A 45021-nucleotide genomic window follows, 5' to 3' on the forward strand; every position below is an offset into this window, starting at 1 on the left:
TTTATTTAATATTTTAGGTGGTGTTATTTATATATGAAGTATACAGATGACGATTATTGTGACATCTATGAAAATAAAATATGTGATAATTGTGGTAAGTGCCTTGAAATGGAAGGGGTAGATATTAGAGCTATAAAAATAGAAGATATAGCTAAAGATGTTAAAGAAAATAATGTTCTTATGGAAGAATATGAAAAGGAACTTGAAAGCTTAAAGGCTGCTGAAGAAGATGATAACATATCTAATGATGAACTTTTAGAAAAAGAATATGAAAAACTTATAAATGAAGGTGTTATTAAGTCACAGGATTTAGAAGATAATGAATATGAAGATGCTTTTGACCATATAGATTATAGTGAAAGTCTTGATGATGAGGAATTAGAAGAAATAACAAATGAAGTTTTTCCAGGGCTTAGGCAAATTAAAAAAACAAATAAAAATAAAGATTTTAATTAATGAATAAAATCACCTTGCACTGCTAATAATACATTTGAAATAGTAAGTTGTGAGGTGATTTTTATGATAACTAAAAAAACAATATTATCTTTATTATGTAGTGGAGTAGTTGCTTCAACATTTTTACTTGGATGTGGTTGTAATAATACAACTGAAGGTGCAAAAGAAGATATAGAAGAAGGAACAAATAATCTAGAAGAAGGAGCAGAGCATTTAACTGACAATGTAAAAAATGCTGGTGAGTCTTTATATAACAAGGTTACAGATACATCTATGGAATATTCAAAAGATGATTTTATTGCAAGTTTAAAAAATGATGGCATTGAAACCGCTGAATTTGAAAATAAAACAGAGTATTTTACTGCTGATAGATATGGATACAAAATAGGGGATGATTCTATATATGTCTATGAGTATGATACAAAAGGTGAAGCTGATATAGAGAAAGATATTAATTCTATAAAAGATAATGGAAATAGAATTAATGATGCTATAGTTCAATGGAATTCTGAAGCACATATATACAAAAAAGGCAGATTGATTGTTATATATGATGGAAATAATAAAGATATCTTAAATAAATTAAATGGAATTTTAGGAAATCCTATTTTGGGATAAATATTTTTGAGAGAAGTAATAAAAATTATTTCTCTCAAATTTTATAAGACTACTTTACATAATGTTTGTTATGTGTATAGAAAATATTCGCAAAAAATTATAGATTGCAAGTTGAAAGATTAAATTTTAAATACAATCTATAATTATTAATTAATTTTTATTCTTTACTAATATTAAGAGGATTTACCTTTACAGCTTCTCTTAACATGTCGTTATCTGTATGAGTGTATATTTGTGTTGTAGAAACACTTTCGTGCCCTAAAATTTCTTGTAAAACAAGTATATCTACATCACCATATTTGTACATTAATGTAGCTGCAGTGTGACGAAGTTTGTGAGTGGAGTAGCCTTTGCCACTCAAACCTGCCTTTTTAAGTTGGTTTTCTATAACTTCTTGAACGGTTCTTCTTGCAATGGCATTTCCACGTTCAGAAATAATTAGTGCATCTTGATTGGTTATATTTTTTTTGTGAAGAAGCTTGGCTCTAATTGGCTTGTAATTTTCAATGGCTTTGAGGCAAGCTTCATTTAAATAAACAGTTCTTTCCTTATTTCCTTTACCAATTATTCTTATAGTATCATCTTTAATATCTGTAATTTTTATGCTGCAAAGTTCTGCAAGTCTCATGCCACAGTTTAAAAATAATGTAACAATAAGAAAATCTCTTTCGAAATTACGACTATCTATAGAATTTAGTAAAGAATTGGCTTCATCTAAATTCATGTATTTAGGTTTTCTTTTACCAATTTTAGGTCTTTCTAATTCGTCTGTATAATTATTTTTGATAATTTTTGCTTTTTGATTTAGATATTTAAAGAATGATCTCATGCTGGCAACTTTACGTGCAATTGTAGAATTTCCATTATCAAAATATCTTTTTTCAAATATTAAAAATGAATGCATATCGTCTAAAGTTATTTTATTCAAAAAATCATTTGTAATATCATGGACATTTATATCTTTAAAATTAATGTTTTTTTCAACTAAACCTTTTTTATATTTTAAAAACTTTAACATTATAATTATATCCATTACATAACTATTTATTGTATTTTTTGAGCTGCCTTTTATAGTGTCCATATATTTAATATAATCATTAACGCATTCAGGATATTCTTCGTTTAAAATATTATCATCTCTAAAGTCTTCTAAGTTTATTACTAAGTTTTTATAGTCTAATTCATCATTTTTCATGTTTACACCTCTCTTTATATTTATTTTACCACAACATAGCACATAACTGCAATTATGTGCTATGTTTTTTAATCTTTTTATACACTCTCTTTAAATTTTTATATGTTATTTTATTTGTAAGATCTTTTATAAAGTTTTTATATGGGCAATTTCACAAAAAAACATTTCAACTTTAAATAAAATCATATTCTTGTACACTTTTTTAAAATACAAAATAAAAAATTGGAGAAATTTAATCAATAAAAAACAAGGCTTTTAAACCTTGCTTTTATAAATTGTTATTAGAATAACTATAATCATCCATAATTATAAATTTTGAATTAAATTCATTAATATTTATAGATTGATTTTGGGATTCTGCACGACCTATATATACATTTACTTTGTTGTCCTGTGTTAAATTTGCAATTCCAGCTGTAAGTGTATCTAATTCAATTATATATGTATCTACATTTTTATCTCTATTTCTTTTTAATATTTCTAAATTGCTATTTTTATCTTCTGTTTGATTTTGATCTGCTAATTTTTGAATTGACAACCTATCTGATAATTTTCTATTCATATGTAACTCCGTATTTTTATGATGGATTATTTTTTATATATGTAATAAATTCCCCTAAAGAATTTAATTTAACTTTATATAATTTTTTTATTTCTTCATTAGGTTCTATTAAGTCTGGTATCATAATGGGAACCATTTTAGCAGCATGAGCAGATCTTATACCATTTGGAGAATCTTCTAAAGCGTAACAATTAGAAGGATCTTCATTAAGAGCTTCGCAAGCTTTTAAATAAATTTCAGGATGAGGCTTGCTATTAGAAATCATATCGCCACATATTATTGCTTGAAAATAATCTAGTATATTTGCACTTTTTAAATGTTTTAAAACTGTTTGCTTTCTTGAAGATGAAGCAACTGCTAGTTTAAAATTATTCTCTTTTAAGAAATTTAAAACTTCATGAAGATAAGGCTTTTCTGGTGTTCCATATTTATCGTAATATGCATAAACATATTCTCTAGTGATTTCTGTTAATTTTTCTACATCAACAGCATCCTTAAAATCTTCATAAAAAATTTCTTTTGTTTTTTCATGATTAACACCTAAAGTTTTATTAACCATATATCCAAGTTTTCCCACACCTAATTTTTCCCCAGCATAATCCCAACCTTTTACTACTAAAGATTCAGTATCAAACATTAAACCATCCATATCAAAAATAACTGCCTTCACTTTTATCCTCCATATTTACGTAAATATAATTATCTTTTAAAGTAAATTTTACATAATTTATTATATCATATTGTCATAAAAAATACCCTTATTTAACAATTATTTTGCTAAATAAGGGTATTAATTATTTTAATATTTCTCTTATGGTATTAATTAATGTATCCATTTCTTTATCTGTTCCAATTGTTATTCTTAAATAATTATCAATTTTAGGATTACTAAAATGTCTTACAAGAACTCCCCTGCTTTTTAATTCTTCATATAATTTAGCTCCTGGTATATTTTTATGGGAAACAAATAAGAAGTTTGATTTTGAATCTAAAACATGGAAACCTAAAGATTTTAAATCTTTTGCAGATTTCTCTCTAGTTTTAATTATTTTATTTCTTGTTTCTTCAAAGTATTCTTTATCTTCTATTGCTGCACAGGCACCTGCTTGAGCTACTCTATCTAATGTATATGAATTAAAACTGTTTTTAACTCTATTTAAACCTTCAATAAGTTCTTTATTTCCCATAGCAAATCCAACTCTTATTCCAGCTAAATTACGTGATTTTGAAAAAGTTTGAATAACTAATAAATTGTGATATTTATTAATAAATTTAGCCATACTTTCCCCACCAAAATCAATATAAGCTTCATCAATAATTACTATTGAATCTTTCTTTGCAATAAGAAGTTTTTCTAAATCCTGTGTACTTATAAATTTGCTTGTTGGTGCATTAGGATTTGGAAGTATTACTCCACCCTCCTTTGAAATAAATTTATCTAAATCTATTTCAAAGTTATCAGTTACACTTATTTCTTCATAGCTAACATTAAAGAATTTAGCATATACAATATAAAAAGAGTAACTTATATCTGGAAATAAAACTTTCTTATCTTTAGAGAAAAAAGTTAAAAATGATAATGCCAATACTTCATCAGAACCATTTCCTACAAATATTTGATCTTCATTTAAATTGTAAAAATTAGCTATGGCATTTATAAGTTTTTTAGAACATGGATCCGGATAAAGTTTTAAATCTTCATTAACTGCTTTGTTCATAGCTTCAATAACTTTATGAGAAGGGGGATAAGGATTTTCGTTTGTATTTAGTTTTACATATTTCTTATCCTGAGGTTGTTCACCAGGCACGTATGGATCAATATTTTTTGTTGTTTCATTCCAAAATTTATTCAAGCTAATCGCCCCTTTTTTTTAATATATTACCATTATAGCATATCTTGTTAATATTTAAATAGATTTAAATGAATTTATCGATTTAATTTGCTAAAGTGATAAAGTTTTAGTTTATAAGACATATAATTATGGTTATCTCTGGTAACAATATAAAAGAGATTTGTATATATTGTACTAATTAAAACTATAGAAGAAAAGAGGAAAATTATGTGTGGAATTGCTGGTATCATAAACTTTAATAAAAATATTGAATTAGATAAACATGTTTTAGAAAATATGAATAACACATTAAGTAAGAGAGGTCCTGACAGCTCTGGCTATTATACAAGCAAAAATGTTCTTTTTGGGCACAAAAGACTTATAGTTGTTGATCCTGAAGGTGGCAGCCAACCAATGATAAAAAACATTGATGGCAATGATTATGTTATTGTATATAATGGTGAATTATATAATACAGAGGATATTAGAAAAGACCTATTATCTAAAGGATTTAAATTTAAATCTTATAGTGATACAGAAGTTATTTTAGCTTCATATATTTATTATGGTAATGATTTTTTAAAAAAATTAAATGGAATTTTTGCTTTTGCTATATATGATAGTAAAAATGAACAGATTATACTTGCAAGAGACCAAATGGGAGTAAAACCCCTATTTTATTCAATAATTGATAAAGAACTTATATTTGCATCAGAAATAAAGGCAATTTTGAAGCATCCTAAAGTTAAACCTGTGGTAGATAAAGAAGGACTTACAGCTCTATTTTCTCTTGGACCTGCAGTAAAACCTGGTACATGTGTTTATAGAGATATAAAAGAACTTAAACCAGCAGAATATTTTATATTTAAAAAAGATATGATAAGAATAGATAAATACTGGAATTTAGAAGCAAAACCTCATAATGAAACATTAGAAGAAACAATTTATCATACAAGGAATTTGCTTATAGATGCAGTAAAAAGACAATTAGTTGGTGATGTTCCTCTTTGTACTTTTTTATCTGGAGGTCTTGATTCCTCTGCAATATCTGCAATAGCAGCTTCTGAATTTAAAAAGAAAGGCAAAAAACTTACTACTTATTCTATTGATTATGAAGATAATGATAAGTATTTTAAGGCATCATTGTTTCAGCCAACTTCTGATCAATATTGGGCTGAAGAAATGGCAAAGTTTATAAATTCTGATCATAGGACTGTTATTTTAAATCATGAAGATTTGAAAAATGCCCTTAAAGATGCAGTAATAGGTCGTGACCTTCCAGGTATGGTAGACGTTGATTCATCTTTATTATTATTTTGCAAGAAGGTTAGAGAAGACTTTGTTATAGCCTTATCTGGAGAATGTGCAGATGAATTATTTGGTGGCTACCCTTGGTTTACCAGAGATGAATTAATTAATTCAAATACTTTTCCTTGGGCAAGGTTTATAAAAGATAGATATGCTATATTAAATAATGATTTAAAAAAGTTAAAAATTGAAGAATATGCAAATGAATGTTATTTAAATACCTTAAAAATGACACCACATTTGCCTAATGAATCTAAAGAAGAACATAGAATGAGAGAATTATTTGTATTAAATACTAACTGGTTTATGTTAACTTTACTAAATAGAAAAGATAGAATGAGTATGATGAATAGTCTTGAAGTAAGAGTACCTTTTGCAGATCATAGAATTGTACAATATGCTTTTAATATACCAAGAAATATAAAGTTATTAAAAGGAAGAGAAAAAGGACTTCTTAGAAAATCTCTAGAGGGAATATTACCAGAAGACATTATTTATAGAAAAAAGAGCCCTTATCCTAAAACTCATAATCCTATATATACAAGCTTAGTATGCAAGGAAATGCAAAATATTTTAAAGGATCCTACATCACCTATACTTGATTTAATAGATACAAATGTTGTTTCTGAAATAGTAAAAACAAAAGGATCATCTTACAAGACTCCATGGTATGGTCAACTTATGACAGGTCCTCAGCTTATAGCTTATTTAATTCAAATTAACTATTGGCTTAAGGAATATAAAATTGAATTTAAATAAAAACAAAAAGGAAGCTTAAATAGGCTTCCTTTTTTGCAATAACTATTATATTTTCTCTGGTAATGAATAAGTTAAACCTTTAGTATCTACAGAAATTGATTCTATAACTACATCTTTTAATGGTCTATCATTTAATTCATCAGTTTCAAAATTATTTATATTCATTAATATATCAATACCATTAGTAATTCTACCAAATGCAGCATAATTTCCATCTAAATCTGTACAATTACTTGTAGTAATAAAGAATTGACTTCCTGCAGAATCTTTATCACTTAATCGTGCCATAGAAATAGTTCCTTTTTTATGAGATAAATCATTATGTATGTCATTTGAGTCAAATTCGCCTTTTATTGAATAATCAGGTTTACCTGATGATAAATTATTAGGACTTCCACCTTGTATACAAAAATCTTTTATTATTCTATAAAAAAGTAAATTATCATAGAAACCAGAATTAGCAAGATATATGAAATTATTTACTGTATTTGGAGCTACGGAAGGATATAATTCAAATTCCATAACACCTAGGTCTTTAACTTTAATAAAAGCTGTAGGATTATTATTTTCTGATTTTGTTAGAATTAATTGTTCTTGATCCTTATTATCATTATTTTTAGATTCAGAATTATCAGTATTATTGTTTTCAGTATCTTTGTTATTATCTGTAGATTTAGAACCTAATATAGCTAATGCGCAAAAAGCTCCTGCGGCCATAAGTGTTAAGCACTTTGCTATTCTAATTTTTTTCATAAATTATACCCTCCTAAAAAAACTATATTAAGTTATGATTTTTTAAGGCTTCCTTTAACGTATTTAAGTTAGATTCTTCCATTGAAACTAATGGTCTTCTTAAATTTCCCACTTTAAATCCCATTAAATTTAAAGCTGTTTTAACTGGTATTGGATTTACTTCACAGAATAAAGCATCTATTAAATCTAAATACTTTGTTTGAAGTTCTAAACTTTTCTTTACATCACCATTAAAGAATGATTTACATATTTCACTAGTTTCCTTAGGTGCCACATTTGAAAGAACAGATATTACACCTAAACTTCCAAGAGATAGCATAGGAACAATTTGATCGTCATTTCCTGAATATATATTTAAATTATCTTTACATAATGCTTTAATTTTAAGAACTGCAGAAATGTCACCACTAGCTTCTTTTACTGCAACTATATTTTTATGCTTAGACAATTCTAAATATGTTTCTGGTTTTATGTTTACTCCAGTTCTAGAAGGAACATTATATAAAATAATTGGAGTATTGACTCTATCGGCTATATAAGTAAAGTGATCAATTAATCCTTTTTGTGTTGTTTTATTATAATAAGGTGTTACTATAAGAAGTCCATCAGCTCCAACTTTTTCTGCAAATTGAGATAATTGAACTGCATAATTAGTATCATTTGATCCAGTTCCGGCAATTACTGGAATTCTTTTGTTTACATAATCTACTGTAAATTTAATTGCCTGTTTATGTTCTTCATCAGTTAATGTAGCTGATTCACCTGTAGTTCCAGTTATAATAATTGCATCAGTACCATTTTCAATATTAAAATCAATTAATCTTTTTAATTCTTCATAATTAATTTCTTCATTATTAAGCATTGGGGTGACAATTGCAACTCCAGCACCTTTAAATATTATTTTCTTCATGTATTTCCCCTACTCTCTATTATTATTTATATTCAATAAATATATTATACTAAATTTACTTGTATTTTACTAGTTTTTAAGGATGCATAATTTTATACTTAATATAATAATCCTTAAATTCATAATTATTTGCAATTAAGTATTCATATTCAGGAAAGTCAGAAATTATCCTATTAATGCATTTCAAGCAAAAATTTTCTCTAGCTTTTCTATTTTTTAATAGGACAGATTTTAATCCCCAAAGGTGAGTAAAATATTTTTGATTTTTATATAAAAGCTCTCTAAGGGTATAAAGAGAATTTACATTTATATTAAGCTTTTCTGCACACATAGAAAGGAGCCTTTGTTCTGCAAAAATCATTTCCTTAATTGGACTATTGCATTGTTTAATAGATGTCATAAATTCAATTGATGAATTTACATAATATTCTTTTAATAAAACACTATTTATATACATAAAGGAAGTATTAACAGGTTCAATATTCCAATTTAAATCTTTATGAAATTTAAATGTATCATTCATTGAAAAATAATTTTTGTTTGGATAATTTTCATTTAAAGGTTCTTTATGAATTACAGATAATTTTGAAAATTTAATTTTATTATATATAGATTCCCATATAATCATATCTGTATCAATCATGGCACAAGGATTTTTTGTGTGTTTTAAAGAATATATTTTACCTGCTGCCCATAAATTTTTTGCATCAATATTTTGAGGAATTACATTGTCTAAGATCACTTCTATTCCCAAATCCCATAAATCAGTCATTTGGTGACTTTTATAAAATTCTGCTCCAGCTTCATCTGTAATCATTTTTATTTTTCCATTTTTTTCTCGCCACTTTAGTGCTGAAAGAATAGTTGTTAAAATTGCAAAATCATCCATGGCATACATAAATGATTTATTATTTATCATATAGGGTTTTGTCCAATTTGAATGAAATGCATAAATCAAATATAAATTCAACTCCATTAGTTAATTATTAAAATTTATATTAATTCTAATCCATATCCATAGGAAGATGATGTGTTTTGTGATGAGTGAATAATTAAATCCTCCAAATCATCAGAAGTTAAAGATATGTTTTCATTAGTTTCCACACTGATTTTTGTATTTTTTAATTTATTTTTTACTGTAGTATATGACTTTTTATAGTTAACAGGTATTTTAATTATAATTTTTTGATTTGTAATATCAATTTTATGAATTTCTTCTTTTGAGAGTGTAATATATGAATTACTTGTTTTAACAAATATTTTATCAATGGATTTTTCTATCAAATAAGCCATTTCATCTTGACTATAAGTCTCTTTGTTAAGACTTAAGGTTATTATATCGTAATTTTTATTGAAGTTAACATCTTCTGTAATATCCACTGCATATTTTAGAGGCAATTTATCTTTAATAGCCATATAACAACTCTCTTCTCCTTATTATTCTTAATAAAATTATTGTAACTCAATTTCTAACAGATAATACTTGTTATTTCTTAAAAAAGTATATCTAAGCTTCATAATATATTATAAATAAAATTTAAAAAATAATAAAGCTTTATTTAGAATAAATCTAAATAAAGCTTTATGTAAATATAAATTTACTTTATTTTTATTAATAATTCTCCAGATTTAACTTGTTGTCCTTCTGTAATATAAACTTTCTCAATAACACCATCTGCTGAAGCAACAATGTTAGTTTCCATTTTCATGGCTTCAATAACAGCTAAACTGTCACCTTCTTTAACATTATCTCCTTCTTTAACAAGAACTTTTATTATTGAACCAGGTATTCCGGCACCTATTTCAAGATTGTTATCAGGATCAGCCATCTTTATAGAATTTTCATCATTTACAGAAACAAGAGCTCTTTCAGTTTTGTCTTTAACTTTAATTTCTCTTCTATTTCCGTTAACTTCAAATTCAAGTGTTCTATAACCTTCATTATCAAGCTTGCCCATACTTATAAGTTGTACTATTAAAGTTTTACCTTCTGCAACTTCAATTTCAGATGTTTCTCCTTCTTTTAAGCCATGGAAGAATACATCACTTCCCATTCTAGAAACATCACCGTATTCCATAACAAATTTAATGAAATCTTCAAATACATCTGGATATAATGCATAGCTTAAAATATCTTTATTTGAAGGATCAAATTTGAATTTTTCCTTTAGATGTTGTGCTATTTTATCAAAATCTTCTGGAGGTAATAATTCTCCAGGGCGCACTGTAATAGGTTTTTCTCCTTTTAAAACAATATTTTGAAGATCTTTTGGGAATCCTCCTTCTGGTTGACCCATCATTCCTTTAAAGTATGAAACAACAGAATCAGGGAATGCTAAATTCTTAGCCTTTTCTACAATATTTTCTGGTGTTAAATCATTTTGAACCATAAATATTGCAAGATCTCCTACCATCTTAGATGATGGGGTAACTTTTATTATATCACCAAGCATCATATTAACATCTTTATACATTTTCTTAACATCATCAAATTTGTTACCTAAACCAAAGCTTTCTACTTGAGGTTTTAAGTTTGAATATTGACCACCTGGAATTTCGAATTTATAAATTTCTGCACTACCAGATTTTAAATCAGATTCAAATTCACTATAAACAGGTCTTACAGCATCCCAATAATCTGATAATTTTTGTATTCCAGCTAAATCAAAGCCTGTATCTCTTGAAGTGTTTTCTAAAGCTGCAACAATTGAATTAAGAGCTGGCTGACTAGTAAGTCCTGACATACTGTTATAAGTAGTATCTATTATATCTACTCCAGCATCTGCAGCCATTAATACTGTAGCAACTCCATTACCAGTAGTATCATGTGTATGAAGATGTATTGGAATTTCTATTTCATTTTTAAGAGCTGTAATAAGCTTTTTAGCTGCATATGGTTTTAAAAGTGCTGACATATCTTTAATTCCTAAAATATGTGCTCCCATTTTTTCAATTTCTTTAGCTTTCTTAACGTAATAATCTAATGTATATTTATCTCTTGATTCATCTAGAATATCACCAGTATAGCAAAGAGCAACTTCTGCAACTTTATTGCATTTTAATACTTCTTCTAATGATACTTCTATTCCTTTTAACCAGTTTAATGAATCGAATATTCTAAATACATCTATTCCACTTTCAGCAGATTCTTTTATAAATGATTTTATTACATTATCAGGATAATTTTTATATCCTACACCATTAGCACCACGAATAAGCATTTGGAACATTACATTTGGTATTCTCTTTCTTAATTCCTCAAGTCTTTTCCAAGGAGATTCTTTTAAGAATCTGTAAGATGTATCAAATGTTGCTCCACCCCACATTTCAAGTGAGAATAAATCATTTCCATATAAAGCTGTTGCATTAGCAATATTTATCATATCTCTGCTTCTTACTCTTGTAGCAAGTAATGATTGTTGAGCATCTCTCATTGTTGTATCTGTTAATAATAATTTCTTTTGAGATTTAACCCAGTCTCTAACAGCTTCTGGTCCCTTTTCGTCTAATAATTGTTTAGTTCCTCTTAAGTTTTTAACATCATCATGAGTAACTTTTGGAATTGGTGGTACATCATATTCTGGTTTTATACCTTTTGATACATTAACTATTGTATTACCAGTAAATTTAAGAATTCTAGATTCGTCATCAGTTCTTGGATTAATATCAAATAATTGAGGATTATCTGATATAAAGTTTGTATCACACATTCCTTTCTTAAATGTTTCATTATTTAAAACATTTATTAAGAAATCAATATTAGTTTTTACCCCTGTAATATTCATTTCTTTTATTGCTCTTATAGCTTTTCTTACTGTATCTTCAAATGTTCTTGCATAAGCAGTAGATTTAACAAGTAGACTATCATAATATGGAGTTATTACGGCACCTGCAAATCCATTTCCACCATCAAGTCTTATACCAAATCCAGCACCACTTCTATATACATCTATTTTTCCTGTATCAGGTGAGAAATTATTTGAAGGATCTTCTGTAGTTATTCTGCATTGTATAGCATAACCTCTAGTTGTTATAGAATCTTGTGATTTTATGTTAACTTCAGGAGAATCTAATTTATATCCTTCTGCTATAAGTATTTGACTTTGAACAATATCTATTCCAGTTACCATTTCTGTAATAGTATGTTCAACTTGAATTCTTGGGTTCATTTCAATAAAATAGTGATTTCCATGAGTATCAACTAAGAATTCTAATGTACCAGCACTTCTATAATTCATAGATTTTGCTATTTTTAATGCATCATCGCAAATTTCTTTTCTCTTTTCTTCAGATAATGCAAGAGCTGGACAAAATTCAATAACTTTTTGGTGTCTTCTTTGAATTGAACAATCTCTTTCATATAAATGAACTATATTTCCATATTTATCACCAAGTACTTGGATTTCTATGTGTTTTGGTCCTTCTATGTATTTTTCGATAAACATATCATCTATTCCAAAGGCTTTTTTAGCTTCATTTTTAGCATTTCTAAATGCAGGTAGAAGTTCTTCTTCTGAATGAACTATTCTCATACCTCTACCACCACCACCAGCAGCAGCTTTAACCATTACAGGATAACCACATACTTTAGCAGCTTCTAGTGCTTCTTCTTCAGTTTCAATAGCTTTTTCAACTCCAGGAATTACAGGAACTCCTACTTTTTCAGCTACTAATTTAGATTGGATTTTATCACCTAAATTTTCCATCATTTCATGTTTAGGTCCTATAAATTCTATTCCAGCTTCTTCACATCTTTTTGCAAATTCAGGGTTCTCAGATAAAAAACCGTATCCTGGATGTATTGCATCAACATGTTTTTTTAATGCTAAATTAATAATTTCATCCATATTTAAGTAAGCTTCAACTGGGCCTTTATTTTTTCCTATTAAATATGCTTCATGAGCTTTTGTTCTAAATAGTGCACGTTTATCTTCTTCAGAATAAATAGCAACTGTACGAATTCCTAATTCATGACAAGCTCTAAATATTCTTATTGCTATTTCACCTCTATTAGCAACTAGCACTCTTTTAAACTTTTTTACCAAAACCATACACTCCTTTTAATATATATTGTATTATCTTATATAATTGTTGTCGTATTAATCGTATTTTTAATAAAAATTATGCAAAATATATAATAACATAAAAATTATATCACATTTTAGTAATAATAAATATAAAAAATCCTTCTTATTACATTATTTTTATTAACCTTAAACATTATATCATTGATTTTTCAATTTTTCTACAATATGTATATTAGTGTAAATGATTACTTTGTTTTTTTATTAAAATGTAATAAAAAAGACTACTTTTTAGTTTTAGTAGTCTTAATTTATTAATTGTTTTTTACATATACAGAAGCTATTGATATATCATCTAAACTTCCATCTTCTGATCTTTTAAATAAATGCTTTTTTAATGCTTTTTTAGACTTTTTATCTTTTTTAATTTCTGTAATGACCATTTTGTTAAATCGTAAAAAAGAATTTGTATCTCTAAAAGAATTAATAAGACCATCTGTAGATGATAATAGTGCAGAAGGAACATTTAAACTAAATACATCTCTAAAATTATTTATAGCATCATTATCACAAAGAGATGTTGTAAAATTTGCAACTAATTTTTCATCTATAGGCATAAATTCTTTAGTACAACCATCATTAAGTATTGTAACCAAGCTTCCATCACCTATTTGCATACCAAACCAATATTTTGGTGTTATTACACCTACAATAAGAGTTGAACCATATATTGATTCGATTTTTATATTATTACAATCAGGAAGCTTGTCTAATTCATCTTCCCTTAAGGGATTAGAATTATAATGGTTTAGAACTTTTTTGTTCCACCTATACAGAATATTGGATTCTATTTTCTTTAAAACTTTCTTAGAATTTTCACATATTTCATTATCAAAATTTTCTCTATCTTTCATAAAAGCTTTTATAGATTCTAAAGCTGCAAAGGTAGCAAATTTTGAACCTTTATTACTTCTAAAATGTTTTGAACTTCCATGACCATCTGCTGTTATACATATGGCAAGATCATTTGAAAAATATGTTTTGGAATAATCCTGGCATACAGTATTTTTTATTACATGACTATAACCTCGTATGCTCATATAAAAACCATCATAAGGTGAATTGATTTTTTTTACAATATATTTCATAAGTTTTACCAATATATTATTTTTACCATCCTTCTTCAAAATCATTATTTATTTCACCACTATTTACCATATCAACAATTTGTTCTTCAACAACTTGTTGTTTAGTTACTACATCTTCATCACCTGTAGATAGTTGCATACTTTTACTTCCTATTTGTGAAGAAGTTATTGTTACAAACTTAATAAGTTTTGCTAAAGCTTCTCCATTATATGCTGTTACAACAGATTCTTTGCTTCCTGTAAATTCTGCTAAAACATCCTGGTCTGCTCCTTCACCAATGGCAAGAGCAACTTTTATACCTGCTTTATACCAGTTATTTTGCTTAAGTCTTTCAAGTCCTTCTTTATAATCATCAGTTGGGAAACCATCTGACATTAAAAACATAACTGGAGCAAAAGATACATTTGGTGATTTTAAAAATTCTTTTCTAGATAATTTATCTGCTAATTTGTCAAAGGCATCTCCAAGGTCTGTAACACCTCCTGCCTCAACATTTTTCCAAGAGAATTTATCAATATCTATAGGTTCACTATACATCCATTCAGAACCACTTGAAAAAGTTAAAACACATACCTTTATTTCTGCATCAGCTTCACCAATGTCTCTAACTTCAGGTAAAACTTCTTCCATAGCAGTATTTAAACTTCCAATTTTACTTCCTTCCATACTTCCTGATTGATCTATTATAAAAAATAATACCATAGATTTTTTTGCTATTTCTTCAGCCTCATCAAAAGGATTAGCCATTTTTTCTTCATTACTCATAAATTATCACTCCTTAAATTAAATAATTAATTGTTAAGTTAATTATCTCTTGTTATAATATTTCCTTCGTTATCATTTCCAAAATTTATGCAGGTATCTATTAGTATTGGAACTACAGAATTTTTACCTACTGTAAGAGTTTTCCCATTAGGCAGTGTAGCTGTCCATGTAGAGTCAGATAAATTTTTAATGCCAAATAGCCCCTTCTTTATTTTATTTTGAATTACTTCACCAGTTATAGTAGTATAATCATCACTTAAACTTTTTGTATGACATTCATATAATTTGTTGCCAGGGAAAAGTACTACTGGCATTTTCTTTATATTTAGTAATAAAGGATTAGTATATATTCTGTTACATTTTAAGCAATGAATTTTACCATCATCATCACTTAAAAACCCACTTACAAAATTTTGGAAACCACAATTACATGTTATTATTTCACTACGTAACTTTACAAAATATTTAAACCACTGGTTTTCAATTAATCTTTCGTCTGGATTGTTAATTCCTTTAGTAAAAGATGTTATAAATGCCTCCTTTATATATTGAGGGAATATCTTCCAAAACTTAATAACATTATTATGAACTCCCCTTACAGGTCTATTGCTAGTATTTTGAGGATCATATACAAAAATCGGTTCTAATCCATAATGTTTTCTTTCTGCTTCTTCTGTAAGGCAAACACTTTTTATTACCTTTTCTCCTTCTAAAGGATCACCTCTAAATAAAAGTTTAAATAAAATTACTGCAAGAGAGAATTTATCTGTTTGCATATTAGGAGTACTTTCTCCTCTTACTATTTCTGGAGCCATATACCCTGGTTTTCCAGCTATTCCAACGTTTTCACCATAAGGTGCAACATTGTCACAATCACATATAAGTATATCTCCTGTTTTTGTATTAATAAAAAAGCCACCGTCATTTAAATCTTGATAACTTTTTCCTGCTCTATGAAGATCTCTAAAAGAAGTTACTATATTTAATGTAGCATTAACTATTGCATTTAAACTAGAAAATGTTACTTTTGCATTTAAAATATCTTTAAAATCACTGTATTCTTTAGGCTTAAGATCCATAATATATCCAAAACTATCATATTGTAATCCTTTTGTTATATACAAGGGCCATAAAAAGTTTTTAGATACTGATTTATCCTTTATATTATTTTCTAAGTTCAATCTAAATTTTTCTACATCTTTTATTTTATTTCTTTTATACCACTTCAAAGCATAACATTTTCCGGCAAATTCCACCTTATATACTATGCCTTGTCCCCCTTCTCCAAGTTTGCTTATAATTGTAGCTTCACCACCTGGATCAATTTGTATTTTTTGACCATATTTAAATTCTATCAAAATTTCCCCTCCATTTTACTTCTTTTTTCTTGAAGCCTTAATATTGCAAGATTACATAATGCAACTAAGTCATTTTGTTTGCTAGCTTTTTCAAACCAGTATATTGCCTTTTTTATGTCTTTTTTTACCCTGATACCATTTAAATACTGTTTTCCTAAATAAAGCTGAACTTTTAAATTATCTTCTTCTCCCAGTTTTATGCATTCTTCAATTGTAATATCATCATAATCACTTTTTATAGAATATTTCTTACTTAATTCACAAAGAACTCCATTTTTCATAATTCCATAATTTAAAGCAATAACAAAGTAATTTATTATTTTTTCTGCAACATCAGTCTTCATTCCATATTCATCTTCTAATTGCTTTATACATCTATTTATAGTAATTTCCTTTATAGTAATATTTTCGTCTTTTACACATAAAAGTTTAGATGGTATATTTTCATAAATTACAATATTTATCATTTTTCTTTCTTTTAGGTTATTTGGAACAAAGTCGGCTATAGTTCCTATAATTTTATTACTATCATTCAATACAGAATGACCATAATTATTAATCATATCTTGTAAGGCCTTTTGTAGGGATGTATTCATATAAAAGTTCACTCCTTATAATATTACATATAATAATTATATCACCTTTTAACGAAAATTGTTTAATTTACCAATAATAAAGAACTACTACATTAAAAATTAACAATTTAATGTAGTAGTCCTTTATTAAATATTTAAAATTAATTATATTAATAAGTTAATACTTCATGACCATCTTCTGTTATTAAAACTGTATATTCCCATTGAGCAGAAGGCATACCATCTTCTGTAAGAACAGTCCAATCATTATCAGCATCTATAAAAATATCTTTTGTACCCATATTAATCATAGGTTCAATTGTAAAAATCATACCAGGAACTAAAAGCATATCTGTTCCCTTTTTACCTACATGAGCAACAAAAGGATCTTCATGGAATTCAATTCCTACTCCGTGACCACCAAATTCCCTTACTACAGAATAGCCGTTAGCTTCTGCATGAGTTTGAACTGCTTCTGCAATATCTCCTAAAAATCCCCAAGGTTTTGCCATTTCAAGACCTTTATCTAAACATTCTTTAGATACTCTTACAAGTTTATCTAAATCTTCGTGTACATGTCCTATTTTAAACATTCTTGAGGCATCAGAATAGTATCCATTATATATAGTAGAAACATCTACATTTACAATATCTCCTTCTTCTAATATAACATCTGGACTTGGTATACCATGACAAACTTCATCATTAATTGAAGTACATACGCTTTTAGGAAAACCTTCAAAATTTAAAGGTGCAGGAATAGCTCCTTGTGATACAGTAAAATCATGAACTAATTTATCAATTTCTTCTGTACTCATACCAGCTTTTATATTTTTAGCTACTAAATCAAGTACAGCAGTATTAATTTTTGCACTTTTTTTTATACCTTCAATTTGTTCTGCATTTTTAATTATTTTTCTAGAAGGTACTAAACAACCCTTTAGCTTGTAATGTTCTATTTTTTCATCAAGAGCTAAGTGGCATTTTTTATATTTCTTGTGGCTTCCACACCAACATTCATCATTTCTGCTAAGATTCATAAATATCTCTCCTTATTATTTGCATCTTATTTTATTATATTACATTTACACAAAAATACAAATAAGAAAAATTATCATTTATAATTTGAATATCTTTTCATGAGGTTTTAGTGCAATTCTTAGTAAGTTACCTAATACTGCACAGGAAATTATTTCGCCTATAGCAACTGTAACCATAAGATAAGGAATAGTACCCTCCGCCCCATACACATAAGATAAAACAAATGGAACTATTATTGTATTTGAAATAATAGGTGGCAAAGATGCTGCCCATTTTAAATTTTTAAGTTTTAGTGTAAATATTGCACCAATAAGTGTGGCTAAACTTCCAAATAAAATATCCCAAGGAGCACATCCAGTTAGGATATTTGATAAAAGACAGCCTACAAATAATCCCGGCACTGCTGCACTTGTAAATACGGGAAGTATTGTAAGTGCTTCGGAAAATCTTACTTGAATAGCAGCATTTGCAAGGCCAAGAGCATTTGCAATTAGAGTTAACGCAATGTAAATAGCACTTATAAGTGCAGCTTGAGTAATAAATTTAATTTTGTTTGTTTTCATATTTAATTCTCCTTTAGTTTTGTTTTTTTTATCTAAATAAGTAAAATCTTATTGATTTAGGTGAGGAAGGTTTCGAACTCACCGAAAGATATTATAGTTTATTTTAATTATTTATGCAATTAAAAAAAGATATATTTTAAGTAATTGTAACAAAATCCAGAAACAAAAATATCTTATATATAAGATGAAAATAATTAAGGAGTTTTTATGATAAATGAAAAAATTGATTGCATAGATTGTGGCAGTGAATATTGTCCTTGTCATTTGGCTGAATCAGGAGAATGTCTTATTTGTTCTCAGCTTCAGGGAAAATGTTTTTGTGATTGTGTTAATTGGGAAGGGGTTTGTGTCTATCAAGAATTATTTAATAATGGAGGCAAAATAAAAAAGACAAGAAAAACTTACAATTGTACTGTAATAAAATCTAATTTAATTGAAGAAAATCTTTTAGAACTTACTTTTATAGTTCCTCATAAGCTTGCAATTGATCTTGTTAGACCTGGTAGTTATATATTCATAAGAACGGATAAAAATCAGTTTTTCGATATTCCTATTTCTGTGCTTGAATCTAATATAGATAATGATACAATAACTACTGTTATTGAAATAAGAGGCATAAAAACAAAAAAGCTTTTAAGCATAAATAAAAATGATACTATTGCAATTCGTGCGCCATACTTTAACGGCGTTTTTGGAATAAGAGATCTTTTAAAAATTGAAAATTCAAATGCACTTGTTTTAGGCAGAGGCATAGGTCTTGCTCCTATGATTCCAGTTATAAAGAAACTTTTATCTAACAATAATGAAATAGATGTTCTTACAGATTTTGCACCCTTTAAAAATAACTTTGCTAAAAATTACATTAGACAATTTAATATAGAACCAGTTGAAACTAATCTTATTTATAAGGGAGCTTTGTCAAAGGAATGTGAATTTTTACTTACATCAGCTATAAAGGATAAAAATGTATCACTTATTCATATAGCTGGTGCTGATATTTTAACATATAATGTTATTAAATTTTTAGATGATTTAAAAAGACCTGATATACTTCTGTCTTGCTGTAATAATTTTAAAATGTGTTGTGGTGAAGGCATATGTGGTGCATGTACAAATAGATATGCAGGTCACAAGGTAAAGAGATTTTGCAAACTTCAATGTAGTCCAAGAAGTATTTTTGAAGGGAGAAGATTTATATGAAGGTTGTTATAATAGGTGGAGGCTGGGCAGGTGTTGCAGCTTCTATAAGTGCCAAAAAAGCTGGTGCTGATGTTCATATATATGAAAAAACTGATCTTTTACTGGGACTTGGAAATGTTGGTGGAATAATGAGAAATAATGGAAGATATACAGCTGCAGAAGAATTAATAGCTTTAGGTGGCGGTGATTTAATAGATATTTGTGATGAAGCAGCTACTCATACTAATATCTCTTTTCCAGGACATAACCATGCAACATTATACAATGTTAATACAATTGAAGGAAAAGTACGTGATTATATAGTAAAAATGGGTATTAATATTCATATGGAAAAAAGGGCTCAGGATGTAGATTTTGAGAAAGGAAGAATTAAAGGTATAATATTATCTGATGGCACATATGTATCTGGTGATGTTTTTATAGAAACTACAGGTACAACTGGACCTATGGGAAATTGCTTAAGATATGGCAATGGATGTTCTATGTGCATTTTAAGATGCCCTGCTTTTGGACCTAGAATAAGTATAAGTCAAAGATGTGGCGTACTTGATATTCAAGGAGAAAGGGGTAATGATGTACTTGGAGCCTTTTCAGGTTCCTGTAAATTATCAAAAGAAAGTTTATCTGAGGATATAAGAAAAGAACTTAATGAAAAAGGTGTTTGCATTCTTAAAGTTCCTAAGGAAGACATTAATTATGGTAAACTTGATACTAAAGTATGTCAGCAATATGCCTTAAAGGAATTTGCAGAAAATATAGTTCTTTTAGATACTGGTCATGCTAAGCTTATGACTACTTATTATCCTCTTGAAAAACTTAGAAAAATAAAGGGACTTGAACATGCAAAATATGTAGACCCATATGCAGGAAGTAAAGGCAATTCCATTAGATATTTATCAGTAGCTCCAAGAACAAATGACATGAAAGTTAATAATATTAACAATTTATTCTGCGCTGGAGAAAAATCAGGACTATTTGTTGGGCACACAGAAGCAATTGTAACTGGTACTTTAGCTGGCCACAATTCAGTAAGAATGGCACTTGGTATGCACTTATTAATTTTACCACGTTCAACTGCTATTGGCGACATTATAGCTTATGAAAACGAAAAATCATCAACTAAAGAAGGACGCCGAGACCGATATACTTTTGCTGGAGCATCATATTTTAAGAGAATGAAACAGCAAAATTTATATACCATGAATATTAAAGAAATAAGAAATAGAATTGAAAAATTAAATTTAGATAATTTATTTAATGAAAAATTATGTTAAAGGAAAAGACAGGAAAGAAAAATTTCCTGCCTTTTTATTATTGTATTGTTTTAAATATATATCCTTGACCCTTTAAGTAATCAATAAGAGCTGAAAGAGATTTTGCTGTATTTTCTTTGCCATAAGTATCATGCATTAATATAACAGCTTTTTCAAATTGATGTTGTGATTTTAAATAATTTAAAAGTTCATCAGGACTCTTTGTTTTTCCCTCTGCATCACCTGTTAATTCATTCCAGTCAATAGAATAATATCCTTGTTCTGCAAATCTCTTATCAGTTTCCTCAAGGCCTTTCCAAGACATATGACCACCTGGAAGTCTAACAGCGCTTGTCCTATAATCACTACCAAGTACATTTTGAAGGGCTGTTTGAGTTTTGTTGATTTCTGACATTATATTATCAGCATTAGCATACCTTCCTGGATATAAAATGTCATAATTATGATTATATGTATGAATGCCTATAGCATTTCCTTCTTCGTGAATTCTTTTTATAAGTTCTTTTCCTTCCTCTGATCCATCAACATATTTACCTAATACAAAAAATGTAGCATTTACACCCTTTTCTTTTAAAACATCAAGTACCTTAGGTGTAACTGTTGTTGAGGGTCCATCATCAAAAGTTAAATAAGCTACCTTTACACCATCTGCCCCTTCTGGAGTTTGTTGAGCTCTTTGTTGTTCTAAATACTTATTTATAAAAGCTGGAGTATCAGAATTTTCACTGGTGCTTTTTGTGTCATCATTACTGCTTTTTTCTTTCTCATTATTATCATTTGAAGTTTCAGAATTGGAATCTTCTTTAGAAGCAGTTACAACTTGAGAATCATCACTACTGCTTTTACTACCACCACATCCCAAACATGTTAGTGTAATGGATGTTATACACATAATGCTAATTATGTTTTTAATTGTTGAATGAATATTTTTTCTTTTTTGCTTTTTCATAACTAAATTAAACGTAAAATTACCTCCCATATTTATAGCTTGTACTAAAGTAATTATAGCACATATTTATAATAATTTGATGAAAATTTTTAATATTATATTATTGAAAACTTAAAATAACCTTAAAATTTTCAATAATATAATATTAGGAGGTCATATTAAAAAAAGCCATTAAAATATAGACAAATTTTACAAAATAATGTATACTTATGAAATATTAAGAGGTGTAACATGTATAAAAAATATTTATTCCATATATGCTTAGGAACTTTATTGTGTTTATTTGTATTATCATTTATATTACTTGTAGATAATAATTCAAAATGTCATATAGTTTTATGTAATAAAACTAAAACAAATATAAGTAATATAAAAATTCATTATTCAGAAGAAGTTGTGCCTATAGAAATACCAGAAATGTCAGTAAATGAACAGTATTCTTTAACTATATTTTTACCAGCTCATATTGCTGACGGAAATTTATTTATTTCTTATTGTGATGGAAATAATAATGAACAGGAATGTAAATTTAAAGAAAATAACAAACTTTATAAACATATAGATATAAACTCTAATGATAATGAAAATATTACTCTAAAATAAAAAATGATGTAAAAAAATTACATCATTTTTTATTTTTACTTTGTACCAAAAATTCTATCCCCTGCATCTCCAAGACCAGGACAAATATAAGCATCCTTATTTAATTCTCTGTCAAGGCTGCCACAATATACTTGCACATCTTTGTGTGCATCTGTAAATTTTTTAAGCCCTTCAGGAGCTGCAATTATGGACATAAATTTAATATTTTTTCCACCATGTTTTTTTATAAAATCAATTGCTGCAATTGCAGAACCACCAGTTGCAAGCATAGGATCTAATACTAATATATCTCTTTCTTCTAAGCAATCTGGTAATTTACAATAATATTCATGAGGTTCATGTGTTACTTCATCTCTACATAATCCTATATGACCTACCTTAGCAGAAGGTACAAGAGATAATATACCATTTACCATTCCAAGACCTGCTCTTAATATTGGAACAATAACAAGCTTTTTTCCACCTATCATATTAACTTTACATGTTTCAATAGGTGTTTGTATTGTTACTTCTTCTAATTTTAAATCTCTTAAGGCTTCATAACCCATTAACATTGCTAGTTCTTCTACTAACTTACGAAATTCATTTGTACCTGTATGTATATCTCTAAGTTTTGATATTTTATGTTGAATCAATGGATGATCAAATATAGTTACGTTTTCCATAATTCCTCCTATATAATAAGTTATAATTCTTATTAATTATACACCAAATTCTAAAAAAGAAAAGCAGTAATTTGCATGTATTTTTTGCCATGAAAATTATTGATAATAAAAATTTTTTAAAAAATAAGAGATTGCAAAAACATTATCATTTCTACAATCTCTTTTTCTTATCTTTTTTCTGTAAATAATTTTTTTAACCTATTAATTTGTCCATCTAAGTGTCCTTGAAGCTTATCAATCCATTTATCTTTAGCTTCCTCATCAGTTAGAATTATATTTTCTTTTTTATATTTATCCTTAATTTCCTGAACTTCTATCTCATATTTATCTAGAAAGAAGAATGGCAAAAGACACTGAGCAGGTCCAATAATTTCTAATCCTAAATCATTTTGAATATAGGATAATTTATAACCTAAAAATTCATCATTATCATCGTATTCTTCTGTAACATATATATCTAATCTGACTCCATATTTTCTATCAGATAATAACATATATTCAACTATTTTTTTTAATTTTTCTTTACTAATATTTTCATCGGCCTTTAACATTACTACTCCCCACCTTTATTAACAGCAATTAAATATATATATTTATTGTACCTCCATTAATAAATGTTGTAAATAAGTTATATAAATTAACTTTTTTATAATAAAGAGAGCATATTTTATTTAACAAGTAAAATTATCATTCTATTTTAAAATTTCATAAATATCCATTGGAGTTCTTTTTATGTATGTAGCTCCTGCCTTTGATAATTCATTATATGAACCATATCCATATAATACACCTATAGAATCCATATTAAAATTATTAGCACCTTCAATGTCAAATTTTCTATCACCAATCATTATAGCTTTACTTATATCAGTAATATTCATATTCTTTATAGCATAATCAATTACTTTAGTTTTATTATTTCGTTTGCCATCAAGGGTACTTCCTGCAATAAAATCAAAATATTTATAAAGGTCTACATTTTTTAAAATAGCTATGGCAAAGTCTTCTGGTTTAGATGTAGCTAAAATTATTTTTTTATTTTCATCTTTTAACTTTATTAATAAATTTTCTAAATCCTTATATTTTGATATTTCATATAATCCTTTTTTATTATATCTTTCACGATATAAGGAAACAGCTTTTTCTATTTGTTCTTCATTAAAGTGACAGAATTCACGAAAGCTTACAACTAAGGGAGGCCCTATAAATTTTTTTAATTCATCTTTTGAATTTACAGGATAATTTAAACTTGTAAGGGCATATTCAATTGATTTTAAAATACCTTCGCCAGTATCTACTATAGTTCCATCAAAATCAAATAATATAAACTCATATTTACTCATGCTTTTTCATCACCTTTTTAATACCTTCAATGTCAAGAGATGCTCTTATATCTTTTTGCTTTTCAGTATTTACCATATCTTTTCTTAATAGAACTTCAAGCATGTCCATTACATCAATAACTATACCTCTAACTTCTGAATAATTATCACGTAACATTTTTGGACTTATAGCGTTAGGTATAATTTGACACATTTCAATTACATTTGCAGAATCATTTATTTTATATAATTCTTTTGTTTCATTAAATATTGCTATTAAGGAATCAAAATCATTTGTTTCATTTGTTATTTTAGCAAGCTTTTCGGCAAATTCAGCTTTATTGTTAAGAGACATATGCATATTTTTTATTAAATCATCTTTATATAATTCCTGCCATTTTAGTTCTAATTCTTTTGAAACATTATATTTATTATATTCATCAATACTATTATCATTTTTCATTAATTCATAGTTACAATTATGGTCAATGTAAATTTTTTGAGCAACATGAATATCCATTTTTATCAACCTCTCTTTCTATTTTTTAGTTATTAATATAAACAATATTACCTGTATATTTTAAATAATGAATTGTTACAGTATTATTTTCATCATATTTACCCGAATTATTAGCAGCATCTAATTCATTAATTTTAAATTTTGACATTATTTTATTATAATCACTTGAACTTAATATAAATTCATCACCATTATTATATTTTATAACATTAAAATAACTAGAATCAGATGGCAGTATTGCAGTAATTTGATTTTTATTAACAGTATCTTTTAAGTATTCCTTTTTTAATATAGAATTATAATCTCTATAGTAATTAAGAGAAAGTCCAATAGTAAAAATACTTATTAAAATAATAGTACATAAAATTAAATTATAAAATTTTATTTTTGCTTTCCTATGTAATATACTATAAGATAAAATTGCAAGCCACCCAATTACAAATACAAGAAATCTTAACAAATGACAATAATAATTTATATATGTACTATTTGAAAAAGCACTAATTATTTTATTATAAATTTGTAATTCACTATCAAAAAAAGATATTATCATATTAAGAAGCCATAATATAATTATAATCTTAAATAAAAAAGATTTAGCATTGTTATTTTTCATTGTTTACCCCTAATTTATAAAACTATTTTTTTAGATCATTACATATAATTTCTTCAATTTCTTCTTGAGATAATATATCTTTATCTAAAAATTTTACTCTTTTATCGTGTCTAAACCATGTAAGTTGTCTTTTTGCATAATTTCTTGAGCCCTTTTTTATAAGTTCTATAGCATCTTCTAAGGAGATTTGTCCTTCTAGATAATATAAAAGTTCTTTATATCCAATTCCTTGCATAGACTGCATTGATGAATTATACCCCCTATTTTTAAGACTAATACATTCATTTAATAGTCCTTTTTCCATCATAATATCTACACGTTTGTTAATTCTTTTATATAATTCTTCTCTATTCATAGTTAAAACAAAATAATGAATATCATAATTTGAATTGTATATTTCATCACCAATATTATAAGAACTAAAAGGTTTTCCAGTTAATTTATAAACCTCTAATGCTCTAATAACTCTTTTTACATTATTAGGATGAATACTTTCATAACTTTTTATATCAATGTTTTTTAACATGTTATGTATATATTCATTTCCTTTTTCTAAGGCAAGATTTTGCAAATATTCTCTGTATTCATCATCTTTTTTAGATTCAGTAAATTCCATATTGCAAGTTAAAGAATTAATATATAATCCAGTACCTCCTACAATCATGGGTAATTTATTTTTAGACAATATATTATCTATTGCTTCTTCACCTAATTTTTTATATTCTGAAACAGAAAAAGGACAATCTGGTTCTACTATATCAATCATATAGTGCTTTATACCTTTCATTTCATTTTTTGTAACCTTTGCTGAACCAATATCCATCATCTTATATATTTGCATTGAATCAGCTGAAATAATCTCTCCATTTAGTTTTTTGGCAATATTTATTGATGTTTCCGTTTTACCTACAGCTGTAGGTCCTCCTAATACAAGTACTTTTTGTTTCATATTTTCACCTTAAACTATTCTTTTAAATTTTTTTTCCATTTCATAATTTGTCATTTTAATAATTGTAGGTCTGCCATGAGGACAATGGAAAGGATCATTTATAAATCTTAATTTTTCAACTAAGGATTCCATTTCTTCCATAGACAATCTATCATTACCTTTAACTGCAGCCTTACAAGCCATTGTTGCTATATTATTATATTTAACTTCTGTAGTTTTTCCAGTTCCCAGAGATTTTAGATTATCTAAAATGCTTAAAAATAATTCTTTTGTTTCTGTTTTACCTAAAAAATAAGGTACTTCTTTTAATGCCAAAGTATTCTCGCCAAATTCTTCTAAAGTAAAACCTGCATTTGTGAATATTTGCTTGTTTTCTTTATAATAGGAATAATCATCTAGAGTAAGTTCAAGCAAAATAGGAACTAAAAGGGGCTGAACTAATATAGATGAATTTTCAATATCATTTAAATATTTTTCAAATAGTATTTTTTCATGAGCAGCATGTTGATCTATAATATACAATTCTTCTTCATATTCACCTAAAATATATGTTTTATTAAATTGACCTATTATCCTTATTTCAGGAAATTTAGCATTAGAAATAGGTATTTCTTCTGAGGATACAATATATTTAGACTTATCTGTAGTATTACTTATTGCAATAGTTTTGTTTATTTTTCCTTCATTTATATTATCTGGTTTTATTTTATTAAAAGTATCATCCTTTTCTAGCTGCCATGTATTAGCTGATTCATAAGTATTAGTATTTTTATTAATTTCATTTAAAGTATTATTCTGTATGCTACTACTAGATAAATCAATAGGAAGTGTAATTTCTTCAATATCCTTACGTAGATTTTCATTTTCTTCTGGTAATTGAAAACTTTCAAATACATCTTTTTTTAATGCTTCATGAACTGCAGCAAATACTTTTTTGAAAACAATTCTATCATCTTCAAATTTAATTTCAGCTTTTGTTGGATGAATGTTTACATCTACAAGTTCTGGATATATTTCTATACATAGAACAAAGAAAGGAAATTTATTTACAGTAGAAAATGATTTAAATGCATTTTCTACTGCTACTGTAAGTGTTTTATGTTTTATATACCTTCCATTTACAAATATACTTTGATTATTTCTAGAACCTCTAGCTATTTCTTCTTTTCCAACATAACCATAAAGAGTAATAGTATCATCAGCATTTTCAAAATACAAAATGTTTTCACTTATGTTTTTTCCATAAACAGCTCTAATTACATCCTTTAAATTACCAGTTCCAAAGGTATGAAGCATTTTTTTACCATTGTTAAAAAATTTAAAGCTAATTTTGGGATTAGCAATGGCAATTCTGTTTATAATATCAGAAATATTTGCAGCTTCCCTTGATGTTGATTTTAGAAATTTTTTCCTGGCAGGAACATTATAAAAAATATCCCTAACTTCTATGGTAGTTCCATTATTACAACCACATTCAGTTATATCTTTAAAAACTCCACCATCTATTTTTAGTTCCATACCATACTCTTGGTCTAAGGTTTTGCTTTTCATGTATACTTTAGATACAGCAGCAATAGATGGAAGTGCTTCTCCCCTAAAACCTAAAGTATGAAGGGAAAATAAATCTTTTTCATTTTTTATTTTACTTGTTGCATGAGGCAAAAAAGCTTTTTTTATGTCATCTTTGTATATTCCTACCCCATCATCTATTATTCGTATTAATGATATTCCTCCATTTTCAATTTCAATTGTAATATTTTTAGAGGAAGCATCAATACTATTTTCGATTAATTCTTTAACTACTGAAGAAGGTTTTTCAACTACTTCTCCAGCTGCTATTTTATTTGATGTATTTTCATCTAATAAATTAATTCTTTCCAAAATAAAAGCCTCCATTAATCTAAGTTTTTTGCTTCTTCATAAAGACTATATAAAGCATTTATTGCTTCCATTGGTGTCAAATTAATTACTTCCATAGATTTTATTTTTTTAATTAAGTTTTCCTTTTGCACAAAGTTAAAATCCATTTGGACTAAATCATTTGTATTCTTAGTATCTTTTTTATGCAATTTACTATTTTCATTGTTTAAATCAGAAACTTTTTCATGTTCTTTTTTAATATCTTTAATTGTTAAAATATCATCTTCGTTTATTGAGGATTTATCATTTTCAAGTTTTTTTAATATTTGTCTTGCACGCTTAATTACATCAAAAGGAAGACCTGCAAGTTTTGCAACTTCAATACCGTAAGATTGATCCGCTCCGCCTTCAATTATTTTTCTAAGAAATACCACATTGTCATCTATTTCTTTAACAGCAACAGAATAATTTTTTACTCCATTTATTTTGCCTTCTAATTTAGTAAGTTCATGATAATGAGTTGCAAAAAGAGTTTTACATCTTAGATTTTCATTTTGTGCAATATATTCTATTACTGACCAAGCAATACTAAGACCATCATATGTTGATGTACCACGTCCTACTTCATCTAAAAGCACAAGACTATTGCTTGTGGCATTTTTTAATATATTAGATACTTCCCACATTTCAACCATAAATGTAGATTTACCTCCAGCTAAATCATCTGAAGCCCCTATTCTTGTAAATATTTTATCGCAAACAGATATATCAGCAGAACTAGCTGGGACAAATGATCCTATTTGAGCCATTAACGTAATTAAAGCTACTTGCCTCATATATGTAGATTTTCCTGCCATATTAGGACCTGTTATAAGCAGAATTCTATTGTCCTTTTTATTTAATGTAGTATCATTAGATACAAATTCGCCTTTTTCAATAACTTTTTCAACTACTGGATGTCTGCCTTCTTTAATAGTTATTGTTCCATTTTCATTTATGGAAGGTTTTACATAACCATTTTCAAGAGCTACTAAGGCCAAAGTTGATAATGCATCTAAAATACCAATAATTCTAGCACTGTTTTTTAAACGTGCTATTTCTTTTTCAACTTTATTTCTAATATCTACAAATAACTCATATTCAAGAGTTACAAGCTTTTCTTCAGCACCTAATATTTTGTTTTCCATTTCCTTAAGTTCAGGTGTTATAAATCTTTCAGCATTTGATAAAGTTTGCTTTCTTATATATCTGCCTTCTGGAATTAAGTCATAATTAGATTTAGTTATTTCTATGTAATATCCAAATACCTTATTATAACCAACTTTTAAGGACTTAATTCCTGTGGATTCTCTTTCTTGATTTTCTAAAGCGGCAATCCATTCCTTGCCATGGGATTTTGCTTTTCTAAGCTCATCTACAGTATCATTATAACCACTTTTTATAATATTTCCTTCTTTAACAGATATAGGTGGTTCATCTTTTATACCACTTTCAAGTAGATTTTTAACATCAGCAAGTTCATCAAGATTTTCGTAATATTCTTTTAAAATTGCACTTTTAGAATTTTGTATTTTTTCTTTAACAAAAGGAATTCTTTCTAAGGAACATTTTAAAGATACCATATCTTTTCCGTTAACATTTCCATTTGATATTTTACCTACTATTCTTTCTATATCATATATATTTTTAAGTACTTCCCTTAAATCTTCATTTAAAGATATATCATTAAATAATTCTTCTACACCATTAAGTCTTTTTTCAATTTCTGCTTTTTTTATTAATGGTTCTTCAACAAAACGTCTTAAAGCTCTTCCTCCCATAGATGTAGCAGTTTTATCTAAAACCCATAAAAGGGAACCCTTTTTTGATTTTTCTCGTATACTTTCTGTAAGTTCTAAGTTTCGTCTTGTGTTTCCATCAATTGACATATAGTTAACTATGTTGTATTTTTCCAAAAAGTTAATATTAGTTAGTGACATTTTCTGTGTTTCAAAAATGTATTTAAGAAGAACTTTGCATGCATTTTTAGAAGTTTCTTCAAGTCCATCTACTTCAACTTTAGAAAATTGTTCTATAATTTCTTCATCTGTTACTTTAAATGTTGAAAAATCTTTTTTTGTTATTACTGTATTTATATGTGAAATTAAGTCTTTTTCTAAAAGGTTATTAACCTTATTATTAAGTAAAATTTCCCTTGGCTCTATTTTTGTTATTTCATCAATTAAAGTACTTTTTAAATTTGTAAAGGAAGTAGTTTTAAATTCTCCTGTACTAATGTCTGAATAGGCTATGCCAAAATAACCATTTTCTTCTAAAATACATGCTATATAAACATTGTTTTTATTTCCTTCAGAAGATTCATCAGTATAAGTACCTGGTGTTACTATTTTAATAACATCTCTCTTAACAAGTCCTTTAGCTAAGGCTGGATCTTCAATTTGTTCACAAATAGCTACCTTATACCCTTTTGATACAAGCCTTGATATGTATGATGATGCAGCATGGTAAGGTATGCCACTCATAGGAGCTCTTTCTTCTAAGCCACAATCTTTTCCTGTAAGTACAAGTTCTAACTCCCTTGCTGCTAATTTTGCATCTTCAAAAAACATTTCATAGAAATCTCCAACCCTGTAAAATAAAATACAGTCATTGTATTTTTCTTTCATCTGAACATATTGACTCATCATAGGAGTTAATTTCATTATTATCGTCCTTTCATTTTTAGTTTTAATTTAAATATTTATATGAAGTTTTTGATCATTAAACTGCATAAATTCATAATTTAATAAATCCTTATTGGTCATAATTAGTGGTTCTACATCTAATGCTATAGCATAATATAATTCTTCAAGGGTATATTCATATTTAGAATTTTCAAGCATATTTTTAAAGGTTAATAATTCATTTTTTATTACTTTGCCATTTTTAGATAATGGTATAGAATTAAAAGATAAACCTAATATTAATATGTATATAACTATAGATATAACTATAAGTAATTCTAATAAATCAAATCTTGAATAATTATAAATTATAACATTAGGCATTTCTTTTGCAAGTAAAATAAAAACAATAATTCCAAGTACACTAGCTATTATATTTACTCCTTTTAAAAAACTATTGTTTTTTATGTTTCTATCTAAAACAGCAAATACACCCTTTATTAGTAAATTAATAAATATAAAACTTACAAATGTACCTTCATAGAAAGATGCTTTTGTTCCCATAAATTTATAGGCGGTTATTCCCAAAACACAAGAAAGTAAAAATAAAGCTATATATCTAAGAATTATTCCGTGTTTTCTATATTTAAACATAAAAAATCTTTTATTATGTATTAAACTATCTACAGTTTTATACATTGTTCCTTTAAAAACTCCATCAAAATCCGAACCTATGCAAGATAAATATAAAATCCTATTTTGAGCAAAATCATAAAAATAATTATATAATTTCACTTCATAATCTTTACCTTTAATAAATATTTCATTAAAAGTTATTTTATAATCTCTATGAACTCTTTCTATAGTTATATAATCCTTCTCTTGCCAATAATAAAGCATTGCAACTACATCTTTAGTGCTTATACCATTATTGGTTATATATGCTATTTCCATAGGATTCAATTTAAGTTTTTTTATTTTTTCAAAATTAATATTAGCTATTTCAGGATTATATTTATTTAAATGTTTAATCATAATTTTATCTTTTATAAGTATTAATAAACATAAAGCTAATAATCCTACAATTACATATGTAGCATAATCTGGTAAGTAGTCTACTAATGTTCTATTTTCTTTGAAAAATCCATCATCAAATTTAAATGTAACTATTAAATTATTTAATGCTGGAATAATATCTGTTGTTTCACCTTTTAATGTTTTTCCTGCAAAACAAGTAATACATAAATTATCATCATCTAATGTAGTTGAATATATGTTCATTTTTCTAACATCAAAAAATGAAGGAAATGTAATTGAAAATTTAACTTTTTTAATATCTTCTGTCCATGATTTTCCTGTTAAGTCAAAGTAAAACATATCCTTACTATCATCATAGTCATACCCCATATTATATTCATATGATATTTTAAAAGTTTCAGTTGCATCAGATTTTTCATTGTTAAAATAAACATAAAGATTATTACCTTTTTTAACTGTTTTATAAATAACATATTTTCCTGATGTATTTTCTACCTTTACATTTATTACACTTTTTTTTATTCCATCATAAATTAAAGGAATAACTTTGCATAATTGTTCGTTATCATAATGCTCTACTGTTATCTTTTCAGTTACAGAATATATATTACTATCAGATACATTTATTGATGTATCTAAAAGTGCTATATCATAATCATGATCTTCCTTATCATATAAACCAATTTTTGCAAAGCAAGTATTCCCTAATCCTACTGTAAAACTTAAAAAAATCAATGTACAAATAAACAATTTTGTGATTTTTTTCATTTTTTATCCCCTCTATTCCCCCAAATTATATATTCATAATACCACAAAAATTTATCTTTAACTATAATTAATAATAAAATATAAATTACACATATATTTAATGTAAAAAATATAATATATTAAGAAAAATTTTTAAGGATTGTTTAAAATGCCATATATCGATACTAAAGTTACAATATCCTTGCCTGATAATAAAAAGGAAGAATTAAAAAAAGAACTTGGTAAAATAGTGAATAATATTCCAGGAAAATCAGAAAAATTTCTTATGATTGGATTTCAAGATAATTATACTTTATATTTTAAAGGAAAAAAATTAGATTATGGTGCATTTATTGAAGTAAAATTATTAGGAAGAGTTGATGAGGACTCATTAAAAGAAGTTACAAAAAAAATATGTACTCTTTATTCAAAAAAATTGAACATACCTCAAAATTCTATTTATGTTAAATTTGAAGAGGTAGATACTTGGGGTTGGAATGGCAAAATTTTTTAAAGGAGGTTTATAAGCCTCCTTTAAAATTATAAATATGGCATAACATCTTGAGTAAAGGCTCTTAAAACTTCAGCAACACTCCAAGCTTGACTATAACAGCCTCTTCCTGTTGATGGAAAATCTCCATCAAATATTTCTGCAATTCCATTTATGCAGCCATCATTTAAATGGTCTTCAAATAATTCTAGCATTTCTTTTGCTTGGAAAATAGATTTTTTAGAATATTCATTAACCTTTACAAAAGCTGTAATAAAAGGTCCAATTAAATAAGCCCAAGTAGTGCCCATATGATAAGCTTTATCTCTATCTATTAATTTGCCTATATATTTATTTTTATAATTTTCATCTAAAAATGATAAGGATCTTAATCCATAAGTAGAATATAAGTGTTTATATACTGTTTCTACAACCTTTTTTTCCTTATCTTTAGGTAAAATTGAAAATGGCAGTGATACTGCAAATATTTGATTTGGTCTTATTTTAGGATCATTTTCATCTACTACATCATAAAGATATTGTCCTTCTTTATACCAAAATTTCTTGTTAAAACTTTCTTTTACTTTTTCTTTTAAGTCAATTAATTCATTAATTAATTGTGATTTTTCATTTTTAAAAAGTTTTTCTGTTAATTCTATTAATATACATAAAGCATTATACCAAAGTGCATTAATTTCAACTGGCTTTCCATGTCTTGGAGTTACCACAAGATCACCTACCCTTACATCCATCCATGTAACCTGATCTAAGCCATCTCCTGCTTCAATAAGACCATCTACATCCATTTTAATAGAAAAATCAGTGCCTTTTTTATAATTTTCATATATATCTAAAAGCTTATTGTATATTTTATTTTTGATAAAATCATAATCCTTGTTAGTGCCTGTATATTTCAAATATTTATATACAGCCTGAAAATACCACAAAGAAGCATCTACAGTATTATACATAGGTTCAGTATTTATATCTGGGAAAACATTAGGCACAAGTCCATTTTTTATATATTTTGCAAAGGATTCTAAGATTTCTCTTGCATCATTAAATCTTTTTGTTGTAAGACATAAACCTTCAAAAGCAATCATAGTATCTCTTCCCCAATCTGTAAACCAAGGAAAACCTGCAAGTATTGTTTTTAATTTTGTACTATTTCTATTTACTATAAAATGATCTGCTGCCTTTATGAGATTATTAACGAAATTATTGTTATATCCTGCATTGTCTACTATAGAATTAATTCTATTTTTATATTCTTTTACAATTTCAAATCCCGTTTTACTATCAATTTCATCTATAGAACATTTTACATAGAATTTTTTATGCTCATTTGCTTTTATTTTTATTTGAACTTCATAGGGAGTATAATGATTATCAAGTCCAAGAGTTCCTGTTCTATTATCAATCATATAAAATTCATCTTCATCAATTAGATAATTTGGAGTAGCCATAGATACAGGTATTAAACTTCTATCATAGTATTCCCCTTCTGATGTATAAAAATTAATAGATATATCCTTATTTTCATTTGGTATAAGCTTTAGGTAATTGTTCTTTATTGATGTTGTAAATTTAATTTGGGATTTGTCTTTTAAATCTTCAGGTCTTTTATAATTAAATAATGGTATAATACTAAAATTAATGTCACTTGAACCATTTTGTATTTCATAGCAAACAGTAGCTGTATTTTTACCATATTCAACACATATAGTTTTTTTAATATTTACATCTTCAACTCTATAGATATAAGTTGGAACCTCATCAAAAACAAAACGTTCTAAAAATTCATGACCATTTTTGCTATAATTTACATACATTTGAGAAGCTAAATCATATTTTCTACTTCCTATAATAACTTCCTCATTAGTTCTTGTAAAAACTAAAGTTCTCATAACTGGAGGATTAAGAGAAGCTACTAAGTATCCATGAAAAGAAGTTGCCCCTCCTCCTATAGCAGTACTGCTAGAATAACCACCTATTCCATTTCCAATCATCCATGAAAGTTCATTTCCTTCCTGTATAGTTTTAAATCTTCCTCTTCCAAGTGTATATGTTGATTTCATATAAATTTCCCCTTTTATATTTTTTTGCTTTTATCTACAGAATAAAGCAAGTAATTCCTCTTCAGATAATGTAGTTAAATTTATAGACTCATCTAAAGAATCTTTTCCTATAATTTTGTTTATCATATTCTTTTTTTCATCTTGAAGGCTGAGAATTTTTTCTTCTATTGTTCCTTCAGATACCATTTTTATAACTTCTACTATATTTTTTTGTCCTATTCTATGAGCTCTATCTGTTGCCTGATCTTCAACTGCTGGATTCCACCAAGGATCAAAATGAATTACAATATCAGCACTTGTTAAGTTAAGTCCTGTTCCACCAGCTTTTAGTGATATTAAAAAGACACTTGTATCATTTGAGTTAAAATCTTCTACAAGCTTTATTCTTGTTTTAGATTGTGTACTTCCATCTAAGTAACTAAAAGATATATTATATTTTTTTAGCATTTCTGCAATAAGCTTTAATATGGATGTAAATTGTGAAAATAAAAGTATTTTATGTCCCTCATCTATACTTTGATTAAGTATATCAAGTAAAGCATTAAATTTGCCGCTTCCTCCTTTGTAATTATCCATTACAACTGAAGGATGAAGACATATTTGCCTTAGCTTTGTAATATAGGATAGTATTTCTATCTTAGATGATTTAAATTCATTGTCTTTTACTTTTTTTTCAATTATATCTTTTACATGGTTAACATATGTTTCATAAACTTCCATTTGCCTTTTTTCCATTGGTACAATAAATTTATTTTCTATTTTATCAGGCAGTTCTTTTAAAACGTCTTTTTTATACCTTCTTAAAATAAAAGGTTTTATAAGCATATTTAAATTATCAGTTAATACTTTATCTTCATCTAATTTTCTATAATATTTTGCTCTAAATCTTTTTTCATCATATAAGTATCCAGGCATAATAAAATCAAAAATTGACCAAAGTTCCATAAGAGAATTTTCAAGTGGTGTACCTGTTAGTGCAAATTTTCTATTTGCTTTGATATTTTTACAAGCTTTTGCATTTTGAGATAATGGATTTTTTATATTTTGTGCTTCATCTAATATGCAATAGGTAAAGGTTATTTCATTGTAAAGTTCTATATCTCTTTTTAATATATTATATGTGGTTATAAAAACATCATATTTTTTTATATTATTAAGATTATTCCTTCTTTCTGCTTTTGGACCTATTAATGCACATATTTTTATAGCATTTGTAAACTTTTTGAATTCATTAAGCCAATTATAAATAAGAGATGTTGGAGCAACTATTAGTGTTTTTGCAGTAGGATTTGATGCAATAAATGAAATAGTTTGAATTGTTTTTCCAAGACCCATTTCATCCCCTAATATACCTCCAAAGCCTAAAGTATCTAATGTTTTTAAATAATTGTATCCAAATACCTGATAAGGCCTTAAGGTAGCCTTTAAATTCTTTGGAAGTTCAAAGGAAGTATTCTTAAATTCTTTTATAGAATCTCTTAAGGTCTTTAAATCTTCTGAACCTTTTAAATAAGTAATATCCTCTTCCTCAAGGTAATCTGCTGCATAATAGCCTTTATTTTTATTAAATAAAATACTATTATTTTTAATCTCATCCTTGTCATTAAGTGTATCTAAAAGCTTTAAAAACTTCTTCATTTCAATTTCTTCTAGATCTAAAAATTCTCCTGATTTTAACCTATAATACTTTTTACTATCTCTAAAAGCCTGAAGAATTTTATAAGTTTCTTCATAGGGAATATCTTCAATTTCAAATTTCATTTCAAAATAATCGTATTTCCCTTTTTTTATTTGACCATTAAAACTTCCTTTAGTTATTTTTTTTATTCCAGTAAATCTGTCAGAATAATATACTTCACCTATATCCTGAAGTTCTTTTACATTATACTTAAAAAAGTCGAAGATATAACTTTCATCTTTAAAAAACATAAAAATATTATTAATAGGTTCAAAACCAAGTTTTCTTATTTTTTCAACTACCATATTTTCTTTTTCTAAGTCTCTATAAATGACCTTTTCCGTAAAATCTTCTAAATAATTAAACTCATATTTATCATAGGAAACTTTTAAAGTAAGAACTATGTTATTTTCATTTTTTGATATATTTTTATCAAAATAAAACTTAAATTTTACAGGTGCAGATACTACCTTTTCAGTTATAGCTTTTGACATTACAACATCAGAGGTTGCCCTTTGCATGTTAGGAATTAAATCTTTTAATATTCTTTCTTCTTCATTTTCAGAAAAGAAAATAGTATTACCATGGCTAAATGCTTCAATATATGGCCAGGTAGCTTCTATTTGTGATTCTGGTGGTAAATAAATAGAGGTGTTATATAAATACACTTCATCACTATTACCTAATTTTTCAGGCATACCTCGCTCAGCTTCAAGTTTAAACATATTTCCTATTTTTTTTAAATTTAATGGAAATGGAATTTTTGATTCTAATATTTCTGTTTCTATAACTCTTGAATAAAAATTAGCTCCTAAATATACTTTTAAAGGTTTTATGGTCATAAAAAATTCTTTAATAAGTGCCTTAGGTATAATAATATGCTTACCAGATACTAACCTTTCGTTTGTTTTTTTAAAGGAACTATTTAAATCTATATCCTTAAGCATATTTATAAATCTAATTAATTTTTTTTGTACTAAATTAAGATTGTGAGTTTTTGAACAAAATTCAAAATCTTTGCCATACTTTATAGGAATATTATTTGATAAAGCTATTAAAAAACCATTAATATCTTTAATAGAATATACTTTTTTATTATTTTCTCCTATTTTAAATTCTGCACAAATTTTATTAGACCAGGAAATTTTATTAATTATAACTTGCATAAATACAGGCTTTTTGCTTTTTGTACTTTGAAGAAGAAAATCTAAAATAGAACCTTCTGTACTTCTTACGATTTTTGATAAATTTTCATCTCTTAACCCTAAGGATAGTCTTAATTCATCATCATTGTCTATTTTATTTAAAAATTCATAAAAAGATGCCACAAGATGCTTACAACAATAATTCTTTTTAGATTCATGTTTTTGAAAATCAATACAACTACAATGAGTAAACAAAATATTTTTAGTATTTTTGTCTATGTCTATTTTGCAAGAATATTCATTAAATAAATTTTCAGAAATTACAGAAGATAAAATAACAATTCTATCTTCTGATTCTTTTGAAACATTAAATTCACTTATTAAATCATTTTTTAAAACTCTATTGCCCTTTTCTTCATTATTACCTTTTGCAGTTTTTCTAAAACCTTCTAAAAAAGCCTGCTTAATCATAGTTAATCACCAGCTTATTTTATTATTTCACCTATTAAGGAAAATGGTTGAGCACGAAGTATTTTTACATTAACAAGTTTACCAACTAAATCAATTTCACCAGCAAAATTTACAAGTCGTCCGTTTCTAGTTCTTCCTGTAAGTTTAGAAATATCGTGTTTACTTGGTCCTTCAACTAATACTTCTACAGTTTTTCCTTCATAGAATTTATTTCCTTTAATTACATTGTCATTAACAGCCTCTACAAGTCTATTAAATCTTTCATGTTTAACATCATCTGGAATTTGATTTTCCATTTTGTCTGCTGGAGTATTATTTCTTCTTGAATATATAAATGTAAAGGCAGAATCATATTTAACTTCCTTCACAAGATTTAATGTACATTCAAAATCTTCTTCAGTTTCCCCTGGGAATCCTACAATAATATCTGTAGTTATTGAACATTCTGGTATTTCTTTTCTAATTAATGATACAATTTCTTTATACCTTTCAATTGAATAATGTCTATTCATTAATTTTAGTAATCTGTCACTACCACTTTGTACTGGCAAATGAATTTGCTCACATACCTTATTACATTCTTTTACTGTATAAATTACCTCTTCATTTATATCCTTTGGATGATTAGACATAAATCTTATTCTTTCAAGACCTTCTATTTTGTTAATTCTTCTTAATAAACTAGCAAAGTTTATGTCTTCTTCTAAGCCCTTACCATATGAATTAACATTTTGTCCAAGAAGTGTTACTTCTTTATAACCTTTAGAAACTAAATCTTTAACTTCCTTTTCAATATCTTCTGGTTTTCTACTTCTTTCTCTACCCCTTACATAAGGTACAACACAATATGAACAGAAATTATCGCAACCATACATTATTGTTACAAAGGCTTTAATAGAGCTTTCCCTATCTACAGGAATACCTTCAATTATATCAGTTTCTTTATCAAATATTTCTTTTATTTGAACACCTTCTGTTTTTACTTTGTTTAAGTATTCAGGAAATTTATAAGAATTGTGTGTTCCAAAAATAATATCTACATAAGGATATTTTTTAAGAATTTTATCTGCCATACCTTTTTGTTGCATCATGCAGCCACATATTGCAATTACTAAATCAGGATTTTTCTTTTTCATTGCTTTTAATATACCTAAGTTTCCAAATACTTTATTTTCTGCATTTTCTCTAACACAACATGTATTAAATATTATAATTGATGCTTCTTCTTTATTTTCAGTTTTTAAATATCCTGCTCTTTTTAACATTCCTGATAATTTTTCAGAGTCCTCTTCATTCATTTGACAACCGTATGTCTGAATAAAGAAGAATTTATTTTTAACATTTTCATTATTTATATTCATTAATTTTTCTTTCCTTTCATTTGTAAATCTAAATCATTATATCATAAAAAAGACTGGCAATAAACCAGTCTTTATGTTGATTTTATTTATATAAATATTCATTAATATTTTTCTCTGCACAATTGATAGATTCTCTATATTCAATGAGTGCATTATATGCTTCATCATATTTTTTTAATATATAATGCTCTATTTTAAATACTATGCCTGGATCTTCTAAAATTATTCTATTGTTTTCTTTTTCACTTGCTGAAGAATCTGTATATTTTATGTTATTTTCTTCTAAATAATTTTTATCTATATCTGTTAATATATATTTTAATTTACCAGTAACTTTATATTTAAAAAATGGATAAAAGCAATCTAAACTTATAAGATTACTCTTTTTTATCCTTTTAAAATATGTAATATCTCTTCCATTACTTTCTAGAATTTTTTTGACATTAAGATATATTTGCTTATCTAGATCATTTATGAAGGTATTTTTATCTTTAGATTTTAAATAATCAATGTATATTGCTCCAGCAACTATGCAATCACTTTCCGCTCTATGTGATTTATATTTTTCTAATTTTAAATAGTTTTTAATAGTTTCTAATTTAAAATTATCTATTAATCCCTTATATATAAGTCTGCTTATTGACAATGTATCAATAATCTCATTATCAATAAAGCCACCACGTTTTTTTAATATACAATTTAAAAATTGAATATCAAATCTAGCATTATGTGCTACAAGTGGTAAATCGCCTACAAATTCTGCAAAACTAGGCAAGATATTTTCTATGTAAGGACTATTTTTCACCATATCATCATTAATATCAGTTATTTCTGTAATCTTTGGAGATATATGTATTTTAGGGTTAATTAAAGTTGAAAATTTGCTTTCTATTTCTCTATTCTTATATTTTATAGCTGATAATTCTATAATCTTATCCGTTTCAGGATTTAACCCTGTTGTTTCTAAATCTACAACCACAAAGTCATTATGTATATTATAACTATAATTTATCTTGATATCTTTTTCTTCTGCTTTTTTGATTAGTTTTAATTGTGAATTATTTTTTAAATAATCATTTAAAGATGTAGTCAATTTGTTTACAGTCTCGGATTTTATGGAGCCACAGGTTATTTTATCTACATTTTCTCTATCTAAAAAATTAATATTTAACTGGTTATTTTCTATAAAAACATTTTTTATGGAAGATAAAGAATAATTATGCAATACAACTTTTGGGAAATTATTAAATACTATCATTTTAGAATCTGTAACTAAAACAGCAAATCCATTTATTCCCCATAATAATGGCTTTCCATAAACCAATTTTATATTATCATTATCAGAAATTATTTTTTGCTTTTTAAAAAAATTAATTATCTTTATTGAATTTTTATCATTTAAATTATTATTACAATATAAACACATAATAAATTCTCCTCTCATACTATTTGCAACATTATAGCACAAAAAAATGAATAAAATGTTAAAAATAGTCAATTACAACAAAAGACTAGCAAGTGATTATCCACCTGCTAGTCTTATTTTACTTATTCAATTCTTTCTTTCTATTAGTAATTAATTCTTCCAATTCTTTAATATCATCTAGTGTTGCTTGTTTCTTAACGAAATTTCTTGCAGTAGACCTGTTTCTCAAATATCTGGCTTTTTCTCTATTTTTGTCCTGCCATTTTTTATTTGCTTCAGTTTGTGCATTATCACTCATATTAAAAAACCCCCTTCCATATAATTATAGCCAATCCAATAACTATTATTATTAATCTAACAATTTGAAACAATAACTTACCTTTTTCTTTCATTGAATTTCAAGATGGAATATGATATATTAATCTTAAAGGTGAGGGAGATTAACTCCCTCTGTTTTATAGGCTATCTAGTATCATTTTTATTACGGCTACTAGAGTTCCTATTTCTAAGGCTAGATTAATGAGTTCTCTTACAACTCTGCTAGCCTTTTTTATTTTTTCTTCCATCTTGTTTACCACCTCCTTACAATTATATTATACTACCGATAGTATAAAAAGTCAAGAGTTTTTATGAAAAAGTTTAAGAATTTTTAAAGTGGCAATAATATAAAATAACAAAAGAAAAACTCAATTCTCCTTTTGTATTTATACAAAAAAGCAAGGCTAGAATAGAAATTAATCTACTCTAGCCTTTTATTTTATCTATATATTTTATCACTATCTTATTTCCATCTAATACCCCTGCAACTTTCACTTTTGAATTTAGATATTCTCCTAAATTTTCAATTTCATCATTAACTATAAAACAATTTATTTGATTTTTGAAAATAATTTACATATTTTGTACATAAATTTAAGGCTAGTAAATAAGTTTTAGCCTACCCACTAGCATTTTTTATATAGTTAACTTTCTATATATTACTATAGGACGTATTATATATGTTAGTTTATCAGACATCATTTGTGAGAAAACCTCAGATGCTTGATCAAATAATCCTCTCATTTCACTTATACTCTTTTTCCTATTCAACATTGGTTTATCTATAATTCCTACAACGGTCCATTTCCCATCAAAATAATTTGTGTAAGCTCTTAAAATATCATTAGGAGTTATCGTAAGATTCTGTTCTTTAACAATACATAAGAAACTCTTATTATTTTCAGTAAAAATTTCGAATTCAAGTCCATATGGCATAAGTTCAACAAATTGAGTTAATACTTTACCAATAGTTATGTTTTTTTCTTTTCCTTTAGATGCTGGATTTATTGGATTATTAAATTCTTTTACTAGATTGTTTTTTCCGATAAAAGGTAATATTTTAGATAAAATATCATAATTTCTAAAAAGCAAACTACCTTCTATGGTAACTATAGTACCATTTGAAATTTCATCTGGTATAGTCTTTTTTAAGTTCATATTCTGTAATAATTCTATAATTTTATAATCATGTGGATTAATCGTAGTCGCTAAATCTTTTGTATCTGATTTTTTTCCATTTACATCCCCTTTTATAATTCTGCCGTTGCCTTCTATACTTCCTGATAATTCATTACTGTATTCTTCAGTTTTTTTAATTAATGTAGTATTACCTCCAAAAAGTTGAGAATAAAATGAATTTATTAAGTCAGTATCCTTATATAAAAAGTCAATCAAGGTATTTTCTTCGCATTGTTTGTTTTCTTGTTTCCCCATTTTTCCCACTCCTTATCAAAGTTAATTTTATCTTGTTCTATGCTTTTTTTTACACTATTATTTATTGAAATAGCGTTCTTTATTACCTTAACACATTTAAACATGATCAAACACCTCCGATAAGATTTATTATAATAATATTATCATCTATTTATATGATATTCAACCCGCTGTTACTTATTTACATTTTTTATTATTAAAGTAATATATTTTATTTTCGTATTTACAGAAATAAACTTTATACCTATAAATTGTTTTTTAAAAAAATAAAGGCTACAAGGTAAGATTTCTCCTGCCTACTAGCCTTAATTCTACTTATTTAATTCTTCCCTTCTAGCTTTAATTAAATTTTCTAGTTCTTGAAGGTCTTCCTCTGTTGCTTTATTTCTTATAAAACTTCTTGCTCTTGATCTGTCACTTAAATATTTTGCTCTCTCTTTATTTTTTTCTTGCCATTTTTTATTTGCTTCTGTTTGTGCATTTTTCTCACTCATCTAAAGACCTCCTAGCATACCTTTTAATGCAAATATCAAAACTGCCACTAACCCTATAAGAATTAATATTCTAAAAACTAATTCTGCATATGTTTTTTTCATATTGATTTTGGAGAATATATTTGATATTATTTTTTCAAGGGGCTAAGGTGGTAGCTTAACCCCTCTTTTGTTTAGTTAAATATTCCTTTGATTGTAAAAATCAGAATTGCTATCCAACCAAATAGGGATATTAACTGTATTGTGAGCTTTTCAAGTAATTCTATTATCTTGATTAGCTCTTTTATTTTATCCTCCATTCCTTCACCTCCTTACAATTATATTATACTACGCATAGTATGATAAGTCAATACTTTTATTTAATTTATTGTAAATTTATGCAAAAAAATAAGGCTAGAATAGAAATTAATCTACTCTAGCCTTTAACTATGCCCTTAGTCCTCTTAGGTTTTCTAAGGTACTATCAAAAAATAGCTTATCATACAGGTACGCAAGCTACTAAAATATTTTTTAGTTCTCTACGTTCATTATACCATATTGCTGATGTCGGGAAAATGGTATTTACCATCTTCTTTTGTATTTTTCCTTATGCTTAGCATTATAGGTATTCTCATATATTAAAAACTTACTCCAATAATATTTTCCTAAAGGATCTTTAAAAGCGTGTCTATGTGCTTCTTCCTCTAGGAATTGCATTTCTGTATAAAATTTATCCATACCCTTTATCCTCCTTCTATAACCCTAAAAGTTTTCTCCAAGTGTTAGGACCAACTATACCATCATCATTTATATTCCATTTTCTCTGCATCCATTTAACTGCATTTTCTGTATCATTCCCAAAAATTCCATCAG

The 45021-nt window shown here is 26.6% G+C and carries 43 protein-coding genes; 7 read left to right on the plus strand and 36 right to left on the minus strand.

The annotated features are described in order from the left end of the window. Positions 1-33: 33 nt before the first annotated feature. Positions 34-456, plus strand: a complete 423-nt coding sequence (locus tag ACTNAO_RS04025) for a hypothetical protein (protein ID WP_441027417.1) — start codon at positions 34-36, stop codon at positions 454-456. 63 nt (positions 457-519) lie between these two features. Beyond that, complete coding sequence (locus ACTNAO_RS04030; protein ID WP_441027418.1) at positions 520-1074, plus strand: hypothetical protein; 555 nt, start codon at positions 520-522, stop codon at positions 1072-1074. A 157-nt stretch (positions 1075-1231) separates the two neighbouring features. On the opposite strand, the gene ACTNAO_RS04035 is transcribed toward ACTNAO_RS04030, so the two are convergent. The 4 genes from ACTNAO_RS04035 to hisC form a co-directional block, all read right to left on the minus strand. Continuing rightward, complete coding sequence (locus tag ACTNAO_RS04035) at positions 1232-2269, minus strand: tyrosine recombinase XerC (RefSeq protein WP_441027419.1); 1038 nt, start codon at positions 2267-2269, stop codon at positions 1232-1234. A gap of 268 nt (positions 2270-2537) precedes the next feature. Next, positions 2538-2831, minus strand: a complete 294-nt coding sequence (locus ACTNAO_RS04040) for a hypothetical protein (RefSeq protein ID WP_441027420.1) — start codon at positions 2829-2831, stop codon at positions 2538-2540. A 16-nt stretch (positions 2832-2847) separates the two neighbouring features. Beyond that, positions 2848-3501, minus strand: a complete 654-nt coding sequence (locus ACTNAO_RS04045; RefSeq protein ID WP_441027421.1) for an HAD family hydrolase — start codon at positions 3499-3501, stop codon at positions 2848-2850. A gap of 124 nt (positions 3502-3625) precedes the next feature. After that, the gene (gene hisC / locus ACTNAO_RS04050; RefSeq protein WP_441027422.1) at positions 3626-4684 is read right to left on the minus strand and encodes a histidinol-phosphate transaminase; all 1059 of its coding nucleotides are present in this window, start codon (positions 4682-4684) and stop codon (positions 3626-3628) included. Positions 4685-4891: 207 nt separating this feature from the next. Here hisC and asnB point away from each other — a divergent pair, with 207 nt between their 5' ends. Next, positions 4892-6730, plus strand: coding sequence for an asparagine synthase (glutamine-hydrolyzing) (asnB, locus tag ACTNAO_RS04055; protein ID WP_441027423.1), 1839 nt, complete (start codon positions 4892-4894; stop codon positions 6728-6730). 45 nt (positions 6731-6775) lie between these two features. On the opposite strand, the gene ACTNAO_RS04060 is transcribed toward asnB, so the two are convergent. The 11 genes from ACTNAO_RS04060 to ACTNAO_RS04110 all read right to left on the minus strand — a co-directional run bounded on the left by ACTNAO_RS04060 (position 6776) and on the right by ACTNAO_RS04110 (position 18868). Next, entirely contained in the window at positions 6776-7483 is a 708-nt protein-coding gene (locus ACTNAO_RS04060) for a peptidylprolyl isomerase (RefSeq protein ID WP_441027424.1), read from the minus strand. A 22-nt stretch (positions 7484-7505) separates the two neighbouring features. Further along, the gene (dapA, locus tag ACTNAO_RS04065; RefSeq protein WP_441027425.1) at positions 7506-8393 is read right to left on the minus strand and encodes a 4-hydroxy-tetrahydrodipicolinate synthase; all 888 of its coding nucleotides are present in this window, start codon (positions 8391-8393) and stop codon (positions 7506-7508) included. A gap of 76 nt (positions 8394-8469) precedes the next feature. Beyond that, entirely contained in the window at positions 8470-9369 is a 900-nt protein-coding gene (locus ACTNAO_RS04070; RefSeq protein ID WP_441027426.1) for a DUF6734 family protein, read from the minus strand. Between the two features lie 17 nt (positions 9370-9386). Continuing rightward, positions 9387-9809 (minus strand): hypothetical protein, encoded by a 423-nt coding sequence (locus tag ACTNAO_RS04075; RefSeq protein ID WP_441027427.1) that lies wholly within the window; start codon positions 9807-9809, stop codon positions 9387-9389. A gap of 182 nt (positions 9810-9991) precedes the next feature. Then, entirely contained in the window at positions 9992-13438 is a 3447-nt protein-coding gene (locus ACTNAO_RS04080; protein WP_441027428.1) for a pyruvate carboxylase, read from the minus strand. Positions 13439-13731: 293 nt separating this feature from the next. Further along, the gene (locus ACTNAO_RS04085) at positions 13732-14610 is read right to left on the minus strand and encodes a PP2C family serine/threonine-protein phosphatase (protein ID WP_441027429.1); all 879 of its coding nucleotides are present in this window, start codon (positions 14608-14610) and stop codon (positions 13732-13734) included. Continuing rightward, the gene (locus ACTNAO_RS04090) at positions 14588-15331 is read right to left on the minus strand and encodes a vWA domain-containing protein (RefSeq protein WP_441027430.1); all 744 of its coding nucleotides are present in this window, start codon (positions 15329-15331) and stop codon (positions 14588-14590) included. The genes ACTNAO_RS04085 and ACTNAO_RS04090 overlap by 23 nt, the downstream gene beginning before the upstream one ends. A gap of 38 nt (positions 15332-15369) precedes the next feature. Further along, on the minus strand, positions 15370-16689 hold the full coding sequence (locus ACTNAO_RS04095; protein WP_441027431.1) for a protein kinase domain-containing protein: 1320 nt from the start codon (positions 16687-16689) through the stop codon (positions 15370-15372). Then, positions 16686-17285, minus strand: coding sequence for a tetratricopeptide repeat protein (locus tag ACTNAO_RS04100; RefSeq protein ID WP_441027432.1), 600 nt, complete (start codon positions 17283-17285; stop codon positions 16686-16688). Before ACTNAO_RS04100 ends, ACTNAO_RS04095 begins: the two co-directional genes overlap by 4 nt. 149 nt (positions 17286-17434) lie before the next feature. Beyond that, positions 17435-18304, minus strand: a complete 870-nt coding sequence (locus ACTNAO_RS04105; protein WP_441027433.1) for a methionyl aminopeptidase — start codon at positions 18302-18304, stop codon at positions 17435-17437. A gap of 78 nt (positions 18305-18382) precedes the next feature. Continuing rightward, positions 18383-18868 carry a QueT transporter family protein gene (locus ACTNAO_RS04110; protein WP_441027434.1) on the minus strand — a complete coding sequence of 162 codons (486 nt, stop codon included), beginning with the start codon at positions 18866-18868 and terminating at the stop codon, positions 18383-18385. 207 nt (positions 18869-19075) lie between these two features. Here ACTNAO_RS04110 and ACTNAO_RS04115 point away from each other — a divergent pair, with 207 nt between their 5' ends. After that, positions 19076-20068, plus strand: coding sequence for a sulfide/dihydroorotate dehydrogenase-like FAD/NAD-binding protein (locus ACTNAO_RS04115; RefSeq protein ID WP_441027435.1), 993 nt, complete (start codon positions 19076-19078; stop codon positions 20066-20068). Further along, entirely contained in the window at positions 20065-21342 is a 1278-nt protein-coding gene (locus tag ACTNAO_RS04120; RefSeq protein ID WP_441027436.1) for an FAD-dependent oxidoreductase, read from the plus strand. Before ACTNAO_RS04115 ends, ACTNAO_RS04120 begins: the two co-directional genes overlap by 4 nt. Before the next feature lie 37 nt (positions 21343-21379). Here the strand turns inward: ACTNAO_RS04120 and ACTNAO_RS04125 are convergent, their stop codons facing one another. Continuing rightward, positions 21380-22321: a polysaccharide deacetylase family protein gene (locus ACTNAO_RS04125; protein WP_441027437.1), complete on the minus strand. Its 942-nt coding sequence runs from the start codon at positions 22319-22321 to the stop codon at positions 21380-21382. Positions 22322-22522: 201 nt separating this feature from the next. Between ACTNAO_RS04125 and ACTNAO_RS04130 the strand changes: the two genes are divergently transcribed. Continuing rightward, entirely contained in the window at positions 22523-22894 is a 372-nt protein-coding gene (locus ACTNAO_RS04130) for a hypothetical protein (protein WP_441027438.1), read from the plus strand. A 35-nt stretch (positions 22895-22929) separates the two neighbouring features. Here ACTNAO_RS04130 and upp read toward each other — a convergent pair whose 3' ends face one another. From upp to ACTNAO_RS04175, 9 genes are all read right to left on the minus strand, one after another. After that, entirely contained in the window at positions 22930-23559 is a 630-nt protein-coding gene (gene upp / locus ACTNAO_RS04135) for a uracil phosphoribosyltransferase (RefSeq protein WP_441027439.1), read from the minus strand. Positions 23560-23726: 167 nt separating this feature from the next. Continuing rightward, positions 23727-24110 carry a hypothetical protein gene (locus tag ACTNAO_RS04140; protein ID WP_441027440.1) on the minus strand — a complete coding sequence of 128 codons (384 nt, stop codon included), beginning with the start codon at positions 24108-24110 and terminating at the stop codon, positions 23727-23729. 141 nt (positions 24111-24251) lie between these two features. Next, positions 24252-24902, minus strand: coding sequence for an HAD-IA family hydrolase (locus ACTNAO_RS04145; protein WP_441027441.1), 651 nt, complete (start codon positions 24900-24902; stop codon positions 24252-24254). Further along, the gene (locus tag ACTNAO_RS04150) at positions 24895-25401 is read right to left on the minus strand and encodes a hypothetical protein (protein ID WP_441027442.1); all 507 of its coding nucleotides are present in this window, start codon (positions 25399-25401) and stop codon (positions 24895-24897) included. The genes ACTNAO_RS04145 and ACTNAO_RS04150 overlap by 8 nt, the downstream gene beginning before the upstream one ends. 25 nt (positions 25402-25426) lie before the next feature. Continuing rightward, positions 25427-26017, minus strand: coding sequence for a hypothetical protein (locus ACTNAO_RS04155; protein ID WP_441027443.1), 591 nt, complete (start codon positions 26015-26017; stop codon positions 25427-25429). 22 nt (positions 26018-26039) lie between these two features. Then, positions 26040-26966: a tRNA (adenosine(37)-N6)-dimethylallyltransferase MiaA gene (gene miaA / locus ACTNAO_RS04160; RefSeq protein WP_441027444.1), complete on the minus strand. Its 927-nt coding sequence runs from the start codon at positions 26964-26966 to the stop codon at positions 26040-26042. A 9-nt stretch (positions 26967-26975) separates the two neighbouring features. After that, positions 26976-28847, minus strand: a complete 1872-nt coding sequence (gene mutL, locus ACTNAO_RS04165; protein ID WP_441027445.1) for a DNA mismatch repair endonuclease MutL — start codon at positions 28845-28847, stop codon at positions 26976-26978. Between the two features lie 14 nt (positions 28848-28861). After that, entirely contained in the window at positions 28862-31528 is a 2667-nt protein-coding gene (gene mutS, locus ACTNAO_RS04170; RefSeq protein ID WP_441027446.1) for a DNA mismatch repair protein MutS, read from the minus strand. A 30-nt stretch (positions 31529-31558) separates the two neighbouring features. Then, on the minus strand, positions 31559-33295 hold the full coding sequence (locus ACTNAO_RS04175; RefSeq protein WP_441027447.1) for a DUF2207 domain-containing protein: 1737 nt from the start codon (positions 33293-33295) through the stop codon (positions 31559-31561). A 148-nt stretch (positions 33296-33443) separates the two neighbouring features. Here ACTNAO_RS04175 and ACTNAO_RS04180 point away from each other — a divergent pair, with 148 nt between their 5' ends. Continuing rightward, positions 33444-33788 carry a phenylpyruvate tautomerase MIF-related protein gene (locus tag ACTNAO_RS04180; RefSeq protein ID WP_441027448.1) on the plus strand — a complete coding sequence of 115 codons (345 nt, stop codon included), beginning with the start codon at positions 33444-33446 and terminating at the stop codon, positions 33786-33788. A 26-nt stretch (positions 33789-33814) separates the two neighbouring features. Here the strand turns inward: ACTNAO_RS04180 and ACTNAO_RS04185 are convergent, their stop codons facing one another. The 11 genes from ACTNAO_RS04185 to ACTNAO_RS04235 all read right to left on the minus strand — a co-directional run bounded on the left by ACTNAO_RS04185 (position 33815) and on the right by ACTNAO_RS04235 (position 45013). Beyond that, complete coding sequence (locus ACTNAO_RS04185; protein ID WP_441027449.1) at positions 33815-35842, minus strand: amylo-alpha-1,6-glucosidase; 2028 nt, start codon at positions 35840-35842, stop codon at positions 33815-33817. Between the two features lie 30 nt (positions 35843-35872). Further along, positions 35873-39136 carry a DEAD/DEAH box helicase gene (locus ACTNAO_RS04190; RefSeq protein ID WP_441027450.1) on the minus strand — a complete coding sequence of 1088 codons (3264 nt, stop codon included), beginning with the start codon at positions 39134-39136 and terminating at the stop codon, positions 35873-35875. A gap of 14 nt (positions 39137-39150) precedes the next feature. After that, positions 39151-40497, minus strand: coding sequence for a tRNA (N6-isopentenyl adenosine(37)-C2)-methylthiotransferase MiaB (gene miaB, locus ACTNAO_RS04195; protein ID WP_441027451.1), 1347 nt, complete (start codon positions 40495-40497; stop codon positions 39151-39153). An 82-nt stretch (positions 40498-40579) separates the two neighbouring features. Then, a complete protein-coding gene (locus tag ACTNAO_RS04200; RefSeq protein WP_441028417.1) occupies positions 40580-41923 on the minus strand; it encodes an exonuclease domain-containing protein in 1344 nt (447 codons plus the stop codon). Between the two features lie 118 nt (positions 41924-42041). Further along, positions 42042-42221: a hypothetical protein gene (locus tag ACTNAO_RS04205; RefSeq protein WP_441028415.1), complete on the minus strand. Its 180-nt coding sequence runs from the start codon at positions 42219-42221 to the stop codon at positions 42042-42044. 656 nt (positions 42222-42877) lie between these two features. Beyond that, positions 42878-43675: a DUF6414 family protein gene (locus ACTNAO_RS04210; RefSeq protein WP_441028413.1), complete on the minus strand. Its 798-nt coding sequence runs from the start codon at positions 43673-43675 to the stop codon at positions 42878-42880. Continuing rightward, on the minus strand, positions 43633-43779 hold the full coding sequence (locus ACTNAO_RS04215; protein ID WP_441028412.1) for a hypothetical protein: 147 nt from the start codon (positions 43777-43779) through the stop codon (positions 43633-43635). The genes ACTNAO_RS04210 and ACTNAO_RS04215 overlap by 43 nt, the downstream gene beginning before the upstream one ends. A 207-nt stretch (positions 43780-43986) precedes the next feature. Then, complete coding sequence (locus tag ACTNAO_RS04220) at positions 43987-44169, minus strand: hypothetical protein (RefSeq protein ID WP_441028410.1); 183 nt, start codon at positions 44167-44169, stop codon at positions 43987-43989. 173 nt (positions 44170-44342) lie between these two features. Beyond that, positions 44343-44468, minus strand: coding sequence for a hypothetical protein (locus tag ACTNAO_RS04225; RefSeq protein ID WP_441028408.1), 126 nt, complete (start codon positions 44466-44468; stop codon positions 44343-44345). Positions 44469-44730: 262 nt separating this feature from the next. Next, on the minus strand, positions 44731-44886 hold the full coding sequence (locus ACTNAO_RS04230) for a hypothetical protein (RefSeq protein WP_441028406.1): 156 nt from the start codon (positions 44884-44886) through the stop codon (positions 44731-44733). A gap of 16 nt (positions 44887-44902) precedes the next feature. Beyond that, entirely contained in the window at positions 44903-45013 is a 111-nt protein-coding gene (locus ACTNAO_RS04235; RefSeq protein WP_441048051.1) for a peptidoglycan-binding domain-containing protein, read from the minus strand. Between the last annotated feature and the right edge of the window lie 8 nt (positions 45014-45021).

It is taken from the genome of Clostridium sp. HCP1S3_C6 (assembly GCF_052066735.1).
In the GTDB taxonomy this organism is placed as follows: Bacteria; Bacillota; Clostridia; order Clostridiales; family Clostridiaceae; genus Clostridium.

Coding starts and splice junctions, on each gene's coding strand:
- ACTNAO_RS04200 (WP_441028417.1), bottom strand. CDS start 41,923: ATGTGTTTATATTGTAATAATAATTTAAATGATAAAAATTCAATAAAG.
- ACTNAO_RS04060 (WP_441027424.1), bottom strand. CDS start 7,483: ATGAAAAAAATTAGAATAGCAAAGTGCTTAACACTTATGGCCGCAGGA.
- ACTNAO_RS04125 (WP_441027437.1), bottom strand. CDS start 22,321: ATGGGAGGTAATTTTACGTTTAATTTAGTTATGAAAAAGCAAAAAAGA.
- ACTNAO_RS04085 (WP_441027429.1), bottom strand. CDS start 14,610: ATGATTTTGAAGAAGGATGGTAAAAATAATATATTGGTAAAACTTATG.
- ACTNAO_RS04070 (WP_441027426.1), bottom strand. CDS start 9,369: ATGGAGTTGAATTTATATTTGATTTATGCATTTCATTCAAATTGGACA.
- mutS (WP_441027446.1), bottom strand. CDS start 31,528: ATGAAATTAACTCCTATGATGAGTCAATATGTTCAGATGAAAGAAAAA.
- miaB (WP_441027451.1), bottom strand. CDS start 40,497: ATGAATATAAATAATGAAAATGTTAAAAATAAATTCTTCTTTATTCAG.
- ACTNAO_RS04175 (WP_441027447.1), bottom strand. CDS start 33,295: ATGAAAAAAATCACAAAATTGTTTATTTGTACATTGATTTTTTTAAGT.
- ACTNAO_RS04030 (WP_441027418.1), top strand. CDS start 520: ATGATAACTAAAAAAACAATATTATCTTTATTATGTAGTGGAGTAGTT.
- ACTNAO_RS04075 (WP_441027427.1), bottom strand. CDS start 9,809: ATGGCTATTAAAGATAAATTGCCTCTAAAATATGCAGTGGATATTACA.
- ACTNAO_RS04215 (WP_441028412.1), bottom strand. CDS start 43,779: ATGTTTAAATGTGTTAAGGTAATAAAGAACGCTATTTCAATAAATAAT.
- ACTNAO_RS04190 (WP_441027450.1), bottom strand. CDS start 39,136: ATGATTAAGCAGGCTTTTTTAGAAGGTTTTAGAAAAACTGCAAAAGGT.
- ACTNAO_RS04150 (WP_441027442.1), bottom strand. CDS start 25,401: ATGGATATTCATGTTGCTCAAAAAATTTACATTGACCATAATTGTAAC.
- upp (WP_441027439.1), bottom strand. CDS start 23,559: ATGGAAAACGTAACTATATTTGATCATCCATTGATTCAACATAAAATA.
- ACTNAO_RS04120 (WP_441027436.1), top strand. CDS start 20,065: ATGAAGGTTGTTATAATAGGTGGAGGCTGGGCAGGTGTTGCAGCTTCT.
- ACTNAO_RS04100 (WP_441027432.1), bottom strand. CDS start 17,285: ATGAATACATCCCTACAAAAGGCCTTACAAGATATGATTAATAATTAT.
- ACTNAO_RS04230 (WP_441028406.1), bottom strand. CDS start 44,886: ATGGATAAATTTTATACAGAAATGCAATTCCTAGAGGAAGAAGCACAT.
- ACTNAO_RS04145 (WP_441027441.1), bottom strand. CDS start 24,902: ATGAGTAAATATGAGTTTATATTATTTGATTTTGATGGAACTATAGTA.
- miaA (WP_441027444.1), bottom strand. CDS start 26,966: ATGAAACAAAAAGTACTTGTATTAGGAGGACCTACAGCTGTAGGTAAA.
- ACTNAO_RS04140 (WP_441027440.1), bottom strand. CDS start 24,110: ATGTTAAAGGCCGATGAAAATATTAGTAAAGAAAAATTAAAAAAAATA.
- ACTNAO_RS04105 (WP_441027433.1), bottom strand. CDS start 18,304: ATGAATCTTAGCAGAAATGATGAATGTTGGTGTGGAAGCCACAAGAAA.
- ACTNAO_RS04185 (WP_441027449.1), bottom strand. CDS start 35,842: ATGAAATCAACATATACACTTGGAAGAGGAAGATTTAAAACTATACAG.
- ACTNAO_RS04110 (WP_441027434.1), bottom strand. CDS start 18,868: ATGAAAACAAACAAAATTAAATTTATTACTCAAGCTGCACTTATAAGT.
- ACTNAO_RS04205 (WP_441028415.1), bottom strand. CDS start 42,221: ATGAGTGATAATGCACAAACTGAAGCAAATAAAAAATGGCAGGACAAA.
- ACTNAO_RS04130 (WP_441027438.1), top strand. CDS start 22,523: ATGTATAAAAAATATTTATTCCATATATGCTTAGGAACTTTATTGTGT.
- ACTNAO_RS04115 (WP_441027435.1), top strand. CDS start 19,076: ATGATAAATGAAAAAATTGATTGCATAGATTGTGGCAGTGAATATTGT.
- ACTNAO_RS04220 (WP_441028410.1), bottom strand. CDS start 44,169: ATGAGTGAGAAAAATGCACAAACAGAAGCAAATAAAAAATGGCAAGAA.
- ACTNAO_RS04035 (WP_441027419.1), bottom strand. CDS start 2,269: ATGAAAAATGATGAATTAGACTATAAAAACTTAGTAATAAACTTAGAA.
- asnB (WP_441027423.1), top strand. CDS start 4,892: ATGTGTGGAATTGCTGGTATCATAAACTTTAATAAAAATATTGAATTA.
- ACTNAO_RS04155 (WP_441027443.1), bottom strand. CDS start 26,017: ATGAAAAATAACAATGCTAAATCTTTTTTATTTAAGATTATAATTATA.
- ACTNAO_RS04225 (WP_441028408.1), bottom strand. CDS start 44,468: ATGGAGGATAAAATAAAAGAGCTAATCAAGATAATAGAATTACTTGAA.
- dapA (WP_441027425.1), bottom strand. CDS start 8,393: ATGAAGAAAATAATATTTAAAGGTGCTGGAGTTGCAATTGTCACCCCA.
- ACTNAO_RS04210 (WP_441028413.1), bottom strand. CDS start 43,675: ATGGGGAAACAAGAAAACAAACAATGCGAAGAAAATACCTTGATTGAC.
- ACTNAO_RS04040 (WP_441027420.1), bottom strand. CDS start 2,831: ATGAATAGAAAATTATCAGATAGGTTGTCAATTCAAAAATTAGCAGAT.
- ACTNAO_RS04025 (WP_441027417.1), top strand. CDS start 34: ATGAAGTATACAGATGACGATTATTGTGACATCTATGAAAATAAAATA.
- ACTNAO_RS04180 (WP_441027448.1), top strand. CDS start 33,444: ATGCCATATATCGATACTAAAGTTACAATATCCTTGCCTGATAATAAA.
- ACTNAO_RS04090 (WP_441027430.1), bottom strand. CDS start 15,331: ATGAGTAATGAAGAAAAAATGGCTAATCCTTTTGATGAGGCTGAAGAA.